This window comes from Vibrio sp. Vb339, assembly GCF_902751245.1.
Classification (GTDB): Bacteria; Pseudomonadota; Gammaproteobacteria; order Enterobacterales; family Vibrionaceae; genus Vibrio; species Vibrio coralliirubri.
Genome location: NZ_CADDIS010000002.1, coordinates 1,556,997 through 1,614,667, shown reverse-complemented (window position 1 = coordinate 1,614,667; position 57,671 = coordinate 1,556,997). Strand labels below are relative to the sequence as shown.

The following is a 57,671-nucleotide window of genomic DNA, read 5'->3' as shown; positions in this document are numbered from 1 at the left end:
TGCAGTATCACGCGGTTCTAAACATAACCTTAGCGTAGCTACTACTTCTTCATTAAGGCTAAGTAAAATAATGGTATTTCTATCATTGATGTCAGTCAAAATCCCTACATCATCCCATTTTACTTGCTTCTTAAGGTTTGTGTGGTATTGATGAAAATTATCCAGTGAATCAATTGGAGAACTCGCTGCCTGATTATAAAACTGATCTACTTTATTACCCATTGACTTTCCTAAATAATTTTTCAAATTCATTAGTGATATAAATGTTTAATTGTCCTCAGCCGACAATAACAAAAAAGCTGGTCCGATTGCGTATTTAGTATCATAACCACTTTCAAAGTTGACATTCAGTACGACAATATAGAGCAGTCATTTAAGCTGTTTCCACACAGTTAGCAATCTTCCTCCTTAACTATTAATAGTTCGATGATTTTCCCCTTTTCTAGGGTGTAGGCTGACGTCGTTTTTATACCTACGACAATAAAAAACAATGGACGATCGGGATTGTCCTGTTCATGGTTTCGCCAGTCAGTTTTATCAGGACTTGAGGGTCGCGGCACATCTTGGGGGTGAGTGTGCCAGGTTCCAACGTAGCCCAACAATTGTTCTGATGTAGTAAAGGCTTCTTCAATTTCTGCCTGGTGAGACTGCGCATCTAGCCTGAACGTCGTCCGGGTTCTTTGATCAGTTGCTTTTGGTGTGGTAAAGGTATCTATCAATACTTCACCGTTCTGGTTGTAATACCCGATGAGAAGTCCTGCTGACTCTACAGAAGTTGGTTCTTCTTGCCGGTAAGTACACAATTTTTGATGAAGAGTCTGAGGCAGGTAAAGGCGCTTTCCACATTTGCTTTGATAGGTGATGAATTCCTTTGGTTGGCATATGTCACATAGAGGATGCCGTAAAGGCATCTTCTTTAAAGAGGATGTGAAAGTTTGATACCTTGGAGTGAGATTGAGGCCTTCGTGCTCTGCATCTGCGCTATCGCCTTTCCAGCTAACTTTCTTTGACTCAATCAACTTTCCTTCTAGATATCCGACGGCTAGATCTGCTGCGAGAAGAGCTGTTTGTGTGGAGCTGATTGCACCATACGGGATAAACATCTCACCACAGCCAGCGTAGTTTTTAACTACATTCTGATCGGGCTCTATAAAATTGAGGTTGGATGCTAGACCACGTATCCCACTCTTCGGCTCAACATATGCGCATCGCAAACATCCCGGTTGATGCGGAATATCAAGAACTGCATGTCCTCCAATTCCGTATCCTTCAAGCCAACTATAAATTACGGGGACCTTAACGCCCGATTTCACGAGATAATCATGGAATAGGCGCTCATGGGTCGGCACACCAATGGCGATGACGATGAGATCATAAGCCCTTAAAGCATCTTGGCTTCTGTAATCGAGTAAAGAATTGCGGTAACCATCTGCTTTCAACCAAGGAAACTTTGCTTGCAACTGAAACGCTACGGCAAGAGCTTTCGGCCAGTCGGTCTTGTAGCCGTCTAAGGTATGGCGGTATAAGTTAGACGTGCTAAAGCTGTCCGGATCTGCAATATCAATATGACCAATTCCTGCTGATCCAAGTTTATGTGCTATTTCACTTCCTACCGAACCACAGCCAATCAGCAACACTTTCTTGTTGTCAAATGATAGGTTAGCACCACTGCGTGGCAGCATGAGTTCTTTGTTGAAGACCTCAACAAAGATTGGCTCGATCTTCCACTGCCTCATTTTTTCAGAGGTCAGGGGAAATGTCCGCTTCTTATCCAAACTGAGCTTTACCCCAACCCAGGCTTTGCCTGATGGTGTTGCCATGTTCAATACTAGCCAGAACTCTTTAGCTCTGATAGGAAACAGCTCCTTGTCTGCCCAGCCTTTTGTTTCAGGAGGCAGCCTCTGGAGGGCGTCTAGCAACCATGTTTTCAATCCTTCAGCATTGTTGGAAATAACCGGGTCTATGGATTGCAACGGGAGAATACAGCCAGCGGCATCTTTTTGTTGCTGTCGTGACTCCATCTTAAAAAAGCGTGCCACATTTGGATCATTACCCTTATATGGCAAGGCAGTGAAAGATGCGGAAATGCTCATCACGCTATCTGGTGAAATAGGTTTGTAAATATCTAGTTGAGTAAAATTGGCCACGCGTGACGTGCAGTACAGTGTCTTTGGCGATTTGCTCATCAGGCCCTTAGTGTTCGCGTACCAGTTTGTGCTGAATTCCCTAAGCAACTCACTCTGGTTAAATTCGGAGTCTGTAATGAGTGAGCGTAGCAATTCAACATGCCGCCTGATGGATTCTTCGAAGGCCAGTTCAGGCCTCTCAAAGTTGACTGATACGGAGTCCAGGTGATTTACACAAATGGAGCCAAGCCCTTCTAAATTTTGAGTTGACAAAACATGGGCCAAGACCCCGAAAGATGCAGGGGCCTTTAAAAAAAAGTGCGGCAACTGCTGTAATTCATCAACGCAGAAATGCACCAAAGTGACAAGGTGGTCATCAATCTCTACGCAGACCGAAAGTGTATCCAGATTTGAGTAACTAGAGGGTTGAACCTCAAATTCACTGTCGAGGAAATACTCTAGAATAGATCCGTAGTCCACGTTATGCACCTTGCGATGTACCGGAAGCTCCTGCCGTGCTGAAGGGGGCGCCTCCCTTAGCCATGAACGATGAAGCTGCTTTGGATGATGATTGCTTTTCTTGCTTGGGCACCTCGAAATCGTCGCCAAACAGTTTATTCAAGATTTCGCACTGTGTTACTTCGTCCGTCTCGTCCAAGGCTTTTTGAAGCTCCTCCTGAAGCTTGAGCAGCTTGTTTCTAAGTTGGGTACCGACATTTATATCACTACCATCGGCATGCCCTCCTTCCACCTTATGTTGGAAAATATCGCGTTTAGGCATTTTTGGTAATCTGACATAAACGCGATAATCGTCTGTTCCCCATGGAGCTGAAATGTAGTCAGCATCAAGAATTGCATCAACCGTGCTTTTCAACGCCTGTAGATCGTCATCCACCACGGCTGACAGTGGGTTAGGGGTATATTGCTTTTTCAGCATGACAGTTAGGCCAATGGAGAAGACCTTCTTTCTTACCTCTTCAGAATTAAAGTTCACATCTCTCCAGCGTTTTATGTAGCGGATCAAACGCTTAAGTTGCTTGCGTTTTGCAGTAGCACCAAAAACAAAATCATCAACGCTATCGATCCACTCAATAAGTCCTTTCTGATCAGCTTCTGACCATTCCTTGTGCTCATCGCTGGAACCATTTTTACCGACAGCTAGGTAATAGGTATCATCGCCAAAGAAAGAGGTCTCTTTTTTGTATACGGTATAGTCAATATGTAGGTTGATTGATTTGTAGTCAGCTGTGACGCATGGCTTTTTGATTCTCGGATCCTTGAAGTTTCGCTTATCCAGCACTTCTTTGATGACTTTCTTTGGAGCAACAGGATCTTCAGGTGCCTTCTCTGCATCAATGACGATTGCGCGATCTATGTCAAAATCACCATCCTGACTGTTGATGGCAGTATTAACTGCAAATGACCCTTGCATGAATGAGTCGATTACAGGGTAGCCTGCTTCTTTGAAAGCGCTTTTGATTTCCTCGAAAATGCTTTTATCCTTTTCCTTTGCCTTTTTATATCCTTCTGAGTGGCTGGTTAGGTAGATTTTCTTATTGAACTTGTCGAAATGGGTTTGAATAGTCATGAGCACATGATCTCCTTGGCGATGAAATGAGTCAAGTAGTACATGGGGATATATACAGTAAATTTCAAGTGATTGAATGATAAACGAGACAAACTATTCAAAAAAACACAGAGGATTGATGGCCTCAAAACTGAACTCTTTGTCGCTTGCACTCAACTGTTTTAGTGCTTTAAAACTCTGCGTGTGTATAACCCCTTCGATGTAACTTGATTGTAATTTAACCGAAGCGATACTAAGAGTCAACCTGATGGATCGAAATGATACATAGTATTGAGTTTTAAGTGTATTTTGTTCGTCTTTTAATTACACTTAAGTTGTATCCTTGCTATGATGTCAAGCAAGGATGATCAATGGAAACTTCTCATGATTAAGAGTTCTCAAGACGATATAACCGCAGAAACTAGTCCCACTAACGCTCGGCTTGCTTATGTCGACTTTAAGCTTTTTTTCACGGGGCGCGTCAATAGAGGAGATCTGAAAGATGCGTTTGGGATAGCGGAAGCTGCGGCCTCTAGAGTTCTGACCGAGTACTCAAAATACAGGCCAAACAATAAAACACAAAAGACAAATACAATAATTAGAAGTTCTTTCGAACCACTCACCATAATTGATGCTGATCTCGCCTTAGGGATGCTAGCTAACGGGTTTAACAGCAACAAAATCTTTGGCGTTACTGAGCTCTCCTATGAAAAAATTGGAAAGATACCGAATCAATTGATTGTTAAAGAAGTTGCAATGATTACGCGGGCAATTTCTTGTAAGCACTCCGTTTCTTGTAACTATCTTTCGGAAAACAGTGCTAACCATCAAAGGAGAACACTTGTTCCTCTCGCCATCATGTATGATGGAACTAGCTGGATGTTCAGGGCGTATGACCGCTCTGATACAAAGGAAAATAAATTTAAGAACTTTCATTTTGCCCGCATTCGAAATGTAGTTGAAGAGTATGAGTCTAAAGAGACGAGGCAAAAAGAGCATGAAGCGTTATCACAGGATAAACTTTGGAACTTGAGGTTGCCACTGATTCTTAAATTGCACAGGTCTTTATCAGAAAAAGGTAGGAGTCAAGTCAAAACAGACTTTGGTATTCCTGAAGATAAAGATGAGATCTATGTTACAGAAAGGGCTGCCTTTCGATGGATTCTTGAAAAAAAATGGTATATCGATGCACGTTCCAACTCTAAAAAACTTGAAGATGATAATCATGGGATTAATCGATTTTACAAGTTTGAATTGACCAACTTGGAAATGATTAAACAGATGGAACAATCGTAGAAAGGGCTCACCAGAGCATCGGACTCGGTGGCATTAGATCCAACGTTCTAACAAGCTTTTGTCTATCATAGAATCCGCTAAATCTAGGCTGACTATTTTTTATATAAAGCGTTCAACTAATGGCTCACGTTCCCACGCGAATATGGGAACGTGAGTATAAATACAAGAGGCTCGGTGATAACCGAGCCTCTTCACTATTTGTGCATGATGATAGCAGTAACAATTTTCGCTGTGGCCATGATCAGAGCTTCTGCAACGTTAGGGCGGAAGATAGCCAGAACTATAAATGCCACCACAAATAGCAGAGACTTAACTATTTGCTTTGAAGATTTTGAGCATCACAGTCTTTCTAACAGCCGATCAGCAACTCTTATTTTCTTTTGTACTCATATAACTCTCACAGTTTAATAATGATTATTGAAGAATATGACTTTTATCGCACTGATAGTGGGCTATTTGACACCGATATTGTTTAATTCAGTGAAGGCGTAGAATGTAGTAGTCAGGTTAGCTTGGCCAGCAAATAAGAGGTTTTGCCTACCTGAGCTAATTAATTGACTGCTAATTTAGCAAAACCACTGACACGTTCATGTCCAAAGGCTTCATAGAGCTGAAGTTTTACTTGTGGCATTTTTCTCAAAAAAGTGCCGGCTAGCTCAGATCTGTCCCATTGCTCGATAGAGCTATGCGTTTAGTTTTTTATACTCCTGTCCTATCTGAATTTGGCAAAAGGTAAATCAAGGAACAAGGGTAGTGATATAGCTGACAATCCGGTATAACCGCTGACTCACGACTCAACTGAAATTAAGTCATTCGGCATCGGTTAACTATTCAAATCAATACATTGAAGTTTAATGTCTTGTTATACTTTATTAATGTCATTGATATATTTGGTTTTGTGCAAAACAAAGGAAGTCATCTATGAGTAAGGCAGGCATTCAATCCAATCGAGGAGACGGCTATCAAACGTTGGTTGCTCTGGATTTAGCCTTAACTGTATTGTCGGACCCTGATTACCAGTGGATCGAGGTCGATTCTGTATCCACTCCAGTTGATGACGTTGTGATTGGCAAAGCTGGCGGTAAACGGATCTGCTGTCAGTGCAAGAAAAACCAACCCTTACACAAGAGTTGGTCTTTCAGTGATCTTGAAGATGAACTGCAAAAGGCGATCAATTTGCTGGCTGAAGAGCCTAATGCCGAAGTTCGTTTTTATTCTCGAGATTCGTTTGGTGACTTGAAAGCCCTGAAAGAGTTCAGCGCCAACTTCCCAGATGCTCACAGCTACCAAGCACACCTGACAAAGGCCCATCGGGCTACCGACAGCAAACTCCACGCCTTGCTTCAAAAGCAAGATGTACACCTAACAACTTATCATGTCCTTCAGTGCATTACGTTTGAGATCAGCCCTGAATTAGAGCGAATGCAAGAGTTATTGAAGGAACGCTTACGAGTTCTGGTCAACCAACACGATGTGGCCTTCGACGCACTTTGGAGACGATTGGATCAACTTGGCATGCGAGCTCAGGGACAAGGGTTGACTGTCGCAGCGCAGTATCGACTAACCAAAAATGACCTAAAAGAGCTTCTCCTCAAATCTGGCTCCCTTTTTGTTCCACCTGTAGAAATACAGCGGATCCGTTCATCTTTTGAAAGCACTTCATCAATCGGGCGTTCCTGGTGCAGAGAGATCGGCCCAGAACGCCTCCCTATTCATACGGTTCATTCTGTAATCGAAGCCATCAAAGAAAAAAGACGTTCGATATTGTTGACTGGGAAGCCCGGCTCGGGAAAAACCTGCGTGATTCTATCAGTGCAAGAAGAGTTGGAATGTTACGCACAAGAACATACAGATCTGCAACCGTTATTCATTCAAGCCAGAGAGTTTGCTGATCTCCCCACAGCACAGGAGCGGCAAGCACAGGGGCTCGATGAACTCTGGGTTGAAGAAGTTGCGCGCTTGGCTGACGAAACCCATGTAGTAGTACTGATCGACTCGTTGGATGTCTTATCTATAGCCCGTGAGCACACCGTTCTCAGCTACTTTCTTGCTCAGATAGATCGTCTAACAAAGATTCCAAATGTCACGGTGGTGACTGCTTGCCGTGAGTTTGACAGTCGATACGATCGGCGTATCGCGCAACGCCAATGGGAGGAGCAGATCTCCTGCCAACCTTTAGACTGGAAAACAGAGATCATCCCTCTACTCAATCGGCTCAGTATCGAGACCTCGAACATTGAGCCTGTTATCCAAGAATTACTCTGCAATCCGCGCGAACTGGCACTCTTCGTTGAGCTCGCACAGCAAGGTGGCAGCTTTAACATCGTTACGAGCCAATCACTAGCTATTTGTTACCTAAGAACGATTGTCGAAGATAATTCCTTGCTAGGCAGACCTGCCTTAGAGGCCTTGGAAAAATTTGCCAGTGCAATGCTGGTATCACGCAGTCTTTCACTTTCCCCTCAGCGACTAGATGTCAGTGATCAGACAGCGCGTACTCTGCTCAGCTGTAATATTCTGCATGAAAGACAAGACAAACAGATCGAGTTCGGCCACCAAACACTGCTGGATGTATTAGTAATTAGTGGTGCAAAACGCAATGGACTAACTCTCAATGCCTTTATTCAGCAGTTACCCCCAGTCCCTTTCGTCCGCCCCACTATTCGCAACTTTGTGGAACAGATAGCCAGTGGTGATCGACGGGAGTTTAGGAAGCAAATAAGAACCGTCTTGATTGGTAATCACGCCTTCCACATCCGTCGACTAGTCGCAGAAACCTATGCAGAACGGCCACCACATGATGATGACTGGTCTATGCTCCGCGAATTACGCAATCAGAACAGGGATGTTTTCCAATCGATCTACAGTCGTGCTCGCAGCATTGAGTGGCATCACTTCTGGATGAGGAACTTAGTCCCTCACCTCAAGCTTACTCAAGATTCTACTGGTCTAATGCGACATGCTTATCAAGTATCACGATGGAAAATCGAAGACACTTCAGGTGTGTTTGCGTTTTGGCTAGACATTCTATCGGAGGAGTTCAATGAGAGGGACCAGCTCGTACATTCTCTAGCTGATGAAGTTATTCAATTTCCAAAGGATCGAGTTACTCAATGCACTACGTTGATTGAAAGACTACTTGAGGTGCCGATTTCTGATCACAGCTTTGTCGGCAGTGCATTGGCCTATGGCATCCAATATGGAGGTTTGTGTGCCTCTAAGCTTTGGGGCTATATCGCCGGTGATATCCAAGACCAAGACTTGGTCAGTTATAACTGGGAAGATAAGTTACGCTGCCGCCCACATGAGCTTGGCAACGACGATGACAGCTTTCTGCCACAACAGCTCAAGGAGTCTACCAAGCTGCTCGAGTTGGTGGTTTCAGATATTGAGCGCTGGAGCACTCTTGAGGCGGCTAGATACAGCGCTCCAACAAATATGTTTCGACATGGATTTTTAGACAAGACGTCCTTTGAAGATGCACATTCAGAGCGAGACCATCGGTATATCGATAGTATGCGGTCGTTGATGAACGCTGTCGAGGCTGCCATTTTACAGCACAGTAAAGAGGATTCTGTCTGGTGGAGAGCCAATCAAGAGCGTATATGCCTCAGCCACGAAGGGTCACTGCGCTACTTTGGTTTACTTGCTTGTGCAACCGCTCCAGAAAACAACCTGGGGATGATAGACCGTATAGTTGGCGAACTGAAATTATACAGTTCGGCTTTAGCCTATGAGCTAGGAACGCTAATCCAGGCTGCATATATTCATCTAACACCAAGTGCGCAGGATACTGTTATCTCGAACATCTTATCGACCCGCCAAGAGGATGCCGACAACCCTGAACTTCGACGATGGATGATACAGAAACAAGCTGAAATGAGCTTAGCTGTTCCATGTCATATGCGTACTACTGCGATACTAGCCATCCTGAAGGAGCACGAAAAAGCTTGCTGGCCATTGCTACGTAAAGCCGAGGTTACATCATGGGGAGGTACAGTATGTGCACCATTTTCCTATCAGGTCTTTCTCGACGCAGACGACAAAGCTGTCATGCGATTGCTAAGCCACTATCACGGGTACAACAGGCACAGTTCTGATGAGTTTCTGGTTGGTGGGGAGAATGAGGTCGGTCATCAATTGTCTATCGCGGTATCTTATCAACCAATTCGCTTTTTAGGGCTGCTTTCTAATCGTTGGGAGGAATTGACGGAGTGCTCCCGGGATAACATTTTGAACGGTTGCGCCAACCATTTAGCTTACAGATTTGGCAACTCAAGGCCGAGTGACAATAACTGGGCGCCTTTAGATATTCCTGAGGGTCAGGATTTAGCTGGGGCAATTCTCGACGAGCTAGAGTGCCATAGTCAGTACTGGATGCACAAACGTTCTAATGCCAACGCGATTAAGAGTTGCGCACATGTTGTCAGCAATGATTCAAATAGAGTTATTTCCATAGCTAACACATTTTTGTCGCTACAGGAGGAAAATAGCTCCGTTTCGGGCGACTCTGTCGATTGGCTCACGAAGGGAATCAATATGAGGCGTGGTAGAGCCGCTGAAGCGATGGTCATACTAGCCAATCAGCTAGAGGAAACTGGAATACCATGGCCTGGAGCTCTAGCCGATTCGCTGAAACTGTGGGCATCGGATCAACACCAGGCTATCCGCGCCGTGATATTGCACCGTTTACCGTACTTGCAAAGTCGCAATCCCGAACTTGGATGGGCCTTATTTGAGATGGTGATGAGTAATTCCACTCATGGGCTTTGGAAACTGGCCGAACGCTGTTTGTATTCCGCTTATTACCGCCAATATGAGCTTGTCGCACCCTATCTACAGCGCTTACGCCATGAAGGCGAAGAAAGTGACCTTGAGATATGGGGCCGACTCTCAGCACTCTGCGCGATGGCAAACCATATCACCTATTCCGAGCTACTGATGGACTTAAAGAGGCTAGGATCTGCTAGCGCCTGGCGTGGTGCTTCTGGTGTATGGACTCATTCCGGGAACGCTAAAGCACACTCTGATCAATGCTTCACAGGATTAGAACATGGACTTTCGACCCAAAACCACATAGCTAAAGTAGTTGCTAGGGAAATTGAAGGGCTGTTCCGAGATAAAGCTCAAATGCTTTCTGTTCCTCACCAATTGCTAGAGCACTATTTTTTTGTATTAAAGGAAGGAGAAGAGCAGCACAAAGGCGAGTTGTGGGGCTTTAGCGAATGGCTCAATGCAAAATCTCAGCACGATCCGATGCTGGCTCTTAATGCTGCTGAGCTGTATCTAGCTCATATCCGGAGTTCTAACGGTTACCTTTACGATCGGGACCATCACCTCACACAATTTTTAACTCGCTTGTTCGCTGAGGCTGAAGAGCAAGAGGAATTAGATGATGGCCAGATGCTGCAGCGTGTAGTTGCCCTGCAAGATATGTTGCTCGCTTTGGGCGTCAGAGGTATAGACGACTGGCTAAAAGCAGCGGAGCGACCATAATGAGCAAAGGTGTTTTGTAGCTCTGTTACCTCTGAAAAGAAAACTGTTGTGGTTTGGTAAATCAGGCCACCTCATTAGGTAGGTGTCAGTTCGTCACAAGTAACAATCTCTTTGCAATACTTGAGCTTATTAATAGATTACTAATTTAGTGGCCTCACTGACGCGTTCCTGTCCAAAAGCTTCTCAGGTTGAACTTTACCCGTAGCACTTTCTAGCTTGAAAGTGCCTCCTTCCTTGTTAGATCTTTTACTGATTAATATCTTATTAATCTGAAATTTTCCTACTTAAATTTATCCGATTGAATTGAAAACTTAGCGTTCCTGTTGTTAGGAAAAATTTTGCGACATAGTGCGTGCTATAAACCAAACTATTGATTATTAGTTGAACTAATGTAACTAAGAACTCATTATATAAGAAAAAAAGACGACAACTTGTCGGCTTATGAACGTTATGGCTCTACAGGAGAATTGATGTGAAGAAATTTTTTGATATCAGAAATGGTGAAATATTTACGTTCTTTTTTGGTGACAACGAATACAAATACTCAGAATGTCAAATTCTTGCTGAAAGAATCGACTTCAATCAATACGTTGTAGATGCAGTTGTTAAAACTGTAGATGGGTATTATTTTGACCTACTAATCGTGGGTGATGGACCTCACTCATTCGATAATGGGGTTCTCTTTGGGCATTACACTGTTGAAAGAATTACTGAAGAAGCTGCAACAGATTTGGCTGACCTTACTAATGCCTTTAGCGCCAAGGCATAACAAACAGTCAAGGTTTAAAGATATTTTTTCTAATCCAAATCTCGCACGTTAGAACCTATACTCTAACGTTCTTTTGTCCAAGAATGAGTTGTTATTAACAAATTTGATGACTATCTTTGTAGATACATACTTTGCTTACATCATTGTAATAGTTGCTTTGCCCACTTTCTTCCAGTCCGAGAGTGGGCTTTTTTACTTTGTCATACCTATAGTTATTCATTAACTGCTAGATTAGCAAAAGTGCTTGCTAATAATTGTTCAGAACTTCATCGAAACAGGTCTCATTGTACTGTCGTTCGGCAATAGAGATCACACCTCTTAGCCTCAGGAGTGACAAAAGAAACGTTTGACTGGTGTTGAGGGGGGAAATTAAGTAGGATGCTCGGGTTGTTTGATATGTATCGTATACTTATCAATAGAATAGACACTCTTTTAGCCGGCACTCTCTCTCGTGCTGGTTTTTTTTACCTGAAGAAAAAGGCACGCTCACTGGGTAGCCTTGGGCTGAGATTAATATTTCCAACTAGGAAGCTGTAATGATTTAGGGATAGGGCTGTAGCAAGGGTATTCGGTTTGCAACCCATACTCAACAATACCCGCCATTGATCCAGCGAATGAGGCTGCATAGTTATTTCTTCTATACTTCTGTGGATCGTTCTGAGCGGTTTTTTCTAACACTGTCCAAATCATGTATTCCATAAACTCAGGGTGACGCTTGGGATCGAGCGCCATGATATCGCGCATGCAAAACCAGTTATTGCCGCCTAAGTCTTGTTGACGACTGGCACTGCCAAAATACGCCGCTTGTAACCCCTGCAGGTAGGCATTCAGGCGCATCGACTCTATGGTGTCTGTTTCATCAATGTGCTGCAAAAAGTAAGGCAGTTTGGTGATGTCTGCCATATACCTACCTGAGGTTGCTAAGCTTGGATGTTCATACTGTTCTTGTATCTCGCTCAGCAGTTGAGTGAGCTCAGGAGAGTGGGGTTGAGCTTGCGCGCTCGCGCAGGTCAGCAGCAGTAAGGGTACGATTTTTTTCATGAGTCTTCTCTTCTTAGATACCTGTCCATAATGTCAGTGTTCAAATGGTGCATAAAGTCCCTTTTATGCGCCGTGATCAATACTACTTGTTTGGGTTTTGGGTGTATCGTGGCGCCGCAGGGTACGTTTGAACCGACGTCACGTATTCCGTCCTTTTAGGTCTGGCCACTTCAGCCTCTACCTCGGGCTTGATGGTCATCTCAATGAGGGGGGCTGGCTTGTTAATGGACTTTTGCGCCTGACTTTGCTGGTACTTGACGTTATCCGTCACCCCGTTAAAGCGCTCTTCATTAAACAGTCCACCGGTTCCTTTGTTGCGCAGTACATCGGTACGTGTTTGTGCGACCCTATCTTGGGTGTTATCCCATCTTTCCGCCATCGTTTTATTCTGCCCTGGTGTCAGATGAGGCTGACCTGTTGGTGTGCTGGCTTGATGCTCTTGGTTCATTCTTGCCACGACGCGCGCGCTGTCGCCATCGAGTCCCGCCATGGTCGCAAAGGCTTCCGTGCGAGTGAAGTTCTGCCAATTCATTTTAGCTTCCGCAATGTCTTGCGGTTGGTAAGCGGTCATCAGGCGTTGAATGTCTTTCGGATTATCAATAGTTTGTTCCAAGTAGTTCTGGAACCCTTGCACCGCATTGGCCGTGAAGCTGGCGCCGCCCGATTCCAAACGAGTTTGGGTGTTGGATAGGGCATGTAAGTCGGATTGACTTTGCATCACGCTGGCACCCAGCGATTTAGTGTTGCTGGCGTTAATCGCAAAGTCATGCGCAAACTGCTCAACCGACGTGCGCGTGTCTTTGTTGTCCACTTGCGTGCCAGCACTGGTGACGGCATTGGCTCCGTCGGTGTATTGTTGAGTGGCTTGCTCAAGCTGCTGCTTTTGCTCGCTGCTCATGTTGCTGTAAGCCGTACGCTCTTCATCTGACCATTTCACGCCACCGCTTGCGCTGCCGCCCAATGGCCCAAGCTTGCCTCCTACGCTGACATCCACACCGGCATAAGCGCTTTGCAAGTAAGCTTGCGATTGGTCTCTCGTCCAGCCCGTTTGCTTGCTGACGTTATCAATGGCGCTTTGCATGTGACTCATACCCTGACTGACTTGGGTATTAAAGCCACTGGTACTGCCTTCACCGTAGCTGAGGTTTTTACCCACACTGTCATGCCAGCGGTCGCTCAGCGATGCGCCCGCCTGAATGCTTTGCCCCAGTTGGCTGCTTTGTTGTGTTAGGCTTTGCTCGGTTTGACTTCGAGCATTGGAAACACTGTCTTGCAACATGGCAGAGGTGTTGGCGCTGATGTTGCCACGGCTGGTTGTTTGCGTGCTGTCGTAGGTGGTGCGTCCATCGGCGTGTTGGGTCGTCACAGAGCCGTCTTGGTTTTGGGTGTAGCTGTGTCCTTGGTTGATTAAGGTATTGGTATCAAACTTATTGGCATGGGTGTTGTTCATGCTGTGGTTATCAATTTGCATGCTACCAAAATCCAAATTACCGGTTGAAGCTGCCGCGCTTGCTCTGGCATTGGTGGCGTTGATCATACTTGATAACTGGTAGTTCATGCTCGACATGACCGATTGCCCGCCTTTGAGTATTCCCCCGGCGATTAACGGCACCCCTATCATCAAGATGCCGGTCATCCAAGCAAAGCGGCTGTGCAGTTCATCGGCCGCATCGACATTGGAGAGAACCAATCCACCAAATTGACCGGAGACATCGGTGGAGAGGGACTCTAGCCCCCAGAGCTGGAAGGCGTTAATGATGGCAAAGAGTGCCGGCCACGTCGCGAGAAAGGCAAACGTCCCAACGTAGTTTTTCAGTACCATCATGGTTAAGCCTGGAATGACCGCTGCGCCAGCAACAAAAAAGCCTAAGCAAGCAAACAGCATGAACAGCATGGTATGGAGCATGGGTAAGTATTCTCTTGCCATGAGCCCAAGTGACGCCCACATCGACGTGGTTTGCAGTTTGTTGGTGGTATAGGCGTAATTGAGCGCCGCTTGGGTTGGGTCAAGGCTGTCAAGGTTGTAACGCAGTTCATTCATCAGCATGTTTTGCTTAATGGTGTTGGAGGCGCTGGTACTGATGGCAAAAAACTTGTTGTAGTTACGCTGCAGCGATTGCACAATTTGTGGTTTATAACGATCCCCCATTTTTCCGAGTAAGTGGTGTGCTAACAAGGTGACGTTTTCGTTCGCGGCCGCATTAAACCGCTGCTTCACTATCGGGTACGCTTCTTCACACAGCTTGTAGCTGCTGCGACCGGCGCCTTCGTCAAGGTAAAGCGCACGCAGTGGGCTTTGCCTAATGCCATCGAGAAAGGCAAAGATATCGGGGGCGGCAAAGAGTTCATCCCAGGTGTATTTGCCGTTGATTCTGACGTCCCCAATCATGCAGTTATGAAAATAATCACTCCACAGTTTTTTGAGTCCAATTTCGCGCACGCTCGATTGTCTTGAGAGCTGATAGAGCTCAGAGCCAAACAGCATGCCCGTACGACCGTAACGCTCATCGTCTGAGGTCGTAAAGATGCTTTCCACCCCCTCAGCCATCCCCACCATGATAGAAGAGAAAAAATAAGTCGGCACGGCGACAAGGTAAGGGACGTTATCGACTTTGTACACTTTTCCTGGTTGGGTTTTGTCGATGACGAGCATGTCGGCTTTCATATTGATGAGAAACAGGGGCACCACAAAGAAGACCGCCATCCATTTGATGAGGTCTTTAGGGCGACGGGAAAGCATGAAAATAAACAGGCTGGTGATGAGCCCCAGCATCATGCACATCTGTAAGTAATCCCCAAAGGTATTGGTTCTGAAAAAAGTGGCAAGGGCGTTAAAGGCTTTGTTGATCACCTCGCCCGAAGTGTAGGTGTAATAGTCGAGTATCATAAGTTAGTTCCCATAAGCCGTCACAGGTTTGGTTGTCGTGCCAATGTCTTTCTGGCTTTGCTGCGCTGTTTTTCTTTGCGAGTCGATAAGTTGATTGCGGTTGTTGATCGCTTCAATGGCTTTATCGGCAAGACCAGCGGTAAAGCGTTTGGCGTTATCGATATCACGGGTGATGAGGGTGATATCATCTTGGCTGTTGTTGGTATTGGCCAGTGATTGGCTGGCAATACTCAACATGTTGGTGAGGTATTGGTTGAGCAAATCCACCGCTATCATTCGTGAGTAACTGCTGATATCCGGCGTTTGATTGGCGGACAAGTCATCAATAAAAAACGTTAATATGGGTGTCTGAGTCAGCTCTAAAAAGCTCTTTTGCTTATCCGTGAGTTTTTGGTCCGTCGCGATGCTTCGCAGTATTGAATCCAGCTGCTTGCGTATTTGGCTTTGAATACCGCTTTGCTCACTAATGGATAAGTGATGGCGTTTGGTGATAGTAATACACGCTTTGGGGGCGGTGTTTTTGCACTGGTAAATATCGGCTTGGCCCCCTTCTAGCAACACGTTGACCAAATTGTTGTTGTCGGTTAACAAACTCGGGTAGTAACGAGGGTTACCGTTGGCGTCGTACACGTAAGTCCCTGAAGGCTCATCATAAACTGCGCAAGGTTTTTATCTGCAGATAAAAACGCGTTGTTCATGATCGCAGACCACACCACATTGTGATTCGTTTGGGTGAGGTCTTTCAGGGCTGGGTCGCTTTTGGCGTTCGCCAATTGACCCGCGGCTTGGCCCCCTGCGCCACATTCATGTTGGGCTTGTACCCAATCTGAGAACGCATTGTTTTGTGTGCCGAGTGTGGCACAGACGTGCTTTTTGGTGGCGGGCGCGGTAAAGGCGGCCAGTCCTCCGATGGTGGCTTGCGCCGCTTCACAAGAGTTCACCGACTGGTTTAAGTATTTGTCGGCGATGGCTTGCAGGTTATCGAGGTTTTGCTTGAGCTGCGGGGCCCAAGTTTGCAACGCGAGATTGACAATAAAGGGCGGCGCATTGTGGATGATCGCTTTCCCCGCTCTGACTAATTGGTCTGAGTTGATATGAGAGAGCCCTCCCATGAACATATCAATGCCTGAGCACCCCGCACTGATGGCGGGCACAGTGACGCTAACCAGTTGCGCATCAACGATTTTATTGCGTACAAACACACTGCCTCCGGTGTAGTAGTGGGCAGATTGACCTTGATAGGCGGTCGGGTTCGAGACGTTGGCGTTGTACCCTGAACGGTCAAAAAAGCGGGCCAGTGAGTGGTCGGTGTCGGCATAGCTAATACTCGGTAACGTGATGAGTAATAAAGGAATAAGCCGCTTATGCACCGAAACGGTGGATAAGTAGTGAGTCAGTGAGCACCTCATTGCAACGCCTCCTGTACCCGTGGGTCATTGAGCGCGTTTCGAATGCTCTGAGCTAATGTGTTTTCTGGCACATCACCGATACTTAGGCGAGAAAACTTACGGCTGTTCACATTCATTAAGAAGGTGGCGGGCATGACCGCTTGGCCATTGGTTGGGAAAAAAGTGCGGCCTATTTTGGGGGTGACAGGGATAGGGGTTTCAAAGCCAGCCATGCCCGGCCCGTCAACAGAAAAAGCGTAAACTGGCAGCCCGAAGCGCTCACTAAGGCGAGTGATTTTAGGGGCGATCTTATGACAGTATGGGCAGGTGCTTTCAAAAAAGAACACCAGAGCGTATTGGTGGTGCATGTCGGCGTGTGCGCTGCCTGCGAATAGGGCCAGGCCGAGCAAAAGGGTGTGAATAAATGGCATAGTGCCTCCTTAATGGTTTAAAAATCGGATGGCTCAAAGTGGGTCGCCACGTTGTAAAAGCGCCCAAGCAGATCTTGTTGGCTTATCCAGCCATACGCCAGCGGCTTCATCTCTCCCGTTTTGGGGTGCACTAAAATCAATGCAGGGGTAAAGGGCACGGCGATTTTGCCTTGATTGTGGCGGTTCTCTTTGATGTTGGTGATGAAGGTGTCATCGTTGCTGATCCCCAGCAGTTCAAAGTGGTATTGATCCGCGAAAGCTTGAATGGAAGGGGCGAGTTGCTGACTGAGCGTATCGTTGCCGTCATAAACAAAGAAAAAGCCCCAACCGTCTTGCTTCATCTTCTCAACCGCATCGATTTTCTTTTTGTCTTCCAGTTCTAAATACACCTGCCTTGCCGCTTGCTCGGTCGGGTGGTCTTTGGTGTAAGAGAGCTCTGGCCTTTCCAGTAGTAGCGCTTTGAATGTCATGCCGAGTTGGTCAGTTTGGTGAGTAATAAATCGATTAAGTGCTAAGAACCGGGCCAGTTTTTCCTTATCTTTAGGGTGGAGGGCGGCATCGTTTTGCGCCTCCTTGTGCATGGCGTGGAACCAGTCCATTTGCGCGGTCGCTGACAAGCTTTTAGGACTGGATACGGTGGTTTGGGTGTTGCTTGGTAGCGGTCTGGTTTTGGGCGTTTTGGGTGCTTGTTTGGGCTCGTTGTACCATCGCCACCCTGGTGGCGTCTCATTCGCTAGGGTGGGAGAGACGTGAACCAGCAGCGCTAGGGCAATGACGCCAAGCAGTGGGCTTTTCATCATGATGACCTTGGTTTAGTGGATGGAAGAAGGAAATGGTTTTGTCTATTTTCCCGTCGCACTTTGAAGTCGTTGCTTGATTTCATCAAAGTTAGGCAAGTGGGTATTGGCGTGCATGTCTGGGTAGAACTCTGAAAAATCGATGTGCTCAAAGTTGATTTGACCGAGTTCTTCAGGCGTAATGGCAGCGCAAGTGGGGTGCTTGGCACTGCCCAGTCCTTTACCTAATTGCTGGATAGCGCCTTGCTCTTGAATGATTTTGGCCAGTTTGCTGTCATAGACGCAGTAGCTGCGTTTTTTACGTGTGCACACTCCTAGGACTTTTTTGGCGCAGTATTGCCCCACATACAGGGTTAACCCTTTCTCTTTCGCTTTTCCGAGCGCCTTTTCCCCTTCGCTGCATTTTGCGCCCAGATGGTGTCCCCAGCCTGAGTCTTTGCAGCAGTCATTAAAGCCTGCGAGTTTTTGGTCACACTGCATGGGTTTGCCAGTAAAGATTTTAGGTGGGTCGCCGACATCTTTTACCGCTTCGGCAAGTCCTGCCAGCGCTGCGACGGATTTATCAAAGTGGTCATTGAGTTTTGGCTCCGGAACATAGCAATCGCCATCAAGGCAAAAGGACTGTTCACCGCACTGCATTTGCGTGGCGCGACATGATTTTTCAGGACAACTTTTTTGGATTTCTTCTTCGACGCAAACCCCATTTTGTTGAAGGGAGCAAGCGCGAGATTGCTCGTTGCAGTTTTTGGGTAAACGGGCGCAGGAGTCTGCCAGCTCACAAAGATGATTCACTTGGTATTTCCAGCAATTCAGTGTGGTTGGCAAGCCATTCATAGTGTGGGTTGCCCGACCTTTGATACAGGTACGTTGCGTTTTTTTACATTCAGGTAATAACGTTGAACAACTCGATTGCCACTTCATGACGTTTTTCCTTATTTTGTAATGAATAGTGAATGTGCCGTTAAACAAACCATAATCATTGAGGACATCAATCGTGATGTTATTTGAGGTGCCTATCCCTGTTGCTTGATAGAAAGGGCTGTACTTTTGTAAACAATAAAAACCTGAACCACCCGATTTACATCGAACTCTCTCTGCTTGTGTGGTGTTGAAGTTTGAGCTACTAGGTTTTGTATGAATGACGATGCCATTTAAGCGAAATCGCACTCCTTTGTTAGGAATACACATTAACCCTTGGCACGTTAACACGCCTGGGAAATTAATCCCTGTCACCTCTGTGACGCCTTGAGGGAGTGAATAACGAATAGGTGTGAAGCCATTATAATGAAATGAAATACGCCCCGTTTTTATAATTTGCTTTGATACATAAGGCGTTTCAAAGCAAGTGACAGGGGTGTTCGTTGGTGAGGTGCACATGCGTGTGTGATCCTCAATCAAGCACTGCGTTCCTGTTTCACAATCGACATAGGCGTTAGACATGCCATGGGTCACTTCAAAAGCATTGTCTTGGCCAAGTAACGCAAAGCGCATCGTCGGATCGTGCTTTATATCAGGCTTCCCCTTATTGAAGGTATTCTGTATAGCTTGGGCGGTCTCATTGTTGGCAAAAGCGCGGTCTTTTTGGCTATTGATGTCGCGGTCAGAGAGGCGAGACTCGTTAGGGTTTTGTATCTCTTTTTGGCAAGCTGCGTCTTTGCAGTAATCGTCGATATTAAGTGGGAGTGAGCTGGGCTTTAGGGCTTGCTTTGCCGTTTGTTTTGCCCAGCTAGCGGCATCAGTGAAGGTTTGCTGTTCGCTGGTCAAAGCCGATGCAGAGAAAAGACTGAGCGCGAGCACGACACATAGATAGCGGCGCATAGGGAACACCTCATCAAAAGTGATGGTAAGAAAAACTCATTGCGAATAAAGGGTGCGCAGCAGAGGGGGAATGTTTTGCTGCGCATCGCCCGTGGTGAGATAATCCAGCGCTTGATAAAGTGAGATATTGCCGTAAAGAATGTCGTAGTCAGTCGTGGAGCAAGGTTGCTTTGGCAGGCAGCGCCCAGGCTTGACCGAAACAAAAGCGGGCACCTTGGTAATATCAAACTGCTTGAACCAATCCGGACTGATTGAAAATCCACTCTGGATAGGCGCTTGGTTGGGGGAGCGTATTAATGATTCGATGCGCTGAGCCGTGGCAGGAAAGCCTTCAGGCAAGACGCCACGTATCACAAGAGGGACGCCGAGATGCTCACTTTGCATCAACAATTGTTTCAGTGCTGTATCTGGCATGGTCAGTGACACAAACACCATTACGCCTTTGGGGGCTTGGTCTGGATTACGTGTGGGTTTTTGTATTCCCAATAAAGGAGAAAGGCTCTCTTCTTTTATCAAATCTTGAACATTGCGGCTAAGCGTCAGCGCTTCTTCTCGATAAGCATGGGCTTGGTTTTGTATGTCGTCTGTATCCCATGGCTTTGCTGTCTCTGGTTGTAAAGCCATGTCTTGCTCAAGTTTGGCAAAGGCTTTGAGCTCTTGCTTTGTGTAAGCATGGCTTGGCACAGAGACAAAAAAACACAGCAAAACAAGCGCGCGCCATAAGGCGCGCTCAAACGATGGAGTGGTCATGTTACCCCCTTGGTCATGGGCGTTTAAATGGTGGATAGAGGGTATAAGCGTCTTGAAAGCTGATGGAGTGTACTTTGCGGGCATTCAGCGCCTTGCAATACGAGAAACAGAAATGTGCCAAAGGAAAGCAGCAATAGATGTGCTTGTGAATCGCTCTATCCGTCTCTAAAAAGTCCTCAAGCGCGCTCACGTTGCAGGCAATAAACAGATCGAACTCGCCTTGTAATGTCGGTTGTGAGAACGTCATTATGGCCTCCTATAAAAATACACAGTTACGTTTTCGCCACTGAACGAAACCAAAATTATCTCCGGTGACGGGGTTGTCGTGGCCCGCTTCCCATAAGGTCGTGGTGGTCGTATAAGGGTGGCACCACACTGCATCAGGGATAGGTGACGACATTTGATAACGGTAGCGAGATTTAGGTAAGATCGGATCGGGGTATTGGTAACAAATGGTCCCATCTTCCCCACGCGTTTCCCACACAATGCCTTGCCGGTGAAGCTTGTAGTTGAGTTTTTCCATCAACAGTGTGGCGGCTTGGATCGGCGTATCTCGATAGTTGGTGGTGCCGGTCAGTGGATAAGCACTGCCCTGTGAGCCCAAGCACCAAAATAACGCATCAATAGGCAGCGTCACATTAGTGGAAGTGAGCATCGCTTCGGGGACACAAGCAAGTTGTGCCGTCAGATCACCAAAGAGTAAGGCTTCTGGGTTAAGGACTAGCGAGAGCTCGTCATCATCCCAAAGTGGGTCTATTTCCGTCATGTAGGCGACGTCAAAATTATCCGTTGCCATACAAGCGGTCGATTGCATCAATTGCAGCCAATAAATGACCGGGTATTTATACCAATGGGCATGGTAAAAGCCACCGTCGCTACTGTCATTGTCACGAGCGGTGACGCGTCCTCCTATTTTTTGGCGGTTGGCACCAGAAAGCTGTGTGCCCATATTCACCATACAATAAGGCACGCGGGTGACGTCGGTTAAGGCGTAAGGCTCCCAATAGCCGATATTGACGCCCACTTGAACAAAGACAGGCGGCGGTTTAGGGCAGTAGGATATCGGCATGGTCGGGTTATTGGTGTCGGGGTATTTCGAAGGCATGACCGTGGCCGATCCGATGGTCATGGGAAATAAGCAATCCCAACAGATGTCTGTGATGGGATTGATAAAGCGGCTTTTGCACGCCGCACTGGCGGCTTGGGTCGATGGCGCAATAAAAACCCATAGGCAGCACAGCAATAAAGGAAAGTGTCGTGGTGTCATAAGGCGTCCTTTTCCACGCGTGGCGTGGTACTCCTTTTGCCTCTACAAGCGGCTTCGCCTCGTTATCGCAGTCAAAAGCGAGCTCGATTAACCAAGTGCTTGGAAGCATAATCAAGGGGGTGTCATTTTCATCGTTTAGGGCTTGTCATTGGTTTATCTCCAAGGGTGACAAACCGGAAACGTTGACCTCATCAATGCGCCAGCGTGTACTTTCTTGATAAGCAATGGCGGGAACGTGAGTGATGTGCAGTTTTCTGGTTAAAAAGCCGTCTTGCGCAAAATAGATTTTGCTGTCCAGTAAGGTGGCCATTTTATTCGGACTGCCTGCGGTCAGTATCCACTTGATGGGCTTATCATTGTGGTACTCACTGGCAAAGCGCCTTTGCTGCGCGTCTCTGGCATCAAAAAAGACTAATACCTTACTCAGTTCAAATTGAGGTAGCGCATCCTTGTCGCCTGCCCTTGGCCAGGTTCGGCTGTCAAAGGGGTTAACCTTGGTGCCCGCTTTGGCGATGACTTGCCCGGTGGCGGGTACAACGATGTCTGTCGGGATCACGATGCTTGGGTCAACGTAAAAGGTGCGTGGGTTGGTTGTGGTCGTCAGTCCTTCGACGGGCGGCGGGTTTTCAATGCTTTCCTTGACTCGCTGGGTAAACGCCTCCTGCATGTCAGCCAGCTTACCATTGGCTTCAAATTGTCTCAGCCTGTGGTCAATCCATTCCAGCATGTCCATTTCTCCGATTGGAAAGACCGGGGCCACTTGCCCCAATGTTTTTCCATAAGCGTGAAAAGCGGCAACGCCTGTGACGAGGATAACAGCCAGCGAGCTAAGTGCTCGCCCCAATCGCTTGGTTAAATGCCTCAATTTCCTTGCCGTAGTAGTGCATGGAGGTCTGTTCAATGGCCTCTTCCAATGGCAAGCCTTGGTGATAAAGATGTTCACAGTATTCAAACTCCTTGGGCTCGGTTGAGAACATGGCGCGTTTTACTGGTGAAGCAAAAAAGCGATGGTAGGTCACGTGTCCGCCGGCTTTGATGCGGGCGCAGCTGTAGCCCGCAATGGCAGAGGGAGCAAAGCTTTTGATAAGCTGCTGCTCATACTTTGAAAAGGCGTCGGGGTTTTGGGTTAGGTAGTCATCAAACCCCTCACCTTGGCGAAGAATGATGTGGATATCGGAGTTGTTGTAACACGCTTTGGCTTCTTCACTGCTAAAGAAGTCTTCAATGCCTTGAGTCACGGTACAAAAACTGCCGCCGAATTTACGTGCGGTGCGATAGCCGGTGTTGATGAACGCTCTGGCTTGCTCGTTCGCCCCAGACAGCAAGCTCCATGCCTCTTCAATGATGCACATCTTTGGCGTCGAGCGAGAGCCAGATAGGTACATTTGCTGGTTAATTGAGACCATAAGAGCAAAGATAACAGGTCTTAGAACGGCAGGTGGGAACCCATCAAGCTCTAGGGTGGTGATGTCAACGTTAGGGTCAAGCATGGAAGGTTTGTTGAACACATCGCCATACATGCCGTCAGTGCAGAACTTTTTCAGCTGCACGGCAATGTCTTTGATGCGTCGATCGCTCTCTTCTCCGGCAATCTCAATCAGGGCATCTCTGACATCATCCACGAGTGCTTGGTTACCCTTGCGCTCCCATGCGGTCACGATGGCATCGCCTAATACACTTTGCTGGAATGCGGTTAATGGTGTGTATGGGGAGGCGATGGTTGCAAATAGGGCCGTGATGTTATCGAGCGCTTCCATCATCGGGTCTACTGGCTTGCCTTCGTCGTCCACAAATTCAAACTCAGCGTTTTGCATCGCGCCCAAATGGGTGAACGGGTTTAAGAAAATATTGGCGTGTGTCATGTAGGTGCCACCAAGACTGAGGGTGAGCTTTTTGTAGCTGGCCCCCTTATCGAGTATCCACACTTTACCGCCCATAGCATAAAGGGTTTTTGCTATCTCTTGAACTAAGAAGCTCTTACCTGCCCCAGAGCCTCCGGTTAAAGCGATATTTTGGTTATCACTGCCACAGGTGAAGGGGTTAAAGAAAGAGATTTGCTGGCGCATCGTCGGAAGCAATACCCCGCCTTTGAGTTGACAAAAATCCATGATGATCGGAAATAAGTTGACGAGGTTCGAGCTTTTTAATGTGCGAACCCGTCCGGCTTTTTTGCAATCTCGCCACAATCCTTCACTCATCATAAAAGGCAGCGTGGAAAGCAGCGCTTGTGGTTGATTCATTTTCAGTGGAATGATGTCGAGCCCGGCCTGACTGAATGACTCTTTCGCCGCCTGCGTGTCTCTCTTTTGGCTGTTTTTGTCCGTCAAGAGGGAGAGCGTCAATACCATGGAGGCGATGGTGAATTCTTTCGATAACAGGCCTTTTTGTAGGGCTTTGCGTTCTTTAAGTTCATCTTCTGCCGTTGGTGCGAGCAGCGCCATTTGGCTGTTCACCGTTTTGGTGAGGTCTTTTATTTTGTTGTCATTATCCGCATTTTGTTTACCGGTAGGCTCATGACGAAAACTCAATGTGACGCGGTGAGGGCAGGGGATATTACGTGACACATTGCGAAGAGAGGAAAACGCCTCTGGCAAAGCATAAAGACGATAATCCCCCGGCAGCCTTGACAGTCCCATGTTGACAATACGAGTGTGGACATCGTCCCTTTGGTCGTTGGTGTGACGGGTGGCAATATGCCCTCGATGGGTAAGCGCTTCAGTGTCTGGCGATAATGCTTGCAGATTTAACGGCTCGAGTGGGTTGTAGCTTTTTTCCTTTGGTCTGTCTTGGGTTTTGTCGAAATTTAAGATATCCCCAATGCCCGTAAGCAGCATTTCTGGTGTGACGGGCAGTAGGTCAAAGCCAAGCTGCGTTAATCCGGTCTCCAGTGTCGTGCGCGTATCCATCAGCTCTTGTGGGTCTTTTTCAGTGGTAGAGACAAAAAAGAAGGCATCGTAGTCACGAAGGTCGAAACGGTGGTTCTTTTGCCGATGCAAAAAGCCATGCTGCGCGGCGTAATGGGCATAAATGGCATCATCATTGGCCATCTTTTGGCAAATCCCCCCACGTTGACTGAGTAGCGCTTGATTACCTTCTAAGTAATGCGCCACGCGGTTATGACCAAACAGCTGCACTTGATAGTCCCATTTATCGCCTTCGGGTAAATCCCCCACGAGATGGCTGAGTGACTGAATTAAGTCGTCATTCGCACCGCCAAGCACACTGATTTTAAATCCAAAACCGCGAGAATGGGTGTTTTCAAAGACGCGCTCAACGGGATCATAGTCTCGATAGGGCAGTTCATGATGAAGGTGGTTTTGGGCGCGTTTTGCCTCTTGGAATAATGCTGACAGGCCATTATTGATGGTAGAAAACATGGTTAATCCTTTTTCATTGACCAAAACAAAGACAGTGGCCAGCTGGCGCAAGCATTCATACACGCTGATAGGTGGTGTATGAATGCTTTTTTTAGTGTTGGATTCATGGCTAATCCTTCCAAATTGCGCGAACTGGACGACCAGACCATTGGCTTTCATCTAAGACGAAGTAGACATCCATCGTATCGATGTAGTTATTGTCTTTGTCGATAAAAGGGAAGACGGTGAGTTTTTTGACCTCTTGTTGGCTTCGCTGTGGCTCTCCATCTCGGTTTCGTCTTGGCAGTAGGGTGAAAGCAGTGGGGGGTGTCGTTTTTGCTCGGTTGGTTACCGTGACATTGTCCCCCGTGTAACCGTACACGTTATCTCGTACCTCATTCATGGTGACGCAGCCTGACACGCCGCCGACTTTGTCGCAGCTGTATTCACTGTCAAAACCTGCGCTGCAGCCCGTTAGCGTGAATAATGCAAAAGATAAGTAAGATAAAATTTTCAATCTCATGATGGTTATTCCTCACGCCCAAAGCCCACGCTGTTTAACCCTTGTTGGGTGAGTTTTTGCGCTAATGGGTTGATGGGGGCGGTTGGGTTGACTTGGGACAGGGCGGGCGCATTGGTGATGACATCCAGTATTTGATTTGTGCTGGAGACGTGGTCGCGCTGCTCGTTGATACGTGTCTCGTACTCCTCAGCAAGAAGCGGATCGAGCGGAAAGCCTTTTAAAAAGACAATGTTCACCACGGCGCCGGGATTAACTTCGACAATCGGGTGGTACAGCTCGGCAAGCTTGATGTAGTAGTCTGCCAGCTTACTGCCCACGCTTTCGGTTGCGCCGCCTAGTAGGCTTAAGCCTATTTTGTCGCTGTCAACACTGGTGCTTGGTCCTAGAGCGGTTGGTGTGGTGGTTTGTGCTAGGGCTTTACCTGCGTCTCCCACCCCTTGCAAGATACCCGCAATACCGGCCATTTGAACGATTTTACCGTTTTTCAAAATGGTGGTGCCACGGATGCCGTTGCGACCAAAGTTAAAAACGGTCGCATTGACGGGAATATCTAAGATATCGCCGTTGTCTTGAATACAACTGATGCGGTTAGTGCGGGCGACGCCACGACTGGATGAGATTTCACCGTAAACGGCGCCAGTGATGGTGCAGTTACCCAGCTTCGATTTTTTACCATTGGGTAAAATACCCTGATTGACGGTCTGAAAGATTATCGGTGACGTATCCCCTTGACCTGAGACGCCCGCATTGGCATCGGCGCCGCCGGTGACTACGGCGGTAACAAAAGTGCCAGTAGGCACATAATTATCGGTTGTGCGACGGGATTTTTTCTCATCGATACTGGCTTGCCAATGAAATTCAAAACTATCAAACGCATCGCCGCTAAAGGCCATGTTATCTTGGTTGTGGTAGGTGAACTCATTCATGTTGGTGGCATCCACATCATCCCTAATGGCTGGTTTGGGTGGCCGTTTATATTGACCAAACACGTCACCTTTAGCCGTGTTCGACTCATAAGGCTGATTCGGGTTAATGATGGGACCTGCCGCAAGCTGCGCCTCTAACTCAGCTTTGAGCGCATCGACTTCATCAAGCTTTTGCTGCATCTGCTGCTCTAGTCCGGCGAGCTGCGAATCTTGATCGCGCTTTGTGGTGGTTTTGATGTTCTCTATCTCGGATTGTAAACTTTCACCAAAGTGATTGAGCGTGCCTTCAAACTTGGTCAGGCTTTGCTCAAGTTGGTTAATTTTATCTTGCTGAAAGGTGAGGGCCGATTGGTTGTCTTTATCCGTAAAATCATCAGTAACAATCTCGCCAAACCCGATCGTTTCATTTTGGGTTTGCTCTGGCTCGGAAGGTAAAGTGAATCGCCAAGTTATAAAGGTAATCACCCCCACCACGGTGAGTGCCACAAACGTGATGTTGCGGTTACGCTTTTGTGTGGCCGCATTGATTTCTCCTCCCTGCTCAAAGTCGCCATCAGTGTCTTTGAAAAACCGTTTCTTAAACTCGTTTAAGGCGTCTCTTTGTTTATCGAACATGGGCTGCCCCTCCTCCAGTGATGAGATAGAGCGTTGTGGTTTGCCCTGGTGCTAAGTGGTCAGCATCAAGCCCGGCTGAACGAGCGGAATAGCTGTAAAACTGCGCGGTGGTGAGAGGCATCTCGCTGCTGCCTTGATTTTTAAGCTGGTAAACCACGCCAGAGTAATCGCTGCCAACAAAGACGGTTTGAGGAATGATAGCCAGCTTACTGTCATCCTTTGGTAGCGTGTTGGGGTCAATGTCATGACGTTTGAAGCCGGCAATGGGGGAGCCATCATGAACAAAGTGCATCATGGCTTTGGTGAGTGCCGTCATGGCAGCGGGATAATCCGCTGCAAGCTCTATCGGACTTTGCTGCTCTTGGTCACTTTCAGACCACACAAACTCGGTCACTAAAGCCGGGGTGGCTTTGGGGGTAATAAATAGGGCAAATAAATGCCCCTTTTCCGTGGTCAGGTGCGCAGTAAACGGCAAGGCGATGTTGATTTTTAGTGTGATAGAGCCAGAGGCGTCTTTTTGGTTGCCTGATGAGGTACAAAACCCTTTTGGGCAGACAATCGCGAGGATGCGGTCATTTTTGACCACTAAGCGGTTGATGTTAATTGAAGAGAGTGCCAAAGGTATGGTGTCACCTTCGGCAAACTCATAGCTGACTTTAGCGACGTTCTTCGCCATGGCAAGGGGGGCAATAAAAAACGCCAGTACTAGAGCGATGGAGATGAAGTGATAGCGCCATCGCTGCTGTGGGGATAATGATTGTTCATCAAGATTCATCGGTGTTGACCTCGACTTCTTCAATGGAGAGTAAACCTATCACGCCATGTTCATAGCTAAAGCCGACCTGATACCATTTCATTTCTGGCTCTAAAGCACGCTGTCCTACGTACTTTTGCTGTTTGCCGTAGAGTTGCACTTGGAGGGTATCGAGCGAAATGCGGACTGACTCGACGGAAAACTGACTGCTGATGTTGTCTTTTTTAACGACTGTCGCCTCACGAAGTAGCTTAGGTTGCACGCTGTGCCAGCTTTGCTTATCGACATATTCAAGAAGCTGGCCAAACTGGCGTCCGACGTTGGCAGGGGTTACGTTAAGTTTGAGGTAGACAAAATAATCCGCCATCTGCTCAAGGTAAGGTTCATCGACGGCGTTATCAGAGACGGTGAACGCTTTTGAAACTGTAGGAGGAATGAGGGTTCGACTTTGATGGGTTAGGGATTGATAACTGGTGTAACCCAATACCAAATTGGTGATAAGCATAGCAAGAAAGCCTGTGTAGTGGTCTAATGATCCCGGACACCAAATTAGGTGGTAAAGTCTCCACCATAAATGAGGTGTTCAATGACAAAACGACAACGACGTACATTTTCAGCTGAGTTCAAACTAGATGCTGCAAGTTTGGTTCTTGATCAAGGGTACTCCATACCTGAAGCAGCTAACTCTATGGGCGTAGGTGAAACAGCTTTACGGCGATGGGTCGACCAACTCAAAGTTGAGCGAGGTGGGATGACTCCAACGACTAAAGCCCTCACGCCTGAGCAAAAGAAAATCCAAGAGTTAGAAGCCCGGATTAACCGGYYAGAACGAGARAARTCCATATTAAAAAAAGGCCACCGCTCTCTTAATGTCRGACGAACTCGAACGTTCTCGTTAATAGACAAGTTGAGGGAGCATGARTCGGTCAAAATGCTTTGCGAGCTGTTCAACGTAGCTTCGTCTTGTTATTACAAGTTTAAGCAACGCAAGCCGGATGCCAATCGTATTCGTCTAGCTAGCCAAATTAAAGAACTCTTCAACATGAGTCGAGGCTCTGCTGGCAGTCGTACTCTTGTCTCRATGCTGAGCGCAGAAGGCATAAAAGCCGGACGATTTAAGGTTCGCCAGATAATGCGTGAAGCTGATTTAATGAGTAAACAGCCAGGTTCGCATCGATATAGACATGCAAAAGTAGAGAGGTTAGACATTCCAAATCTACTGAAGCGTGAGTTTTCTGTGAGTACTCCGAATCGTGTTTGGTGTGGCGATATTACTTATATTTGGTCAGGTTCGAAGTGGACCTATTTAGCGGTAGTGCTTGACCTATTTAGCCGACGCGTTGTGGGGTGGTCTTTATCCGATAAGCCCGATACCGAATTAGTCTCTAAAGCTTTGGACATGGCCTGGGAGCAACGAGGATGTCCGAAGAACGTAATGTTCCATTCAGATCAAGGTTGCCAATATAGCAGCCGCAACTATCGCCAAAGACTTTGGCGATATCGTATAACTCAAAGCATGAGCCGTCGTGGTAATTGTTGGGACAACGCTCCCATGGAGCGGCTATTTAGAAGCTTGAAAACCGAGTGGATACCAGCAACAGGTTACCTGACACAAGCTCAAGCTAAGAAAGACATCAGCCATTACCTGATGAGTTACTACAATCGGCAACGGCCTCATCAAACAAATGATGGGCTGTCGCCAGTGAATGCCGAAAATCGGCTTAAGTCAGTGTCCGGAATTTGTTGACCACTACATCATTCCCTAGACTGACGAAGGAAGGAATAGGGAATCTCTTAATTACCTTTGACGCGATAGATTCCCAACTCAGTCGTTCCTCCTTCTTGGGAATGACGAGAGCATGTGGCTTAGGTAAGGTGCGATCTCTTTGAGTTTTTTATCTGTAGTGATTTGTATTATCCGTCATTCTCGAGACTGACGAAGGAAGGAGTCGGGAATCTCATTGTGGATTTCGAATAACAATAATTCCCCGACTTATTGATTCCCTGACACCACATATCTCGCACCAATAAGCTCATTATGGTATATATGTGCCTTATTCTAGTTCCTTCTTTTTCAACCGGCGAAAGGTGTTATGCGAATTTTTGCTTTAGTACTGCTCATAGTGTTTGGCTGGCTACAACACACACTGTGGCTCGGTAAAAATGGTATCTCTGATTACTACGGTGTGAACAACGAAATCCAAGTTCAACAGCAAGTAAATGAAAAGCTGCATATTCGAAATGCAGAAATGTTTGCTGAAATTGACGATCTACGCCAAGGCTTAGACGCGATAGAAGAACGCGCACGTCATGAACTTGGAATGGTCAAAGAAGGCGAAACGTTTTATCGCATCATTGGCGAGGAATCCCATTAATGTCGACTCAACTTCAAAGCGTGATTGCCGTTGTACCTGCAGCGGGCGTCGGTAGCCGAATGAAGGCAGACCGCCCTAAGCAATATCTCAAGATTCACGGTAAAACAATTTTAGAGCACACCGTTGAGAAATTACTGTCTCACCCACAAGTCGCTCAAATTGTCGTTGCGATCAGCGATGATGACCCATATTACCCTGAGCTAGCACTCAACCAGAATCCACAAGTGATCAGAGTGTCAGGCGGAAGCGAGCGAGCAGATTCTGTACTCTCTGCGCTAAACTATATCGCTGAGCAGCAGCTTAGTGATTGGGTAATGGTTCACGATGCGGCAAGGCCTTGTGTTCAGCTAAGTGACATCGACAAGCTAATTTCCGCTGCAATGAGCCATGATGTGGGCGCTATTTTAGCGGCTCCAGTTCGTGACACGATGAAGCGCGGTGCCCAAGGGCAGATTGAGCATACCGTTGAGCGTGCCGATTTATGGCATGCACTTACGCCGCAAATGTTCAGAGCAAAGCCTCTGTGGAAGGCATTAAGTGAGGCGTTGCAACAACGCGCTTCAATTACTGATGAAGCCTCAGCCTTTGAATGGAAAGGTTTATCGCCCGCTTTAGTGGCAGGGCGTTCAGATAATTTTAAGATTACTCAGCCTGAAGATTTAGCGCTTGCTGAGTTCTATTTAAGTCAGAATAAGGAATAATGATGATTCGTATTGGCCATGGCTTTGATGTACATAAGTTTGGTGGTGAAGGCCCGGTAATTATTGGTGGTGTAAGCATCCCTTACGAGCAAGGTCTTATTGCACACTCAGACGGTGATGTTGCTCTTCATGCGTTGTGTGACGCTCTATTAGGTGCGATTGCTGCGGGTGATATTGGTCGTCATTTCCCTGATACCGATGACGAATGGAAAGGCGCGGATAGCCGTGAACTACTGAAAGATGTTTACCGTCGAGTAAAAGCACAAGGTTACGTGATTGGTAATGCCGATATTACTATCATGGCGCAAGCTCCAAAGATGGCACCTCATATAGACTCTATGTGCCAAGCTATTGCTCAAGACCTAGAAACCAGCATTAGCAATGTGAATGTAAAAGCGACGACCACTGAGCGTTTAGGTTTTACAGGTCGCAAAGAGGGCATCGCATGTGAAGCGGTGGTCCTAATTACTAAAAGTGCGTAAGCACCAACACGAAAAGAACAGCATGTCAGATATTTTATCTTCATTGGCTTATCTAAACGGTAAACCAACTGCGAAAGCAAAACTAAAAGCAAAAGCCGAACACTTTGTCGTTAATGAAGACTTGGGTTTTGAGTTTACTGGTGAAGGCGAGCACCTAATGGTTCGTATTCGTAAAACTGGTGAAAACACGAGCTTCGTAGCAAACGAGCTGGCTAAAGCTTGCGGTGTTAAGTCGAAAGACGTGAGCTGGGCAGGTTTAAAAGACCGTCACGCGGTGACTGAGCAGTGGTTGAGTGTACACCTACCAAAAGGTGAGCCTGACTTTTCAGCTTTCTTAGCACAGTACCCAAGCATTGAAATCTTGGCGACAGCACGACACAACAAAAAGTTACGTCCGGGTGATTTAGTTGGCAACCAATTCGAGCTGACTTTGTCTGAAGTAACAGATTGTGATGATGTCGTAAAACGTTTGGAAAAAGTCGCTCAAGTCGGCGTGCCAAATTACTTCGGTGCTCAGCGTTTTGGTAATGAAGGTAACAACTTATCTGAAGCTCGTCGTTGGGGCCGTGATAACGTTCGTACTCGTAACCAGAATAAGCGCAGCTTGTACCTTTCTGCGGCTCGCTCGTGGATTTACAACCTGATCCTGTCAGACCGTATTGAGCAAGATGCGTTTGCATCGGCATTACTTGGCGATATTGTCATGAAAGACGGCGCTCAACTAACGGTAACAGCGGACAGTATCGAAGCAGTAAACCAAGACATCGCGAATGGATCTGCATTGGTTACTGTTGCTTTGGCTGGCGATAATGCTTTACCAACGACTGATGAGTCTCAAGCGTTAGAGCAAAAACATCTTGATTCTGAACCTGACCTAATGGCGCTGATTCGCGGTAACCGCATGCGCCATGACCGTCGTGAAGCATCGTTAAAACCAACCGATCTAACTTGGGAAGTGAACGAAGATAATGTCACTCTTAAGTTCTCTCTAGACGCAGGTTGTTTCGCAACCGCTATCGTTCGTGAGTTGGTTGAAGAAGTACACGTAGAAAGAACCTACGAGCAATAACGATTCTGCTTGGAGCTGGGTCACTTGATATTGGAATTTAAGTGACTTGGCCTAGCATGGGAACAAAAGAAAGGATACAAGATGAAGATTTTACTCAGCAATGATGATGGTGTGCACGCTCAAGGTATTCATGAGCTGGCAAATGAGCTACGTGATCTTGCTGAAGTTATCATTGTTGCCCCTGACCGTAATCGCTCGGGTGCGTCAAATTCATTAACTTTAGAACAGCCTCTGCGTGTTCAAGAGATTGCTGAAAATACCTATTCGGTACAAGGAACACCGACCGACTGTGTGCATTTTGCGTTAAACGAACTGCTAAAGAATGACATGCCTGATCTGGTATTAACGGGCATTAATCACGGTGCTAACCTTGGTGATGACGTGCTTTATTCAGGCACGGTGGCAGCAGCAATGGAAGGGCACTTTCTAGGCGTTCAATCGGTAGCGTTTTCTCTGGTGGGAAAAAAACATTTTAAGACAGCGGCAGCGATTGCTCGTCGTATTGTCGAACAACATTTAGCAAACCCAATCCCGACCAACCGCTTGTTGAACGTGAACGTTCCTGATTTAGCCTTAGAACAACTGTCCGGTACTCAGGTGACACGCCTAGGTGCTCGTCATCACGCTGAAGATATGATCAAGCAAAAAGACCCGCGTGGTAACGATATCTATTGGCTTGGTCCTCCGGGCAAAGAGCAAGATGCCGGTGAAGGTACCGATTTTTACGCGATTGAGCATGGCTTTGTGTCGGTAACACCGTTGCAGGTTGATCTGACGGCGCATGAGTCGTTGGGCGCGATGGCTACATGGTTAGGGGAGAAGTAAGTGAGTAATCCGCAAGCTGAGCGTTTAATTACTTTTCTGATTGAAAATGGTATTCAGGATCAAAAGGTTCTTGATGCGATCTACCTACTGCCGAGAGAGAGCTTTTTATCGCAGGCGATGTATCACCAAGCCTATGATAATAATGCGCTGCCTATCGGTCAGGGTCAGACAATCTCCCAGCCATACATTGTAGCTAAAATGACAGAGCTGCTTGAATTACAACAAGATAGCCGTGTCTTGGAGATCGGAACGGGTTCTGGTTACCAAACTGCGGTATTGGCTCAACTTGTTGATCATGTTTATTCGGTTGAAAGAATAAAGTCGCTACAATGGGATGCCAAGCGTAGGTTGAAGCAACTCGATTTCTACAATATCTCAACTAAGCACGGTGATGGTTGGCAAGGTTGGTCTTCAAAAGCCCCTTTTGATGCGATTATTGTCACTGCCGCTGCAGAGTCGATTCCTCAAGCGCTTCTGCAACAGCTGAAAGATGGCGGTCGTTTACTGATTCCAGTCGGTGATGACGAACAGCAACTATTGAAGATCGTTCGACACGGCGATGAGTTTTTATCGAGTGTTATCGAGATGGTGAGATTTGTACCTCTTGTTCCTGGTGAGCTAGCTTAATAAAAGACTAATGGTGTAGGTGGATAGAGAGTCGATGCGTTCGAAGTTGTTAAAAGGAAGTACTTTACTGCTTAGCTGTGCCCTTGTTGGGTGTGCAGCGAATTCGCCTGCGCCCGTTTCAAGCCTAAACAAGAATTACTCATCGATTGATCGTGGTAGTTACCGTGGCAGTTACTATGAAGTTAAAAAAGGCGACACCCTTTACTTCATCGCCTATGTCACCAATAAAGACGTTAAAGATCTTATCGGTTATAACAAGTTGTCTGCTCCTTACACTATCCACCCGGGGCAGAAGCTTAAGTTATGGCGTCCTAGCTACAACGCGCCAGCGTATGGTAAATCAACGGTAGCAGTAGCAGCAGTTGCTGCGCCTGTCGCTGCATCCACAACGTCATCTGCGGCAAGTAAACCGAAAACCACACCACAAAAGAGCAAAAACTCTAAACCAGCTCCAGCTCAAACTACCACCAAAGTGGTGAAAAAAGATCCACCAAAGAAGGTTGAACAATCCAAATCAAAGGAGTATGTTGGTTCTAAAGGTAAACAGAATGTTACACCGTCCACCAAACCAACAAGTGATAAAGTATCCAAATGGTTATGGCCAACTAAAGGGAGAGTAATCAAGAATTTCTCTGTAGGCGAACAAGGAAATAAAGGCATAGACATAGCAGGACAGCGAGGTCAGCCAATAGTATCTACTGCAGGGGGAACGGTTGTTTATTCGGGTAATGCACTACGAGGCTACGGCAATCTAGTGATTGTGAAGCACAATGATAATTACTTAAGTGCATACGCGCATAACGACCGACTATTAGTATCTGAAGGGCAAAGTGTGAAACCAGGGCAGAAGATTGCAACAATGGGAAGCTCTGGAGCCAGCAGTGTCAGGCTGCACTTTGAGATTCGTTACCAAGGTAAATCCGTTAATCCAAAACGATATTTACCTTAAATACAATATGCAAAAATTACGTATTGTATGGAGTGACATAGTCATTTAGCGACATATGAAGTTGTAATGTCATGCTAATTTCGCCAGGGGGAGGCGTTATGAGTATAAGCAATGCAGTAACCAAAGAAGAGTTCGATCTTGACCAAGCAACCACGGAACCGGAAGCTCTTGGAAAAGCAAAACGAACAGTCACTAAGAAAACCGAAGCAAAAGAAGAAGTTGAAGTTACGTCTAAAAGTTTAGATGCCACGCAACTCTACTTAGGCGAAATCGGTTTCTCACCACTACTAACCGCTGAAGAAGAAGTGCTATACGCACGTCGAGCTCTACGCGGTGATGAAGCAGCACGTAAACGCATGATCGAAAGTAACCTGCGTTTGGTGGTAAAAATTTCACGTCGTTATAGCAACCGCGGCCTTGCACTTCTCGATCTAATTGAGGAAGGCAACCTAGGTTTGATTCGCGCCGTAGAGAAATTTGATCCAGAGCGTGGCTTCCGCTTCTCAACCTACGCGACATGGTGGATTCGTCAAACCATTGAACGTGCGTTAATGAATCAGACTCGCACTATCCGTTTGCCAATCCATGTTGTGAAAGAGCTGAACATCTACCTACGTACTGCAAGAGAGCTATCACAAAAGCTTGACCATGAACCAACAGCAGAAGAAATTGCTTCTAAGCTAGATAAACCTGTTGGTGATGTGAGTAAGATGCTTCGTCTAAACGAACGAGTGAGCTCTGTTGATACGCCAATTGGTGGTGACGGTGAGAAAGCGCTGTTGGATATTATTCCAGACATCAACAATTCAGATCCTGAGGTTTCAACTCAAGATAGCGATATCAAGAACTCGTTGATTTTCTGGCTTGATGAGCTGAACCCGAAACAGAAAGAGGTGCTTGCGCGTCGATTTGGACTACTGGGTTATGAACCGTCAACATTAGAAGAAGTAGGCCGCGAAATCAGCCTGACTCGTGAACGTGTTCGTCAAATCCAAGTTGAAGGTCTTCGTCGTCTACGTGAGATTCTTATCAAGCAAGGTCTGAATATGGAAAACCTGTTCAACGTAGAAAACGACTAATTGAACGGATGATGCTTCTCTAAATAGAAGACAAATAAAAACGCTGACTTTAAGTCAGCGTTTTTTTGTTTGTGGCTTTGATATTTCATGCCGTCTAATCAAAATAGTAGTACGGTAATAACAAGCTACTTGGTAAGAAACTAAAGCAGCTTCTTCAAGCGGTAAAGTTCTTCTAATGCTTGGCGAGGAGTTAGATCATCAGGATCAACATTCGCTAGCGCTTGCTCTACTTCACTCGGCTCTGGGATCAGGCTCAGTTGGTTTGCGATATCGACACCGCTTGGCTTCGATGTTGGCGACTCGATACTTAACGCTTCTAGTTGAGTCAGCTTCGCACGAGCATTCTTGATCACCGCTTTCGGTACGCCAGCTAAACCTGCAACTGCTAGACCGTAAGATTTACTAGCTGCACCTTCTTGAACTGCGTGCATAAAGGCAATGCTGTCACCATGTTCTACCGCATCTAGGTGCACGTTAGCCAGTGTTGGAAGTTGGTTAGGCAGTTCAGTTAGCTCAAAGTAGTGCGTTGCAAACAGTGTCATCGCATTGATTTGATTAGCTAGCCACTCTGCACTTGCCCAAGCCAGAGACAGACCATCGTAAGTACTGGTGCCACGACCGATTTCATCCATTAACACGAGGCTGTTTGGTGTTGCATTGTGCAGAATATTTGCGGTTTCGGTCATCTCAACCATGAAGGTTGAACGACCAGAAGCCAAATCATCGGATGCGCCAATACGGGTAAAGATACGGTCGATAGAGCCGATGGTTGCGCTTTCTGCAGGAACATAACAACCGATATGAGCCATTAATGCGATGAGTGCCGTTTGGCGCATGTAGGTTGATTTACCACCCATGTTTGGACCTGTGATGATCAGCATCTTGCGTTGATCATTCAGGTCGATAGGGTTAGCAATGAAAGGTTCGTCCATCACTTGTTCAACAACAGGGTGACGACCGGCCTGAATTTGTACGCCAGCAGACTCTGTCATGGTTGGACGACAGTAATCAAGGGTATCTGCACGCTCAGCCAAGTTTTGTAGAACATCAAGCTGAGATACTGAAGAGGCGATATTTTGTAGGCGCTCTAGATACGGCAGTAGTAAGTCAAACAACTCTTCCCACAGCTGTTTCTCGATAGCGAGTGCTTTCGACTTAGAGTTAAGCACTTTGTCTTCGTGCTCTTTTAGCTCAGGAATGATGTAACGCTCAGCGTTTTTCAGCGTTTGACGGCGAACATAGTGTGGCGGCACAAGGTGGCTTTGCCCACGGCTTACCTGAATGAAGAAGCCATGTACGTTGTTGTAGCCAACTTTAAGCGTGTCGATGCCATGGCGCTCACGCTCTTCTTGCTCAAGCTTATCAAGAAATTCGGTTGCGCCTGCTGCAAGGTCGCGCCATTCGTCTAACTCGGCATTATAGCCTTCTGCAATCACACCACCGTCACGGATAACCACGGGTGGGTTCTCTTTGATTGCACGTTCAAGCAGTTCAGAAACCTCATCCACAGGAGATGCATATTGAGCAAGTTGAGTTAGGTATGGGTGCTTCAGTTGCGTCAGTGTTTCAGCAAGCTCTGGCAAGTATTCCATCGCTTGGCGAAGTCGTGCCATATCGCGAGGGCGAGCAGAGCGAAGTGCTAATCGAGCGAGAATACGTTCGATATCACCAATCTGCTTTAAGGTTGGCTGTAGCTCTGTGAATAGAGCCAAATCTTTCATCTCACCAATCGCATCTAAGCGCTGATCGAGTGCCGAGATATTGCGCATTGGTTGATGTAACCAGCGCTTAAGCATACGGCTACCCATTGCTGTCGCAGTGTGATCAAGTACTTCGGCAAGGGTGTTATCAGTACCACCACCAAGATTTTGCGTGATCTCTAGATTGCGTCGAGTCGCAGCATCAAGGATCACCGAGTGATCTTGTTTATCCATCGTCAGTGAACGGATATGTGGAAGCGCAGTACGTTGGGTATCTTTCACGTATTGGATCAAACAACCAGCCGCACATAGACCCAGTTTCGCGCTTTCTACGCCAAAGCCAACCAGATCGCGAGTACCAAACTGCTTATTCAATTGCTGCTTAGCGGTGTCTAATTCAAATTCCCATACCGGGCGGCGGCGGTTGCCATTACGGCTTGCCATTAGATTGACAGGTTCGAAATCTTCAGGGAACAGTAGCTCACGTGGTGAGGTTCTCTGCAGTTCTGCGGCCATTGCTTCTTCGGTTTCTGGCTCGCAGAGTTGGAATCGACCGGAGGTAATATCCAGTGTCGCGTAACCAAACTTACCGTTGTGATGGTAGATGGCCGCAATCAGGTTATCTACGCGCTCAGAAAGCAATGCCTCATCGGTCACGGTACCGGGTGTAACGATACGTACGACAGCACGCTCAACAGGGCCTTTTGAAGTTGCTGGATTACCAATCTGTTCACAAATTGCTACGGATTCACCAAGTTGCACTAACTTTGCAAGGTACCCTTCAACGGCATGGTAAGGAACACCCGCCATAGGAATAGGTTCACCGTTTGATGAACCGCGTTTAGTCAGTGAAATATCGAGGAGTTGAGAAGCTTTTTTAGCATCATCGTAGAAAAGCTCGTAGAAATCGCCCATGCGGTAGAACAGCAGAATTTCTGGGTTTTCTGCTTTCAGTTTTAGGTACTGCTGCATCATGGGAGTATGTTTTTGATCGGCTTTCACAGTTAACTTCTTTCGTTTATTTCTATTGCGGCTTAGGATACGTGAAAGCGTTTCGTGCGAAAAGCAGCTCAAGCGAAAAGATGCAAAAGCCCTAACAAAAAAACACCTCGTTAGAGGTGTTTTGTTTTTGAGCTGTCTGATTTTATCGGCTTATTTTACATGTATGTTCGCCATATATTCATCTTCAGCCCAGTACATTCGTTGTGCTACTTTGGCTTCTGGATTCAATTCAACACCGTCTAATACGCGTTCTTTGAATCTTAGGTAGCCACCTTGGTCAATGAGGTGACCCATATGTAAATACTTAGGAATACCTTTCAGCATTTCTTTCTCAAACTCAAATAGGTTTTCAATAACCTGATGAATCACTTCTTCGGTTACCCAATTTAAGAATAATTTACCCACACGTGGGGTTTTCTTCGACGTACGTCCACCTAGCTTAACCATGTACAACTGTTTTGGATTACGTTGCCATGCCAAAGTTGGGCAGGCAAGAACACACTCACCGCAACCGATGCACTTGCTTTCTTCTTTGGTTGCTTTGCCATCGACAATAGATAGGCAGTTCACAGCATGGTGGGAGCAAGCGTCAACACAAGCACCACAACCAATACAACGCTCTGATGTGAAATCAATCTTTGCTATGCCTAATATACCGAAGTCAGCCATATTGGCTTTAGCGCAATCATTAGGGCAGCCCGCAGCGACAATCTTCAAGTGATATTTGCTTGGGTATACGTGATGTTCTAAGCGCTGTGCTAGCCCAGTCGTATCGGTATTGGCTTTTTGACAAATTTGGCTGCCTTGGCAAGCAACAATATTTCGTCCACCAATTGATTGGTAACCTGCCTCAAGATCTTCCACTTCAATGCCACAAATATCTTGAGTAATGTCTTCAATAAATGGGCGCAGTGCTTTATTTACTTCTGGAATATCTTCGTAGCGGATACCTGGCATCGCCAATTTTTGGCGAGTTGTGAGGTGGATAACACCGTTACCCCATTTCTCGGCAATTTCTTGCGCAGTTGCAAGTAGGTGAGCGGGCATGATGCCACCAGGGATTCGAACACTGATCATGCATTCGCCACGAACTTTCGATAGACGATAGTCCGCATCAGCACGCATCTTGATAATATCTACATCTAAACTCATCGTCGTCTCCCTAATCAACCATTGACTGTGCTTCGTCGTATTGGAATACAGGCCCGTCAACACACACGTACTTTTCACCAATACGGCAGTGCCCACATTTACCTACCGCACAAGCCATTTTTCGCTCGTAATCTACCCAGATTTGCTTTTCTTTAAGACCAAGCTCTAGAAAAGCTTTTACAACGAACTTGATCATAATTGGAGGGCCAACAACAATCAGTTGCACGTCGTGTATGTCTGATAAATCAAGCGTTTCGATGTATTTAGTCACAAGACCAGTTTGATAAAACTCGTTATTGGACTCTTCATCCAGCGTACAAATCAGGTTGATTGTGTCGTTCCAATGCTTCATTTCTTCTTTGTAAAGGACGGCTTGATCGTTTTTGTAACCGACAACCACGTCCATTGATTTTACTAACTGAGTCTCGTGACTGAAGTGGTTGATCAAACCTTTTACAGGTGCGACACCAGTACCACCAGCAATCACGATTAAGTGCTTACCGTGGTATTTTTCCATTGGATAACCATTACCATGAACACCACGCATCCATATCATGTCACCAACATGTTTAGTAAATAGCTCATCGGTAACCTTACCGACTTTACGGATCAGTAGGTCGATATAGCCTTCACCAAAGTCTGAAATGGAGATAGGTGCTTCACCGAATAATGGTAATGAAACTTCAACAAATTGGCCGAATTTCACATCGAAGTCACACTCGACACGAAAGTTCCATTCGATCTCAGTATGCTTCGTGATGTCCAAGATCTTGTACGGTTGAGGTACTAATTGATTTTTACACTGGCACATTTTCGGCCTCATTCTTCAAAGTTAATTCAATTTGATCAGACATTTTATTGATGATGTTGCTGAACGAAATGTAATGCGGACAGCGGTCATCACAGCGACCACAGCCAACACACATATGGTGCACACCTTGGCGTGCTTTGAAGTCATTAACTTTGTGCAGAGCGCGGTAACGAAGTCGTTCGCCCGTCTTCTGTCTGAATTGGTGTCCACCAGCCATATCGGTAAAGTTGCCTGTCATACAGCTCGCATGCTGACGACGGCGCTCACCCACTTTAGCTTCTTGGTTGTAAACCACATCAAATACGCTGTAGCAGCTACAGGTAGGGCATGATGTTGTACAGCGACCACAGCCAATGCAGCGGTTGTCGTATTCATTCCAAATCGGGTTGCCTGTTAGGATCTCGCGAACCTTAATTGGGTCACCACATATTTGGTCAGGTGTGCGTACTTTTACGTGGTTTTCTTGAACAAAACCTGTTTTATGATTTGATTCAATGCCAACCTCAGCCAAGTATTTAGCAAAGACTTCATCTTGAGTTACCACATCAGCGCCGCCACCAGGAGAGAAGCGAATAGAGGCTGCAAAGTTAGTGGTCGTATTGGCATTCATTGATACGCAGAAGCAATTTTCAAAGCTTGATTCGCACTCAATTAAAACTAATTTGAGCTTTTCGCGTAGACGTTTGTAGTAGAAATCTTCATTTCCCCCATTTTTTAAGAACATGTAATCCAAGCTTTTTAGGGCATTGATATCGCAAGCTCGCAAAAATAAAACAACAGGTCGAGGGTCGACTTTTGACTCTCTGAGTTCGTTTCCATCTAACCAAAATAGAGTTTCAGTGATAGGAAAAACCACTTCTTTGGGAGAGAAGTGAGATTTTTCCTTCCAGACGATATCGCTAAAAGACTCTATTTCGTCGTAGATTAGGTTATCAGTATGAGCAAACCGGCCGCCCATACGTTCGTACATCGGTGACATCACTCGGTAGGTTTCTTTCAAATCTGAAATGACACCTTGGAGTTCATAATTAGTTAAAAATTTAGACATGTTCTGCCTCTGGCATTTTTGTGAAAAATCTGCGTACGTAACCATCGAACGTTTCACGCTTGGTGAACCAGTCAATGGTTTCTGAAAGTTTGACGACGTGGCCTACGACGATGACGGCAGGCATGGGTGGATTACAGATATCGACAGCATCGGGGAGTTCACTTAACGAGCACCGAATGACGCGTTGGTCATGTCGCGTACCGTTGCTGATAATGGCTGTAGGAGTCTCTTTTCTTAGCCCATGGTCGATGAGGTTCTTTGAAATGTTGCCCGCTTTGTGTAGACCCATATAAAACACAATGGTGTGATTTACATTCGCGAGACCTTTCCAGTTAATGTGGTCTGAATCATGTTGGTCGCGTGCAGTGACAATAGTGACGCCGTTAGATATGCCACGATGAGTGACGGGGATTCCAGCGTAACTGCAACAACCAACTGCAGCTGTGATCCCGGGGACTATGTCAAATGCTATGCCTGCATAGTCGAGAAAAAGCGCTTCTTCGCCACCACGCCCAAATACGAATGGGTCTCCACCTTTAAGGCGGCAAACTGTCTTGCCTAGCTCTGCGTGTTTTAGGATCTTCTGGTTGATCTCAGATTGAAGTATGCACTTTGAATTGAAAACTTTGCCGACGTAGACCTTTTCAGTCTCTTCGGGGATAAAGGCAAGAATGTCAGCTGATATCAGATTGTCGTAAATAACTACATCGGCTGTTGAAATGATGCGTAATGCCTTAACCGTAAGAAGGTCAGGGTCACCGGTTCCAGCACCAACAATATACACATGCCCTTTTTGTTTAATACTTGGGGTTAGTTTCATTTCATTACTCAAATTGTGGTTATGTGAGAATGGTAAATGACGGAAGTGTTCAGGAAAATTAAGTTCTAATTAACATGCGTTAATCATTATTGAATATTTAGAGATAAAAGATGTTGCGTGTGAATTAAGCAATAGCGACAACATTGAGTTGGAATTCGTGGAAGTTATGAGAGGCTGTTTGTTATCGAGTTTAGGTTTTGCTCTTTCGTTTACTGTGGTTGAGTAATACGATGTCGTAAATCAATTTTAATGATTATTTCCATCGTTAGTTGTTAAACATGAGAAGGAGTATCGTTGTGCAAATAGAAAAGACACTATGTGAGAAGCTAGGTGTATTACTAGTGAAACACAAACACGTGTTAGTGACGGCTGAATCTTGCACTGGCGGAGGTGTCGCGAGTGCAGTCACCGATATTGCGGGCAGCTCTGGGTGGTTTGATCGCGCTTTTGTTACGTACAGCAATGAAGCCAAACAAGAGATGATCGGTGTACAGCTTAAAACCTTAATGGAGTTTGGCGCTGTTAGTGAGCCTGTCGTAATAGAAATGGCGAGCGGGGCATTACAACATTCAAACGGGACGATCTCTGTATCAATCAGTGGCATTGCTGGCCCAGGTGGAGCGACCGAAGATAAGCCTGTTGGTACGGTGTGCTTCGCGTGGAAAGCGCTAAATGGCTGGGATAAAGTAGAAACGCATGTATTTACAGGCGACAGATCACAAGTACGCCAACAAGCCACGCACCATGCCCTGCAAGTTATTTATGATTACCTATCAATGGAAGGTAAGTAACATTTGTACAAATTATTTTCATACAGGTATAGACACTGTATGAATCAACAGTATAATGAAAGCCAATTAGTCACCCCTATGTGGGTTAGAAATAGATTCTAGATCGCTTGTTGAGACAACCGATTATGTGGAGATAGAAATGGACGAGAATAAACAAAAAGCGTTAGCCGCAGCCCTTGGTCAGATTGAAAAGCAATTTGGTAAAGGTTCTATCATGCGTCTTGGTGATAACCGCACAATGGACGTAGAAACTATTTCTACAGGTTCTCTATCTCTAGATATCGCACTAGGTGCTGGTGGCCTACCGATGGGACGTATCGTAGAAGTTTACGGTCCAGAATCATCAGGTAAAACAACGCTAACGCTTGAGCTTATTGCTGCAGCACAAAAAGTGGGCAAGACGTGTGCATTCGTTGATGCGGAGCACGCACTAGACCCTATCTACGCTCAAAAGCTTGGTGTTGATATCGATGCACTTCTTGTTTCTCAACCAGATACGGGTGAGCAAGCGCTTGAAATCTGTGATGCGCTGGCTCGTTCAGGTGCAATCGACGTTCTTGTTATTGACTCAGTAGCAGCACTAACACCAAAAGCAGAAATCGAAGGCGAAATGGGCGACAGCCACATGGGTCTTCAGGCTCGTATGCTTTCTCAAGCGATGCGTAAGCTGACGGGTAACCTTAAGCAGTCTAACTGTATGGCTATTTTCATTAACCAAATTCGTATGAAAATTGGTGTGATGTTCGGTAACCCAGAAACAACAACAGGTGGTAACGCACTTAAGTTCTACGCATCTGTTCGTCTTGATATTCGCCGTACTGGTGCGATTAAAGATGGTGATGAAGTTGTTGGTAACGAAACTCGTATCAAGGTCGTTAAGAACAAGATTGCTGCACCATTCAAACAAGCTGAGACTCAAATCCTTTACGGTAAAGGCTTCAACCGCGAAGGTGAGCTTATCGACTTAGGTGTTAAGAATAAGCTAGTAGAAAAAGCAGGCGCTTGGTACAGCTACAAAGGCGATAAGATCGGCCAAGGTAAAGCTAACGCTGGTAAATACCTACGTGAAAACCCAGAAGTTGCTCTAGAGATCGATACTAAACTTCGTGAGCTACTACTGACTCCTGCTGTTCTTGAAGAGAAAGACGTAGAGAAAGAAGAAGAAAACGAAGAGCTATAAGCTCACGTTTTATAGAGTGGATGTTTGAAAGAAGCATCCGCTTTGAAAGAAATTTAAAGCCTCGCATATTTTATGCGGGGCTTTTTTATTGGAGCAGCTCCGTCGAGCATGTATTTGGTCAACTCTCTTTCGTTGACTGAGTTTCTTCGGTACTAGGTCGTCAATTTAGTTCTGCTTTTCCACGGTTAGATATAGTGGAATATTCTTCATTTTATCGAATTCCCACTAAAATCCTGCCCAAGGGTGTCTTTTCTACAAGAAAACTAGTCGAAGCCTTAACCATGATCTACAATACGGCAAAATTCTAACTCGACTATTTTCAGGAAGAGCTGCATGTACATGAGCACTGATGAGGTTCGCAACGCGTTCCTTAAGTTCTTTGAGAGCAAAGAACACCAAATCGTAGACAGTTCATCGTTAGTTCCACATAACGATCCAACCCTGCTATTTACTAACGCAGGTATGAACCAATTCAAAGATTGCTTCTTAGGCGCCGAAAAGCGTGCCTACACTCGAGCAACTACGGCTCAGCGTTGTGTACGTGCGGGTGGTAAACACAATGACCTTGAAAACGTAGGTTTCACGGCTCGTCACCACACGTTCTTCGAAATGCTAGGCAACTTCAGCTTTGGCGACTACTTCAAAGAAGAAGCGATTGGTTTTGCTTGGGAATTCCTGACAGAAACTCTTCAACTGCCAAAAGACCGTCTGCTGGTAACGGTATACGAGACAGATGATGAAGCATTCGATATCTGGAACAAGAAAGTAGGTGTTCCTGCTGACCGTATCGTTCGCATTGGCGACAAAGAAGGCGGTAAACAGTTCGAGTCTGATAACTTCTGGACGATGGGTGACACAGGTCCTTGTGGTCCATGTACTGAAATTTTCTACGATCACGGTGAGCACATCTGGGGCGGCCGTCCTGGCACACCTGAAGAAGATGGTGACCGTTTTATCGAGATCTGGAACAACGTATTCATGCAGTTCAACCGTCACGCTGACGGCACAATGGAACCGCTACCTAAGCCTGCTGTAGATACAGGTATGGGTATTGAGCGTATTTCTGCAATCATGCAGGGCGTTCACTCTAACTACGAAATTGATGTATTCCAAAAGCTAATCAAAGCGACTGCGGAAGTTGTTGGTCATGACGATCTATCTAACCAATCGCTACGCGTTATTGCTGACCACATCCGTTCTTGTTCATTCCTAATCGCTGACGGCGTTATGCCTTCAAACGAAGGTCGTGGTTACGTTCTACGTCGTATTATTCGTCGTGCAGTTCGTCACGGTAACAAGCTTGGCGCACAAGGCGTGTTCTTCCACAAACTTGTGGGTGTACTGGCTGAAGTGATGGGCTCTGCGGCAGATGAACTTAAGAAACAGCAAGAGCTTGTTGAAAAAGTACTTCGCATTGAAGAAGAGAACTTTGGTCGTACTCTAGAGCGCGGCATGGTTATTCTTAATGACGCACTAGACGCACTTGAAGGCAAAGAGCTTGACGGCGAAACAGTTTTCAAACTTTACGATACATACGGCTTCCCAGCTGACCTTACTAACGATGTAGCTCGCGAACGCGACTTTACTATCGATGAAGAAGGCTTTGAGAAGGCGATGGAAGCGCAGCGTAAGCGTGCACGTGAAGCGGGCCAATTCGGTACTGATTACAACGCGACGATCAAAGTAGACACCAATACTGAGTTCTGTGGTTACACAGCTACTGAAGGTGCTGGTGAAATCTCTGCGCTATTTGTTGACGGCGAAGAAGTATCTTCACTATCGGCTGGCGACAAAGCAATCATCATCCTTGAAGAGACGCCATTCTACGCTGAGTCAGGCGGTCAGTGTGGTGATGCTGGTACACTAAAAACAGCGTCGGGTCTTTTCAAAGTACAAGACACTCAGAAGCTAGGTAACGCATTTGCGCACCACGGTGAGCTAGTTGAGGGTGTATTTGCTAAGGGCGATAAAGTAGAAGCAACGGTTGACGCTGAGCGTCGTGCTGCTATCTCACTAAACCACTCTGCAACTCACTTACTTCACTCTGCATTACGCGAAGTGCTAGGTGAGCACGTTGCTCAGAAAGGTTCTTTAGTTAAGCCAGACAACCTTCGTTTTGACTTCTCTAACCTTGAAGCGGTAACACCGGCACAGATTAAAGAAGTAGAGCGTTTGGTTAACGCACAAGTTCGTAAGAACCACGTGATTGAAACCAACATCATGGACATCGAGTCAGCGAAAGAAAAAGGTGCAATGGCACTGTTTGGCGAGAAGTACGATGATGAAGTTCGCGTTCTATCTATGGGCGATTTCTCTACTGAACTTTGTGGTGGTATCCACGCAAGCAACACGGGTGATATCGGCCTATTCAAGATCACTTCTGAAGGTGGTATTGCTGCGGGTATTCGTCGTATTGAAGCGGTAACGGGTGAAGCTGCTCTAGATGCAGTAGAAGCTCAGGCTAACGCTTACGAAGAGAAACTTGCTGAATCAGCTAAGAAAGCGAAATCGCTAGAGAAAGAAATCCAACTGCTTAAAGAAAAGATGGCTGCTGCAGAAAGCGCAAACATCATGGGCAAAGTAGAAGACATCTCTGGTACTAAAGTTTTGGTTGCTGCAATTGAAGGCGCAGACAACAAGAACCTACGTACTATGGTTGATAACGCTAAAAACCAAGTAGGTAGCGGCATCATCCTGATCGCGAACGTAGCAGACGGTAAAGTTGGCTTGATTGCTGGTGTAACCAAAGACCTAATCGGCAAAGTAAAAGCGGGTGATCTCGTTAAGATGGTTGCTGAGCAAGTTGGCGGTAAAGGCGGCGGTCGTCCAGATATGGCTCAAGCGGGCGGTACAGACGTTGCAGCACTGCCAGAAGCGCTTAAATCTGTGCGTACTTGGCTAGAAGAGCGTCTTTAAGCTTAAGTAATGGATACAAAGATGCCCAATCAGTTGATTGGGCATCTTTTATTTTGCCTATTGGAAGTGTGTTTAAACAAGGTTTGATTGAGATTAACCAAGAAGTCTAATGGTGGCGTTAGACTCCTTGGTTAATTTTTTATTGCTTCGCCCTGACGCGGAGTATGTGTTTTTTTGTCATATATAGACATTGGTCTTGGGAAGGTGAGGACGGGTGAAAATGCCTCTTATCGTGCAAAAATTTGGTGGAACGTCGGTGGGTTCAATTGAACGAATCCATCATGTAGCAGAAAAAATCATTGAAGCGAAAAATGAAGGGAACCAGATTGTGGTTGTCGTTTCTGCTATGTCTGGTGAAACAAATCGGTTAGTTAATTTAGCCACGCAAGTTGATAGCGTACCAAACGCTAGAGAACTGGATGTGTTGTTAACGGCTGGCGAGCAAGTTTCCATGGCCTTGTTAGCAATGACGTTACACAAGTTAGGTTATGAAGCGACATCGATGACTGGCTACCAAGCCAAGATACACACGGATTCTAATCATAATAATGCAGCGATTGAGCGTATTGATACTGCCCCGATTCAAGCTTTGCTAGATGACAATCAGATTGTTATTGTTGCAGGCTTTCAAGGATTCAATGCGAAAGGCGATATCACAACATTAGGCCGCGGTGGTTCAGATACTACAGCGGTCGCGCTTGCAGGTGCCTTGCAGGCGAAAGAATGCCAGATCTATACTGATGTAGATGGTGTTTACTCTTGTGACCCTAGAGTCGTAAAGCAATCTCAGAAATTAGATACTTTAGACTTCCCTTCTATGGAAGAGATGGCCCGCCGAGGCGCTAAGGTGTTGCATCTTCCGTGTGTTCAGTATGCATGGCAGAACAACGTGCCATTGCGAGTGCTTTCAAGCTTTGAACAAGGCGAGGGCACATTGATCGCGGGCAATCAGTGTTTGAATGATATTGCTGGCATCGCCATCCAAAGAGATATGGTGCGTATCGAGTGTTTGAATGAAGATTTACCGTCTTTCATTTCACATTGCCAACTGTTGGGGATCGAAGTCTGTAGTGTGATCGAGGAAACAGAACGGGCAGCACTCATTATTAAACAAGACATAAGTGCCAAATTAAAACTAGTTTTTGCTGAGAAAATCCGTAATAGTGAACAGGTTAGTTTGTTAACTGTGGTAGGAAGCCGAACACAAGAAATTGTGGTCAGTTCACATGGATTGTTGTCTGAAGGCGAAATTGATGTACAGCATCACTTATTGCAGCAGCAGTCTTTAACTTTGGTGATATCACCAACGCAAGTCGATATGGCTGCTAACATATTACACAATGCATACATCGTAGCGCGTGAAACACAGGGTTATCCTAAAAAAGAAGTGCATTTTGGTTAAATAAACTCAATCGATAGTTTACGAAAATATAACTTTTGTTGGATAATGCTCTCGTAGCTAGATAAATTTAGAGATTACTCAAGGAGCAAAGAATGCTAATTTTGACTCGCCGCGTTGGCGAAACACTGATGATTGGTGATGAAGTAACAGTTACTGTACTAGGCGTTAAAGGTAACCAAGTACGTATCGGTGTTAACGCACCTAAAGAAGTATCTGTTCACCGTGAAGAGATCTACATGCGCATTCAAGCTGAAAAAGGTAATGGTAACGTTGCATCTGGCAACTACTAATACTTTTGCGTAGAGAAGAGGCTAGCATTGTTGCTAGCCTTTTTTGATCTTGGGGAACCGAAACACTCATTGGGACATAGATGGGTTGGATAACGGATCGGTCTCAAAGTGGTGAAGTGAATGCTTTGTGATGCTGCGAGATACAGACAAGGTTGAACAGAACTGTTGCTCTGTATTTTGTTTGGCAAAACTCAAGTTTTATTCGCTTCCCCTATGGCGAAAATACGCATCCCGTAGTATTGTGCCATCAGCGGTAGCACTTGCTGCTGGAGAAATTAGATAATTGTTTTCGGCTGTTTATTATTGCCAATCTTTCACCTTAATTTTTAAGGGAAAAAGCGCGATTTGAATCTTATAAGTTCAATTTGCAAGCGCTTTGATTAAATAGCAAACGGTTGAGTGTTTTTGTCCAATTTTTTTCAATAAAGTGTTTGACATATTTTCGGTAAAACGTAATATGTGCCTCCGCAAGACGGTGAGGTGGCCGAGAGGCCGAAGGCGCTCCCCTGCTAAGGGAGTATGTGGTTTGTAGCTGCATCGAGGGTTCGAATCCCTCCCTCACCGCCATTTCTTGCGAGTCTAAAATTAGCAATTTAGACAATGTAAATGTGCGTCCTTAGCTCAGCTGGATAGAGTACCTGGCTACGAACCAGGCGGTCGGAGGTTCGAATCCTCCAGGACGCGCCATTCTCTCTTCTCTTACTTGTAAGTGATTTGAGAATAATGAATTAGGTGAGGTGGCCGAGTGGCCGAAGGCGCTCCCCTGCTAAGGGAGTATGTGGTTTGTAGCTGCATCGAGGGTTCGAATCCCTCCCTCACCGCCATTCATTACAGGCCGATGGCCTTTTTTTTCTTCGTAGCAAGAAGAATGTGATATATTTCACAACTTCATTCTTAATGAATGAACACCGTGCGTCCTTAGCTCAGCTGGATAGAGTACCTGGCTACGAACCAGGCGGTCGGAGGTTCGAATCCTCCAGGACGCGCCACTATTTAAGGGTTAATTTCTTTTAAGAATGAAAGTCCTTGTATTGACTAAGTTGATACTAAAACCGTGCGCTCTTAGCTCAGCTGAATAGAGTACCTGGCTACGAACCAGGCGGTCGGAGGTTCGAATCCTCCAGAGCGCGCCACTATTTAGGGTTTAGTTCTTATAAGAATGTGAATCCTGATATTGATAAATCGTTCGTCGAAAATTAATATCAAAAACCGTGCGTCCTTAGCTCAGCTGGATAGAGTACCTGGCTACGAACCAGGCGGTCGGAGGTTCGAATCCTCCAGGACGCGCCACTATTTAGGGCTTCTTTCTTATAAGAACAGAAATCCTTGTATTGAGTTGTTGTTTACAACGAATTGATACTAAAACCGTGCGCTCTTAGCTCAGCTGGATAGAGTACCTGGCTACGAACCAGGCGGTCGGAGGTTCGAATCCTCCAGAGCGCGCCACTATTTAGGGTTTCTTTTATGAACCCCTGATATTGGGAATACCGATATCGAAAACTGCGCGTCCTTAGCTCAGCTGGATAGAGTACCTGGCTACGAACCAGGCGGTCGGAGGTTCGAATCCTCCAGGACGCGCCACTCTTTAGGGTTTCCTTGTGAACTCCTGATATTGGAAATACTGATATCGAAAACCGTGCGTCCTTAGCTCAGCTGGATAGAGTACCTGGCTACGAACCAGGCGGTCGGAGGTTCGAATCCTCCAGGACGCGCCACTATTTAGGGCTTCTTTCTTATAAGAATGAAATCCTTATATTGATCTGTTGTTAGTAACAATGAATTGATATTAAAACCGTGCGCTCTTAGCTCAGCTGGATAGAGTACCTGGCTACGAACCAGGCGGTCGGAGGTTCGAATCCTCCAGAGCGCGCCACATTATTAGAAAAAGCCTCGTTTATACGAGGCTTTTTTTATGTCCGCTGTAAAATTGTTGCGACAATGTTAAATTTATTCGTTGTTTAACTTGTTGTATTTCAAGTAGTTCTTGATTGCTTCTTTGTTATTCCACCTTTCTCATATCAATTCCCAGAAAAGCCCCGTTTAAGTCACAGTTTAAATATCTAAAAATGACGTATTTGACAGATTTATGTGATCTGATAGGCGAATAATTAACCTTATGTGTGCGTTATCCGTAACAGAACCTTAAACAAAATTGACAAACTTTTACCAATCGAGATAATCCATGGGTCGGGATCACTATTCGCTGAAATCCTGTACGTATGTCAGGATGACGAAGAAAGGAAGCAACATGACTAATATTGGAAGCCTGCTAGGAGATGCGGCGACTCTAATGATAACGGGGATGTCCGTTGTCTTTATTTTCCTAACTATTCTAGTTTACCTCGTTCGGTTGATGTCAAAACTGGTACCAGAAGAAGTACCAGAGCCGATCGCAGCACCTAAAAAAATTCAAAAATCACAATCAAACCCTTCAGCTGTTAGTCCACAGGTAGTGGCAGCAATTTCGGCCGCGGTTCATCAATACCGTGCGTCTACTGCTAAGTAGCATTTAAAGGATTAAAAAGGAGTTTATGAGCATGTCTAAACCACTAGCTATCACAGATGTGGTACTTCGTGACGCGCACCAGTCACTATTTGCTACTCGTATGCGTATCGAAGATATGCTGCCAATTGCGGCAGAACTGGATAAAGTCGGTTACTGGTCACTTGAGACTTGGGGCGGCGCGACGTTTGATTCGTGTATCCGTTTTCTTGGCGAGGATCCATGGGAGCGTTTGCGTGAGCTGAAAAAAGCGATGCCAAACACACCAATGCAGATGCTACTGCGTGGTCAAAACCTATTGGGCTACCGTCACTACGCGGATGATGTAGTAGAAAAATTTGTTGAACGTGCCCATAAAAACGGCATGGACGTATTCCGTATCTTTGATGCGATGAATGACGTACGTAACTTTGAAAAAGCAGTGAAAGCAACGATTGACGTTGGTGGTCACGCTCAAGGTACGTTGTCTTACACAACGAGTCCGGTTCACAACTCAGATACTTGGGTTGATTTGGCCAAGCGCCTAGAGGACCTAGGTTGTCATTCACTATGTATTAAAGATATGTCAGGTTTATTAAAGCCGTATGAAGCAGAAGAGCTGATTACACGTATCAAAGCATCGTGTGACGTTCCTCTAGCACTGCATAGCCACGCGACAACCGGTCTATCGACTGCAACAGCGGTTAAAGCCGTTGAAGCGGGTATCGACATTCTAGATACCGCTATCTCTTCAATGAGCTGTACTTACGGTCATACGCCAACCGAAACGGTTGTTGCGATGTTAGAAGGTACAGAGCGCGACACGAATCTCAAACTAGACCAAATCGAACCAATCGCAGCTTACTTCCGTGATGTGCGTAAAAAGTACGCGAAATGGGAAGGTCAGCTGAAAGGTGTCGATTCTCGTATCCTGATCGCTCAAGTTCCTGGCGGCATGTTAACTAACATGGAAGGCCAACTTAAAGAGCAAGGCGCAGCCGATCGCATGGATGAAGTTCTAGAAGAGATCCCACGCGTACGTAAAGAGCTTGGTTACATTCCTTTAGTAACACCAACGTCTCAGATTGTCGGTACTCAAGCAGTTATTAACGTTTTAACCGGTGAGCGCTATAAGAGCATCACGAAAGAGACTGCTGGTCTACTCAAAGGTGAATACGGTCAAGCACCTGCTGAAGTGGATGCTGAACTGCAAGCGAAAGTACTGGATGGCGCAGAGCCGATTACTTGTCGTCCTGCTGATTTACTTAAGTCTGAAATGGATACGTTAACGACGGATCTGTTAGAGAAAGCGAAATCAGAGGGTATCTCTCTAGCTGAAGATACGGTTGATGATGTACTGACTTACGCGCTCTTCCCACAAGTCGGTCTTAAGTTCCTTAAGAACCGTCGTAACCCTGAAGCATTTGAACCAGCACCAACGCTAGAAGTTGCGGCTCCAGTTGCAGCAGCTCCTGTACAAGCTTCTGGTGGTATTGAAAGCTACAGCGTGAAGGTTGATGGCCAGGTTTACGATGTTGAAGTTGGCCCTCAAGGTGAACTGACATCGGTATCTCCATCAGCGAAACCAGCACAAGCGTCTCAAGCAGCACCTGCTGCGGCTTCTGATGCAGAAGCAGTTCCAGCTCCATTAGCAGGCAACATCTTCAAAGTGATCGTTCAGCCTGGTGCTGAGGTTGCTGAAGGCGACGTTCTGCTAATCCTAGAAGCGATGAAGATGGAAACGGAAGTTCGTGCTGCTCGTGGTGGTATCGTTCAAGAATTGAATGTTAAAGAAGGCGATGCAGTTACTGTAGGCGCTCCACTACTAAGCTTAGCGTAAGGGAGCACCATGGAAGGATTGATGACCTTATGGTCTGAAACAGGGATTGCGAACTTTGAGTTCGGCCAGATCTGCATGATGCTGGTTGGCTGCTTACTGTTGTTTTTGGCAATTCGCAAAGGATTTGAACCGTTACTTCTACTGCCTATTGGTTTTGGTGCTGTACTAGCAAACATTCCAAATGCTGGGTTTACTGATCCCGGCGGTTTGCTTTACTACGTTTACTACATTGGTATTGAAACGGGTATTTTCCCACTGCTGATCTTTATGGGGGTTGGTGCAATGACGGACTTCGGTGCGTTGATTGCTAACCCTAAAACGTTATGGCTAGGGGCTGCGGCTCAGTTTGGTATCTTCGCAACGCTATTTGGTGCGATCTTGCTGAACTATGTTCCAGGAATGGAATTCTCAATGGCAGATGCTTCGTCAATTGCGATCATTGGCGGTGCTGATGGCCCAACCGCGATCTTCTTGGCGAGTAAGTTATCTCCTGACCTACTAGGTGCCATTGCAGTAGCGGCGTATAGCTACATGGCTTTGGTTCCGATCATTCAGCCACCAATCATGAAAGCGTTAACGTCTCCTGAAGAGCGCAAGATTAAGATGGCTCAACTTCGTCACGTTAGCAAAGCAGAGAAGGTTCTTTTTCCGCTTGCTGTACTACTGATGACGATTTTGTTCCTACCTGCAGCAACACCTCTAGTTGGTATGTTCTGTTTGGGTAACTTAATGCGTGAAGCGGGTGTGGTTGATCGCCTTTCAAAAACAGCTCAAAACGAACTGATTAACGTTGTAACTATTTTCTTAGGACTAGGTGTTGGTTCTAAGCTTCAAGCGGATACGTTCTTGAACTTAGAAACACTGGGTATTCTAGGTTTGGGTGCGGTCGCGTTCAGTATCGGTACGGCGGGTGGTGTATTGATGGCTAAGGTGTTGAACCGATTCTCGAAAGAGGACATCAACCCACTGATTGGCGCAGCTGGCGTATCAGCGGTTCCAATGGCGGCACGTGTTGTGAACAAGGTTGGTCTTGAGGCAAACCCTCAGAACTTCTTGTTGATGCATGCAATGGGCCCGAACGTAGCTGGTGTACTTGGTAGTGCGGTTGCGGCGGGTATTCTATTAGCTCTCGTGGGCTAGTGGATTTGCTGGGTCATGTATCGTTACGTTAATTGGTCGTCAATTTACGAATGAGCGGTTAACTTCGCCTTATTAAATGGTTTATAGTCAAAGGGATGCTTTCGCATCCCTTTCTTTTTATTAATTAGGGTGCTTGCTCACTAGGGCTTTTATCAATCAAGGAAATGTGGAAATGGAAAATAAACAGATTGCGATTACTCAATTCGGCGGCGTCGAAAACCTAAGTATTCAAACCAGTGCGATCCCTGAGCCGAAGGCCGGAGAAGTGGTGGTTAAAGTTTCCTTTTCGGGCATTAATCCGATTGATGTGAAAACCCGTGCTGGCCTTGGTTGGGCAGCAGCACAAAACAAAGACAACCTTCCTTGGGTGCCGGGATACGATATTTCAGGGCAAATTGTCACGCTAGGCGATCAGGCTGAACGTTTTACTGTTGGTGATAACGTGGCTGGCTTTATTGGTTTTCCACTGCAAGGTGGCGGTTACAGCCAATATGTGTCTGTTCCAGAAGCAGCACTTAGCATGGTTCCTGACTCTGTCACCCTAGAAGCGGCAGCGGCATTACCACTTGCAAGTCAAACAGCAGCTCAAGCACTCAATAAAACCGAAGTGAAAGAAGGCGATCGCGTGCTTATCTTAGCGGGCGCAGGCGGTGTTGGTCACCTTGCGGTTCAAATTGCAGTGGCTGCAAAAGCCGAGGTTTACACCACCTGCAGTGAAGCTAACCTCGATTATCTTGCAACACTAGGCGCTCATGCGATCAACTATAAGTTTGCTCCAGCTTCAGAACGAGTTTCTGATGTTGATGTGTTGATTGATTTGGTCGGTGGCGATACCGCACTTGATGCATTGAAGTGCTTAAAAGATGGCGCGCGAGTCGTGACTGTGCCGACTCTTTCTGCAGAACTTATCTGTGAGAAAGCAACACTATTAGGTTTTACTGCATCAGGCATGCTGGTTGAACCAAGCCCTGAGCAAATGGACACTATGCTTTACATGGTCAGTGTCGGATTACTCAAAACAGAAATTCAAGGTATCTACCAGTTAGACGAGGCGCAGTCGGCGCACCTGCAGGTTGAAACCGGACACACCAGAGGCAAGGTGCTACTTAAAATGCAAGAAAGTTGATAGGCAGTGTTAGAATTTTTTAACTCCCTTTTTGAAAATATCGCGCTGTGGTTCTCGGACTCGGCGTTGTGGGTACTCTTCATTAGTGGCTTCTTGAGTGCCACGTTACTACCCGGTGGTTCAGAAGCTAGCCTTGTGGCTGCATTGAGCTTAGATCAGTTTTCAACTTCATCGATCATTCTAGTGGCGACATTAGGTAATACCTTAGGCGGCCTGACTAACTATTGGATTGGTTTGTGGTTGCCTAATCGAACTCAATCTGAAAAGCATGGTCATAAGGCTATGGCTTGGCTGAGTCGTTATGGCTACTGGACACTGTTATTTAGTTGGTTACCGATCATTGGTGACCCTTTGTGTCTAGCGGCGGGTTGGCTAAGAATGAAATTCATCCCTAGCGTTATTTTGATAGCGATTGGCAAAGCCGCTCGCTATAGCTTACTTGCTGCTATCTACTTCGGTTTTTTCTAAGGAGAACCTATGAAAAAGGTTTTACTTGGTACATTTTCTCTTATCGCCATTGCTGGCTGTTCTTACAATGTACCTAGCTCAACGCCCTTCTTTTCCTCGTTACCTGAAGGTGTCACTCTGTTAGAAGAGGTTAAGCCCTCTAAAGATAAAGTGGTGATTCCTTACACCAAGTATCAGCTTGAAAACGGTCTGACAGTTATTCTTTCCCCTGATGATTCCGATCCGTTGGTGCATGTTGATGTAACTTATCATGTCGGCTCAGCTCGCGAAGAGATAGGCAAGTCGGGCTTTGCTCACTTCTTTGAGCACATGATGTTCCAGGGTTCTGAGAACGTCGGTGACCAACAGCACTTTAAGATCATTACTGAAGCGGGTGGCTCGTTAAACGGCACGACTAACCGTGACCGTACTAACTACTTTGAAACCGTTCCATCTAACCAGCTTGAGAAAATGTTGTGGTTAGAATCAGACCGAATGGGCTTCTTGTTGGATGCAGTTTCTCAGAAAAAATTTGAGGTTCAAAGAGGCACGGTCAAGAACGAGCGAGCGCAGAGCTACGAAAACCGTCCTTACGGCTTAATGTGGGAACGCATGGGCGAAGCGCTTTACCCTGAAGGTCACCCTTACTCATGGCAACCAATCGGCTATGTGGAAGATCTAGACCGTGTTGATGTGAATGACCTCAAGGCGTTTTTCCTGCGTTGGTATGGCCCAAACAATGCCGTGTTAACGATTGGTGGTGATATCGACGTTGATGACACGCTAGAGTGGGTGAACAAGTACTTTGGTCCTATCCCTCAAGGCCCAGAAGTTAAGGCGGCAGAGAAGCAACCTGCTGTGCTAACAGAAGATAAATACATCACCTTAGAAGACAATATTCGTCAGCCGATGGTGCTTGTTGGTTGGCCAACAACGTATCGTGGTGAAGAGACACAAGCTTCCCTGAATGCACTGTCTAATGTGTTGGGGTCAGGCACTAACAGCTACCTGTATCAAAACCTCGTAAAAACACAGAAAGCAGTCAGCGCTGGATCTTTCCATGATTGTGCTGAGCTTGCATGTACCATGTATGTGTATGCGATGGGTAACTCAGGTGAAAAAGGTGATTTGACGGTTCTTAATAAAGAGCTGATGGATACCCTAGAGCAATTCTCGAAAGAGGGTGTTGAACAAGAGCGTTTAGACCAGATCACAGGCATGGCAGAAGCGAATGCCGTTTTTGCATTGCAAAGCGTTAAAGGTAAGGTGTCGCAACTCGCGTCTAACCAAACCTTCTATGGTCAGCCTGATCGCATTGAATCACAACTCGACCAAATCCGAGCGGTGACGCCTGAGAGCGTGAGCAAGGCATACCAAGATTTCATCGAAGGTAAGCACAAGGTGACCTTGAGTGTGGTTCCTAAGAAGCAACTCGATTTAGCGGTTCGTGAAGCGACCTTTACCACGCCGCCACGCACTTTGCCTGAATACAGCAAGGTGACGGAAGACCAACTGGATTTCAGAAAAGCACCAAATACCTTTGATCGCAGCGTGATGCCAGAAGTGAACTTTGGTGTTGAAGCTACGATGCCTGATTTGTACCGCATGCA

45 protein-coding genes, 10 tRNA genes and 1 pseudogene (2 of these 56 cut by a window edge) are annotated in these 57,671 nt (G+C 46.2%); 33 read left to right on the top strand and 23 right to left on the bottom strand.

Going from position 1 to position 57,671, the window contains the following annotated elements:
- The 3 genes from HRQ85_RS15800 to HRQ85_RS15790 form a co-directional block, all read right to left on the bottom strand.
- A protein-coding gene (locus tag HRQ85_RS15800; protein ID WP_172380022.1) for an SAVED domain-containing protein crosses the window boundary here: on the bottom strand, window positions 1-222 show its beginning. It extends 1,368 nt beyond the left edge of the window; the window shows 222 of its 1,590 coding nt (coding positions 1-222); it begins with the start codon at window positions 220-222; its stop codon lies off the left edge, out of view.
- A gap of 170 nt (window positions 223-392) precedes the next feature.
- Window positions 393-2,606: a ThiF family adenylyltransferase gene (locus HRQ85_RS15795; protein WP_172380021.1), complete on the bottom strand. Its 2,214-nt coding sequence runs from the start codon at window positions 2,604-2,606 to the stop codon at window positions 393-395.
- A gap of 1 nt (window position 2,607) precedes the next feature.
- Window positions 2,608-3,714: a nucleotidyltransferase domain-containing protein gene (locus tag HRQ85_RS15790; protein WP_172380020.1), complete on the bottom strand. Its 1,107-nt coding sequence runs from the start codon at window positions 3,712-3,714 to the stop codon at window positions 2,608-2,610.
- Window positions 3,715-4,077: 363 nt separating this feature from the next.
- On the opposite strand from HRQ85_RS15790, the gene HRQ85_RS15785 reads away from it, so the two are divergent.
- From HRQ85_RS15785 to HRQ85_RS15775, 3 genes are all read left to right on the top strand, one after another.
- Window positions 4,078-4,989: a WYL domain-containing protein gene (locus tag HRQ85_RS15785; protein ID WP_172380019.1), complete on the top strand. Its 912-nt coding sequence runs from the start codon at window positions 4,078-4,080 to the stop codon at window positions 4,987-4,989.
- 921 nt (window positions 4,990-5,910) lie between these two features.
- Window positions 5,911-10,485 (top strand): AAA family ATPase, encoded by a 4,575-nt coding sequence (locus tag HRQ85_RS15780; protein ID WP_172380018.1) that lies wholly within the window; start codon window positions 5,911-5,913, stop codon window positions 10,483-10,485.
- A 472-nt stretch (window positions 10,486-10,957) separates the two neighbouring features.
- The gene (locus tag HRQ85_RS15775) at window positions 10,958-11,254 is read left to right on the top strand and encodes a hypothetical protein (RefSeq protein ID WP_172380017.1); all 297 of its coding nucleotides are present in this window, start codon (window positions 10,958-10,960) and stop codon (window positions 11,252-11,254) included.
- A 510-nt stretch (window positions 11,255-11,764) separates the two neighbouring features.
- Here the strand turns inward: HRQ85_RS15775 and HRQ85_RS15770 are convergent.
- From HRQ85_RS15770 to traE, 15 genes and pseudogenes are all read right to left on the bottom strand, one after another.
- The gene (locus tag HRQ85_RS15770; protein ID WP_172380016.1) at window positions 11,765-12,295 is read right to left on the bottom strand and encodes a hypothetical protein; all 531 of its coding nucleotides are present in this window, start codon (window positions 12,293-12,295) and stop codon (window positions 11,765-11,767) included.
- 82 nt (window positions 12,296-12,377) lie between these two features.
- Window positions 12,378-15,182: a conjugal transfer mating-pair stabilization protein TraG gene (traG, locus tag HRQ85_RS15765; RefSeq protein ID WP_172380015.1), complete on the bottom strand. Its 2,805-nt coding sequence runs from the start codon at window positions 15,180-15,182 to the stop codon at window positions 12,378-12,380.
- A gap of 3 nt (window positions 15,183-15,185) precedes the next feature.
- Window positions 15,186-16,591: pseudogene (locus tag HRQ85_RS26490) on the bottom strand (conjugal transfer protein TraH).
- Window positions 16,588-17,001: a type-F conjugative transfer system pilin assembly thiol-disulfide isomerase TrbB gene (trbB, locus tag HRQ85_RS15755; RefSeq protein WP_172380014.1), complete on the bottom strand. Its 414-nt coding sequence runs from the start codon at window positions 16,999-17,001 to the stop codon at window positions 16,588-16,590. The pseudogene HRQ85_RS26490 and the gene trbB overlap by 4 nt, the downstream one beginning before the upstream one ends.
- A 17-nt stretch (window positions 17,002-17,018) precedes the next feature.
- Entirely contained in the window at window positions 17,019-17,798 is a 780-nt protein-coding gene (traF, locus tag HRQ85_RS15750) for a type-F conjugative transfer system pilin assembly protein TraF (protein ID WP_172380078.1), read from the bottom strand.
- A 45-nt stretch (window positions 17,799-17,843) separates the two neighbouring features.
- A complete protein-coding gene (gene traN / locus HRQ85_RS15745; RefSeq protein ID WP_172380013.1) occupies window positions 17,844-19,616 on the bottom strand; it encodes a type-F conjugative transfer system mating-pair stabilization protein TraN in 1,773 nt (590 codons plus the stop codon).
- Window positions 19,617-19,652: 36 nt separating this feature from the next.
- Window positions 19,653-20,366 (bottom strand): type-F conjugative transfer system pilin assembly protein TrbC, encoded by a 714-nt coding sequence (trbC, locus tag HRQ85_RS15740; protein WP_172380012.1) that lies wholly within the window; start codon window positions 20,364-20,366, stop codon window positions 19,653-19,655.
- Window positions 20,367-20,379: 13 nt separating this feature from the next.
- On the bottom strand, window positions 20,380-20,613 hold the full coding sequence (locus tag HRQ85_RS15735; protein ID WP_172380011.1) for a hypothetical protein: 234 nt from the start codon (window positions 20,611-20,613) through the stop codon (window positions 20,380-20,382).
- 9 nt (window positions 20,614-20,622) lie between these two features.
- On the bottom strand, window positions 20,623-21,633 hold the full coding sequence (gene traU, locus HRQ85_RS15730; RefSeq protein WP_172380010.1) for a conjugal transfer pilus assembly protein TraU: 1,011 nt from the start codon (window positions 21,631-21,633) through the stop codon (window positions 20,623-20,625).
- Between the two features lie 145 nt (window positions 21,634-21,778).
- Entirely contained in the window at window positions 21,779-22,477 is a 699-nt protein-coding gene (gene traW, locus HRQ85_RS15725) for a type-F conjugative transfer system protein TraW (protein ID WP_172380077.1), read from the bottom strand.
- Entirely contained in the window at window positions 22,461-25,010 is a 2,550-nt protein-coding gene (gene traC / locus HRQ85_RS15720; RefSeq protein WP_172380076.1) for a type IV secretion system protein TraC, read from the bottom strand. Before traC ends, traW begins: the two co-directional genes overlap by 17 nt.
- 109 nt (window positions 25,011-25,119) lie before the next feature.
- Window positions 25,120-25,512, bottom strand: a complete 393-nt coding sequence (traV, locus tag HRQ85_RS15715) for a type IV conjugative transfer system lipoprotein TraV (protein ID WP_172380009.1) — start codon at window positions 25,510-25,512, stop codon at window positions 25,120-25,122.
- A 5-nt stretch (window positions 25,513-25,517) separates the two neighbouring features.
- Window positions 25,518-27,053 (bottom strand): TrbI/VirB10 family protein, encoded by a 1,536-nt coding sequence (locus tag HRQ85_RS15710; RefSeq protein ID WP_172380008.1) that lies wholly within the window; start codon window positions 27,051-27,053, stop codon window positions 25,518-25,520.
- Complete coding sequence (gene traK, locus HRQ85_RS15705) at window positions 27,043-27,828, bottom strand: type-F conjugative transfer system secretin TraK (protein ID WP_172380075.1); 786 nt, start codon at window positions 27,826-27,828, stop codon at window positions 27,043-27,045. Before traK ends, HRQ85_RS15710 begins: the two co-directional genes overlap by 11 nt.
- The gene (gene traE, locus HRQ85_RS15700; protein ID WP_172380007.1) at window positions 27,818-28,312 is read right to left on the bottom strand and encodes a type IV conjugative transfer system protein TraE; all 495 of its coding nucleotides are present in this window, start codon (window positions 28,310-28,312) and stop codon (window positions 27,818-27,820) included. The genes traK and traE overlap by 11 nt, the downstream gene beginning before the upstream one ends.
- Before the next feature lie 81 nt (window positions 28,313-28,393).
- On the opposite strand from traE, the gene HRQ85_RS15695 reads away from it, so the two are divergent.
- The 9 genes from HRQ85_RS15695 to rpoS all read left to right on the top strand — a co-directional run bounded on the left by HRQ85_RS15695 (window position 28,394) and on the right by rpoS (window position 35,914).
- On the top strand, window positions 28,394-29,554 hold the full coding sequence (locus HRQ85_RS15695; protein WP_172380006.1) for an IS3 family transposase: 1,161 nt from the start codon (window positions 28,394-28,396) through the stop codon (window positions 29,552-29,554).
- 346 nt (window positions 29,555-29,900) lie between these two features.
- Entirely contained in the window at window positions 29,901-30,182 is a 282-nt protein-coding gene (gene ftsB / locus HRQ85_RS15690; RefSeq protein WP_010435786.1) for a cell division protein FtsB, read from the top strand.
- Window positions 30,182-30,883 carry a 2-C-methyl-D-erythritol 4-phosphate cytidylyltransferase gene (ispD, locus tag HRQ85_RS15685; protein WP_172380005.1) on the top strand — a complete coding sequence of 234 codons (702 nt, stop codon included), beginning with the start codon at window positions 30,182-30,184 and terminating at the stop codon, window positions 30,881-30,883. The genes ftsB and ispD overlap by 1 nt, the downstream gene beginning before the upstream one ends.
- Before the next feature lie 2 nt (window positions 30,884-30,885).
- Entirely contained in the window at window positions 30,886-31,365 is a 480-nt protein-coding gene (ispF, locus tag HRQ85_RS15680) for a 2-C-methyl-D-erythritol 2,4-cyclodiphosphate synthase (protein WP_050620524.1), read from the top strand.
- 22 nt (window positions 31,366-31,387) lie between these two features.
- Window positions 31,388-32,434, top strand: coding sequence for a tRNA pseudouridine(13) synthase TruD (truD, locus tag HRQ85_RS15675; protein ID WP_172380004.1), 1,047 nt, complete (start codon window positions 31,388-31,390; stop codon window positions 32,432-32,434).
- Window positions 32,435-32,515: 81 nt separating this feature from the next.
- Complete coding sequence (gene surE, locus HRQ85_RS15670) at window positions 32,516-33,259, top strand: 5'/3'-nucleotidase SurE (protein WP_172380003.1); 744 nt, start codon at window positions 32,516-32,518, stop codon at window positions 33,257-33,259.
- On the top strand, window positions 33,260-33,886 hold the full coding sequence (locus tag HRQ85_RS15665) for a protein-L-isoaspartate(D-aspartate) O-methyltransferase (protein WP_172380002.1): 627 nt from the start codon (window positions 33,260-33,262) through the stop codon (window positions 33,884-33,886).
- Window positions 33,887-33,920: 34 nt separating this feature from the next.
- Window positions 33,921-34,835 (top strand): murein hydrolase activator NlpD, encoded by a 915-nt coding sequence (gene nlpD, locus HRQ85_RS15660; RefSeq protein ID WP_048615638.1) that lies wholly within the window; start codon window positions 33,921-33,923, stop codon window positions 34,833-34,835.
- A gap of 98 nt (window positions 34,836-34,933) precedes the next feature.
- Complete coding sequence (gene rpoS, locus HRQ85_RS15655) at window positions 34,934-35,914, top strand: RNA polymerase sigma factor RpoS (protein WP_017059027.1); 981 nt, start codon at window positions 34,934-34,936, stop codon at window positions 35,912-35,914.
- 140 nt (window positions 35,915-36,054) lie between these two features.
- Here the strand turns inward: rpoS and mutS are convergent, their stop codons facing one another.
- From mutS to cobA, 5 genes are all read right to left on the bottom strand, one after another.
- Window positions 36,055-38,616 (bottom strand): DNA mismatch repair protein MutS, encoded by a 2,562-nt coding sequence (gene mutS, locus HRQ85_RS15650; protein ID WP_048605779.1) that lies wholly within the window; start codon window positions 38,614-38,616, stop codon window positions 36,055-36,057.
- A gap of 150 nt (window positions 38,617-38,766) precedes the next feature.
- Window positions 38,767-39,768 (bottom strand): sulfite reductase subunit C, encoded by a 1,002-nt coding sequence (gene asrC / locus HRQ85_RS15645; RefSeq protein ID WP_048615636.1) that lies wholly within the window; start codon window positions 39,766-39,768, stop codon window positions 38,767-38,769.
- Between the two features lie 10 nt (window positions 39,769-39,778).
- Window positions 39,779-40,579: an anaerobic sulfite reductase subunit AsrB gene (asrB, locus tag HRQ85_RS15640; RefSeq protein ID WP_172380001.1), complete on the bottom strand. Its 801-nt coding sequence runs from the start codon at window positions 40,577-40,579 to the stop codon at window positions 39,779-39,781.
- Window positions 40,566-41,627 (bottom strand): anaerobic sulfite reductase subunit AsrA, encoded by a 1,062-nt coding sequence (asrA, locus tag HRQ85_RS15635; RefSeq protein ID WP_172380000.1) that lies wholly within the window; start codon window positions 41,625-41,627, stop codon window positions 40,566-40,568. Before asrA ends, asrB begins: the two co-directional genes overlap by 14 nt.
- Window positions 41,620-42,447, bottom strand: a complete 828-nt coding sequence (gene cobA, locus HRQ85_RS15630; RefSeq protein WP_081090214.1) for a uroporphyrinogen-III C-methyltransferase — start codon at window positions 42,445-42,447, stop codon at window positions 41,620-41,622. The genes asrA and cobA overlap by 8 nt, the downstream gene beginning before the upstream one ends.
- 296 nt (window positions 42,448-42,743) lie before the next feature.
- Between cobA and HRQ85_RS15625 the strand changes: the two genes are divergently transcribed.
- From HRQ85_RS15625 to HRQ85_RS15525, 21 genes are all read left to right on the top strand, one after another.
- Window positions 42,744-43,238: a CinA family protein gene (locus HRQ85_RS15625; RefSeq protein WP_048611375.1), complete on the top strand. Its 495-nt coding sequence runs from the start codon at window positions 42,744-42,746 to the stop codon at window positions 43,236-43,238.
- 139 nt (window positions 43,239-43,377) lie between these two features.
- The gene (gene recA, locus HRQ85_RS15620; RefSeq protein WP_017056586.1) at window positions 43,378-44,418 is read left to right on the top strand and encodes a recombinase RecA; all 1,041 of its coding nucleotides are present in this window, start codon (window positions 43,378-43,380) and stop codon (window positions 44,416-44,418) included.
- A 333-nt stretch (window positions 44,419-44,751) separates the two neighbouring features.
- Entirely contained in the window at window positions 44,752-47,334 is a 2,583-nt protein-coding gene (alaS, locus tag HRQ85_RS15615; RefSeq protein WP_017059024.1) for an alanine--tRNA ligase, read from the top strand.
- Between the two features lie 220 nt (window positions 47,335-47,554).
- Complete coding sequence (locus HRQ85_RS15610; protein WP_082153902.1) at window positions 47,555-48,736, top strand: aspartate kinase; 1,182 nt, start codon at window positions 47,555-47,557, stop codon at window positions 48,734-48,736.
- 92 nt (window positions 48,737-48,828) lie between these two features.
- The gene (gene csrA / locus HRQ85_RS15605) at window positions 48,829-49,026 is read left to right on the top strand and encodes a carbon storage regulator CsrA (RefSeq protein ID WP_004415691.1); all 198 of its coding nucleotides are present in this window, start codon (window positions 48,829-48,831) and stop codon (window positions 49,024-49,026) included.
- A 474-nt stretch (window positions 49,027-49,500) separates the two neighbouring features.
- A tRNA-Ser gene (locus HRQ85_RS15600) sits at window positions 49,501-49,593 on the top strand.
- Window positions 49,594-49,636: 43 nt separating this feature from the next.
- Window positions 49,637-49,713: transfer RNA gene (locus HRQ85_RS15595), tRNA-Arg, on the top strand.
- Window positions 49,714-49,757: 44 nt separating this feature from the next.
- A tRNA-Ser gene (locus HRQ85_RS15590) sits at window positions 49,758-49,850 on the top strand.
- A gap of 88 nt (window positions 49,851-49,938) precedes the next feature.
- A tRNA-Arg gene (locus tag HRQ85_RS15585) sits at window positions 49,939-50,015 on the top strand.
- Between the two features lie 67 nt (window positions 50,016-50,082).
- Window positions 50,083-50,159, top strand: a tRNA-Arg gene (locus tag HRQ85_RS15580).
- A gap of 80 nt (window positions 50,160-50,239) precedes the next feature.
- A tRNA-Arg gene (locus HRQ85_RS15575) sits at window positions 50,240-50,316 on the top strand.
- Window positions 50,317-50,395: 79 nt separating this feature from the next.
- A tRNA-Arg gene (locus HRQ85_RS15570) sits at window positions 50,396-50,472 on the top strand.
- Between the two features lie 58 nt (window positions 50,473-50,530).
- A tRNA-Arg gene (locus tag HRQ85_RS15565) sits at window positions 50,531-50,607 on the top strand.
- Window positions 50,608-50,664: 57 nt separating this feature from the next.
- Window positions 50,665-50,741 (top strand) — tRNA-Arg (locus tag HRQ85_RS15560).
- A gap of 81 nt (window positions 50,742-50,822) precedes the next feature.
- Window positions 50,823-50,899 (top strand) — tRNA-Arg (locus HRQ85_RS15555).
- 375 nt (window positions 50,900-51,274) lie between these two features.
- Window positions 51,275-51,532: an oxaloacetate decarboxylase subunit gamma gene (locus HRQ85_RS15550; RefSeq protein WP_004741884.1), complete on the top strand. Its 258-nt coding sequence runs from the start codon at window positions 51,275-51,277 to the stop codon at window positions 51,530-51,532.
- 31 nt (window positions 51,533-51,563) lie between these two features.
- Window positions 51,564-53,348: a sodium-extruding oxaloacetate decarboxylase subunit alpha gene (oadA, locus tag HRQ85_RS15545; RefSeq protein WP_017068868.1), complete on the top strand. Its 1,785-nt coding sequence runs from the start codon at window positions 51,564-51,566 to the stop codon at window positions 53,346-53,348.
- A gap of 9 nt (window positions 53,349-53,357) precedes the next feature.
- Window positions 53,358-54,488: a sodium ion-translocating decarboxylase subunit beta gene (locus HRQ85_RS15540; RefSeq protein ID WP_172379999.1), complete on the top strand. Its 1,131-nt coding sequence runs from the start codon at window positions 53,358-53,360 to the stop codon at window positions 54,486-54,488.
- 172 nt (window positions 54,489-54,660) lie between these two features.
- Window positions 54,661-55,614: an NADP-dependent oxidoreductase gene (locus tag HRQ85_RS15535; protein ID WP_172379998.1), complete on the top strand. Its 954-nt coding sequence runs from the start codon at window positions 54,661-54,663 to the stop codon at window positions 55,612-55,614.
- A 6-nt stretch (window positions 55,615-55,620) separates the two neighbouring features.
- Window positions 55,621-56,082 carry a YqaA family protein gene (locus HRQ85_RS15530; RefSeq protein WP_017059555.1) on the top strand — a complete coding sequence of 154 codons (462 nt, stop codon included), beginning with the start codon at window positions 55,621-55,623 and terminating at the stop codon, window positions 56,080-56,082.
- Between the two features lie 9 nt (window positions 56,083-56,091).
- Window positions 56,092-57,671: the 5' portion of a M16 family metallopeptidase gene (locus tag HRQ85_RS15525; RefSeq protein WP_172379997.1), read on the top strand. Its footprint extends 1,279 nt past the window's final position; the window shows 1,580 of its 2,859 coding nt (coding positions 1-1,580); its start codon is at window positions 56,092-56,094; its stop codon lies beyond the right edge, outside the window.

Coding starts and splice junctions, on each gene's coding strand:
- HRQ85_RS15790 (WP_172380020.1), bottom strand. CDS start 3,714: ATGACTATTCAAACCCATTTCGACAAGTTCAATAAGAAAATCTACCTA.
- HRQ85_RS15785 (WP_172380019.1), top strand. CDS start 4,078: ATGATTAAGAGTTCTCAAGACGATATAACCGCAGAAACTAGTCCCACT.
- HRQ85_RS15780 (WP_172380018.1), top strand. CDS start 5,911: ATGAGTAAGGCAGGCATTCAATCCAATCGAGGAGACGGCTATCAAACG.
- HRQ85_RS15770 (WP_172380016.1), bottom strand. CDS start 12,295: ATGAAAAAAATCGTACCCTTACTGCTGCTGACCTGCGCGAGCGCGCAA.
- traG (WP_172380015.1), bottom strand. CDS start 15,182: ATGATACTCGACTATTACACCTACACTTCGGGCGAGGTGATCAACAAA.
- trbB (WP_172380014.1), bottom strand. CDS start 17,001: ATGCCATTTATTCACACCCTTTTGCTCGGCCTGGCCCTATTCGCAGGC.
- traF (WP_172380078.1), bottom strand. CDS start 17,798: ATGAAAAGCCCACTGCTTGGCGTCATTGCCCTAGCGCTGCTGGTTCAC.
- traN (WP_172380013.1), bottom strand. CDS start 19,616: ATGCGCCGCTATCTATGTGTCGTGCTCGCGCTCAGTCTTTTCTCTGCA.
- trbC (WP_172380012.1), bottom strand. CDS start 20,366: ATGACCACTCCATCGTTTGAGCGCGCCTTATGGCGCGCGCTTGTTTTG.
- HRQ85_RS15735 (WP_172380011.1), bottom strand. CDS start 20,613: ATGACGTTCTCACAACCGACATTACAAGGCGAGTTCGATCTGTTTATT.
- traU (WP_172380010.1), bottom strand. CDS start 21,633: ATGACACCACGACACTTTCCTTTATTGCTGTGCTGCCTATGGGTTTTT.
- traC (WP_172380076.1), bottom strand. CDS start 25,010: ATGTTTTCTACCATCAATAATGGCCTGTCAGCATTATTCCAAGAGGCA.
- traV (WP_172380009.1), bottom strand. CDS start 25,512: ATGAGATTGAAAATTTTATCTTACTTATCTTTTGCATTATTCACGCTA.
- HRQ85_RS15710 (WP_172380008.1), bottom strand. CDS start 27,053: ATGTTCGATAAACAAAGAGACGCCTTAAACGAGTTTAAGAAACGGTTT.
- traK (WP_172380075.1), bottom strand. CDS start 27,828: ATGAATCTTGATGAACAATCATTATCCCCACAGCAGCGATGGCGCTAT.
- traE (WP_172380007.1), bottom strand. CDS start 28,312: ATGCTTATCACCAATTTGGTATTGGGTTACACCAGTTATCAATCCCTA.
- ftsB (WP_010435786.1), top strand. CDS start 29,901: ATGCGAATTTTTGCTTTAGTACTGCTCATAGTGTTTGGCTGGCTACAA.
- ispD (WP_172380005.1), top strand. CDS start 30,182: ATGTCGACTCAACTTCAAAGCGTGATTGCCGTTGTACCTGCAGCGGGC.
- ispF (WP_050620524.1), top strand. CDS start 30,886: ATGATTCGTATTGGCCATGGCTTTGATGTACATAAGTTTGGTGGTGAA.
- truD (WP_172380004.1), top strand. CDS start 31,388: ATGTCAGATATTTTATCTTCATTGGCTTATCTAAACGGTAAACCAACT.
- surE (WP_172380003.1), top strand. CDS start 32,516: ATGAAGATTTTACTCAGCAATGATGATGGTGTGCACGCTCAAGGTATT.
- nlpD (WP_048615638.1), top strand. CDS start 33,921: ATGCGTTCGAAGTTGTTAAAAGGAAGTACTTTACTGCTTAGCTGTGCC.
- rpoS (WP_017059027.1), top strand. CDS start 34,934: ATGAGTATAAGCAATGCAGTAACCAAAGAAGAGTTCGATCTTGACCAA.
- asrC (WP_048615636.1), bottom strand. CDS start 39,768: ATGAGTTTAGATGTAGATATTATCAAGATGCGTGCTGATGCGGACTAT.
- asrB (WP_172380001.1), bottom strand. CDS start 40,579: ATGTGCCAGTGTAAAAATCAATTAGTACCTCAACCGTACAAGATCTTG.
- asrA (WP_172380000.1), bottom strand. CDS start 41,627: ATGTCTAAATTTTTAACTAATTATGAACTCCAAGGTGTCATTTCAGAT.
- cobA (WP_081090214.1), bottom strand. CDS start 42,447: ATGAAACTAACCCCAAGTATTAAACAAAAAGGGCATGTGTATATTGTT.
- recA (WP_017056586.1), top strand. CDS start 43,378: ATGGACGAGAATAAACAAAAAGCGTTAGCCGCAGCCCTTGGTCAGATT.
- alaS (WP_017059024.1), top strand. CDS start 44,752: ATGTACATGAGCACTGATGAGGTTCGCAACGCGTTCCTTAAGTTCTTT.
- HRQ85_RS15610 (WP_082153902.1), top strand. CDS start 47,555: ATGCCTCTTATCGTGCAAAAATTTGGTGGAACGTCGGTGGGTTCAATT.
- csrA (WP_004415691.1), top strand. CDS start 48,829: ATGCTAATTTTGACTCGCCGCGTTGGCGAAACACTGATGATTGGTGAT.
- HRQ85_RS15550 (WP_004741884.1), top strand. CDS start 51,275: ATGACTAATATTGGAAGCCTGCTAGGAGATGCGGCGACTCTAATGATA.
- oadA (WP_017068868.1), top strand. CDS start 51,564: ATGTCTAAACCACTAGCTATCACAGATGTGGTACTTCGTGACGCGCAC.
- HRQ85_RS15540 (WP_172379999.1), top strand. CDS start 53,358: ATGGAAGGATTGATGACCTTATGGTCTGAAACAGGGATTGCGAACTTT.
- HRQ85_RS15535 (WP_172379998.1), top strand. CDS start 54,661: ATGGAAAATAAACAGATTGCGATTACTCAATTCGGCGGCGTCGAAAAC.